Annotated in this window: 48 protein-coding genes and 8 tRNA genes; 19 read left to right on the top strand and 37 right to left on the bottom strand. The window is 41.1% G+C overall.

Features of this window, described 5'->3' with window-relative positions:
- Positions 1 to 322 precede the first annotated feature (322 nt).
- The gene (locus H5163_RS17360; RefSeq protein WP_149983426.1) at positions 323 to 1,744 is read left to right on the top strand and encodes a sodium:alanine symporter family protein; all 1,422 of its coding nucleotides are present in this window, start codon (positions 323 to 325) and stop codon (positions 1,742 to 1,744) included.
- 931 nt (positions 1,745 to 2,675) lie between these two features.
- Here the strand turns inward: H5163_RS17360 and H5163_RS17355 are convergent.
- From H5163_RS17355 to H5163_RS17300, 12 genes are all read right to left on the bottom strand, one after another.
- Positions 2,676 to 2,762 (bottom strand) — tRNA-Leu (locus tag H5163_RS17355).
- Positions 2,763 to 2,799: 37 nt separating this feature from the next.
- A tRNA-Cys gene (locus tag H5163_RS17350) sits at positions 2,800 to 2,873 on the bottom strand.
- An 18-nt stretch (positions 2,874 to 2,891) separates the two neighbouring features.
- Positions 2,892 to 2,967, bottom strand: a tRNA-Gly gene (locus H5163_RS17345).
- Between the two features lie 150 nt (positions 2,968 to 3,117).
- Positions 3,118 to 3,204, bottom strand: a tRNA-Leu gene (locus H5163_RS17340).
- 39 nt (positions 3,205 to 3,243) lie between these two features.
- A tRNA-Gly gene (locus H5163_RS17335) sits at positions 3,244 to 3,319 on the bottom strand.
- Between the two features lie 66 nt (positions 3,320 to 3,385).
- Positions 3,386 to 3,472, bottom strand: a tRNA-Leu gene (locus tag H5163_RS17330).
- 36 nt (positions 3,473 to 3,508) lie between these two features.
- Positions 3,509 to 3,582: transfer RNA gene (locus tag H5163_RS17325), tRNA-Cys, on the bottom strand.
- A 26-nt stretch (positions 3,583 to 3,608) separates the two neighbouring features.
- A tRNA-Gly gene (locus H5163_RS17320) sits at positions 3,609 to 3,684 on the bottom strand.
- A 216-nt stretch (positions 3,685 to 3,900) separates the two neighbouring features.
- Positions 3,901 to 4,446, bottom strand: coding sequence for a CDP-diacylglycerol--glycerol-3-phosphate 3-phosphatidyltransferase (pgsA, locus tag H5163_RS17315; RefSeq protein WP_145242294.1), 546 nt, complete (start codon positions 4,444 to 4,446; stop codon positions 3,901 to 3,903).
- Positions 4,447 to 4,488: 42 nt separating this feature from the next.
- A complete protein-coding gene (gene uvrC / locus H5163_RS17310) occupies positions 4,489 to 6,312 on the bottom strand; it encodes an excinuclease ABC subunit UvrC (protein WP_182735608.1) in 1,824 nt (607 codons plus the stop codon).
- A gap of 9 nt (positions 6,313 to 6,321) precedes the next feature.
- A complete protein-coding gene (uvrY, locus tag H5163_RS17305) occupies positions 6,322 to 6,972 on the bottom strand; it encodes a UvrY/SirA/GacA family response regulator transcription factor (protein WP_016707677.1) in 651 nt (216 codons plus the stop codon).
- A 108-nt stretch (positions 6,973 to 7,080) separates the two neighbouring features.
- Positions 7,081 to 8,232, bottom strand: a complete 1,152-nt coding sequence (locus tag H5163_RS17300; protein ID WP_182732226.1) for a dicarboxylate/amino acid:cation symporter — start codon at positions 8,230 to 8,232, stop codon at positions 7,081 to 7,083.
- 423 nt (positions 8,233 to 8,655) lie between these two features.
- Here H5163_RS17300 and cysK point away from each other — a divergent pair, with 423 nt between their 5' ends.
- Both cysK and H5163_RS17290 read left to right on the top strand, forming a co-directional pair.
- On the top strand, positions 8,656 to 9,624 hold the full coding sequence (gene cysK / locus H5163_RS17295; RefSeq protein ID WP_145242300.1) for a cysteine synthase A: 969 nt from the start codon (positions 8,656 to 8,658) through the stop codon (positions 9,622 to 9,624).
- 187 nt (positions 9,625 to 9,811) lie between these two features.
- A complete protein-coding gene (locus H5163_RS17290; RefSeq protein WP_404936107.1) occupies positions 9,812 to 10,207 on the top strand; it encodes a hypothetical protein in 396 nt (131 codons plus the stop codon).
- Positions 10,208 to 10,275: 68 nt separating this feature from the next.
- On the opposite strand, the gene H5163_RS17285 is transcribed toward H5163_RS17290, so the two are convergent.
- Positions 10,276 to 12,552 (bottom strand): acyl-CoA dehydrogenase, encoded by a 2,277-nt coding sequence (locus tag H5163_RS17285; protein WP_182735607.1) that lies wholly within the window; start codon positions 12,550 to 12,552, stop codon positions 10,276 to 10,278.
- Positions 12,553 to 12,732: 180 nt separating this feature from the next.
- On the opposite strand from H5163_RS17285, the gene H5163_RS17280 reads away from it, so the two are divergent.
- On the top strand, positions 12,733 to 14,577 hold the full coding sequence (locus tag H5163_RS17280; RefSeq protein ID WP_182735606.1) for a M2 family metallopeptidase: 1,845 nt from the start codon (positions 12,733 to 12,735) through the stop codon (positions 14,575 to 14,577).
- An 86-nt stretch (positions 14,578 to 14,663) separates the two neighbouring features.
- Here the strand turns inward: H5163_RS17280 and H5163_RS17275 are convergent, their stop codons facing one another.
- From H5163_RS17275 to H5163_RS17215, 13 genes are all read right to left on the bottom strand, one after another.
- Positions 14,664 to 15,458, bottom strand: coding sequence for a putative porin (locus H5163_RS17275; RefSeq protein ID WP_145242308.1), 795 nt, complete (start codon positions 15,456 to 15,458; stop codon positions 14,664 to 14,666).
- A 216-nt stretch (positions 15,459 to 15,674) separates the two neighbouring features.
- Positions 15,675 to 16,049, bottom strand: coding sequence for a PH domain-containing protein (locus tag H5163_RS17270; protein ID WP_145242310.1), 375 nt, complete (start codon positions 16,047 to 16,049; stop codon positions 15,675 to 15,677).
- On the bottom strand, positions 16,049 to 16,963 hold the full coding sequence (locus H5163_RS17265) for an ABC transporter ATP-binding protein (protein ID WP_145242312.1): 915 nt from the start codon (positions 16,961 to 16,963) through the stop codon (positions 16,049 to 16,051). Before H5163_RS17265 ends, H5163_RS17270 begins: the two co-directional genes overlap by 1 nt.
- The gene (locus H5163_RS17260; protein WP_145242314.1) at positions 16,960 to 17,778 is read right to left on the bottom strand and encodes an ABC transporter permease subunit; all 819 of its coding nucleotides are present in this window, start codon (positions 17,776 to 17,778) and stop codon (positions 16,960 to 16,962) included. Before H5163_RS17260 ends, H5163_RS17265 begins: the two co-directional genes overlap by 4 nt.
- A 123-nt stretch (positions 17,779 to 17,901) precedes the next feature.
- A complete protein-coding gene (locus H5163_RS17255; protein WP_145242376.1) occupies positions 17,902 to 19,083 on the bottom strand; it encodes a cystathionine beta-lyase in 1,182 nt (393 codons plus the stop codon).
- 45 nt (positions 19,084 to 19,128) lie between these two features.
- Positions 19,129 to 20,052, bottom strand: a complete 924-nt coding sequence (gene nudC, locus H5163_RS17250; RefSeq protein ID WP_182735605.1) for an NAD(+) diphosphatase — start codon at positions 20,050 to 20,052, stop codon at positions 19,129 to 19,131.
- A 133-nt stretch (positions 20,053 to 20,185) separates the two neighbouring features.
- Positions 20,186 to 20,980: a glucosamine-6-phosphate deaminase gene (gene nagB, locus H5163_RS17245; protein ID WP_145242317.1), complete on the bottom strand. Its 795-nt coding sequence runs from the start codon at positions 20,978 to 20,980 to the stop codon at positions 20,186 to 20,188.
- Between the two features lie 216 nt (positions 20,981 to 21,196).
- Positions 21,197 to 22,339 carry a transmembrane glucosamine N-acetyltransferase NagX gene (gene nagX / locus H5163_RS17240; protein WP_145242319.1) on the bottom strand — a complete coding sequence of 381 codons (1,143 nt, stop codon included), beginning with the start codon at positions 22,337 to 22,339 and terminating at the stop codon, positions 21,197 to 21,199.
- Positions 22,340 to 22,399: 60 nt separating this feature from the next.
- Positions 22,400 to 23,518 (bottom strand): N-acetylglucosamine-6-phosphate deacetylase, encoded by a 1,119-nt coding sequence (gene nagA, locus H5163_RS17235; RefSeq protein WP_145242321.1) that lies wholly within the window; start codon positions 23,516 to 23,518, stop codon positions 22,400 to 22,402.
- Positions 23,518 to 24,432, bottom strand: coding sequence for an N-acetylglucosamine kinase (gene nagK / locus H5163_RS17230; protein WP_182735604.1), 915 nt, complete (start codon positions 24,430 to 24,432; stop codon positions 23,518 to 23,520). The genes nagA and nagK overlap by 1 nt, the downstream gene beginning before the upstream one ends.
- A gap of 377 nt (positions 24,433 to 24,809) precedes the next feature.
- Positions 24,810 to 25,022 (bottom strand): helix-turn-helix transcriptional regulator, encoded by a 213-nt coding sequence (locus H5163_RS17225; RefSeq protein ID WP_149982957.1) that lies wholly within the window; start codon positions 25,020 to 25,022, stop codon positions 24,810 to 24,812.
- A gap of 1 nt (position 25,023) precedes the next feature.
- Positions 25,024 to 25,452 (bottom strand): hypothetical protein, encoded by a 429-nt coding sequence (locus tag H5163_RS17220; RefSeq protein WP_182732233.1) that lies wholly within the window; start codon positions 25,450 to 25,452, stop codon positions 25,024 to 25,026.
- 119 nt (positions 25,453 to 25,571) lie between these two features.
- Positions 25,572 to 26,078, bottom strand: a complete 507-nt coding sequence (locus H5163_RS17215; protein ID WP_179959226.1) for an NYN domain-containing protein — start codon at positions 26,076 to 26,078, stop codon at positions 25,572 to 25,574.
- A gap of 154 nt (positions 26,079 to 26,232) precedes the next feature.
- Between H5163_RS17215 and H5163_RS17210 the strand changes: the two genes are divergently transcribed.
- Both H5163_RS17210 and H5163_RS17205 read left to right on the top strand, forming a co-directional pair.
- Positions 26,233 to 26,862, top strand: coding sequence for a hypothetical protein (locus H5163_RS17210; protein WP_145242329.1), 630 nt, complete (start codon positions 26,233 to 26,235; stop codon positions 26,860 to 26,862).
- Positions 26,859 to 27,605, top strand: coding sequence for a DUF3307 domain-containing protein (locus tag H5163_RS17205; RefSeq protein WP_149982955.1), 747 nt, complete (start codon positions 26,859 to 26,861; stop codon positions 27,603 to 27,605). Before H5163_RS17210 ends, H5163_RS17205 begins: the two co-directional genes overlap by 4 nt.
- Positions 27,606 to 27,661: 56 nt before the next feature.
- Here the strand turns inward: H5163_RS17205 and H5163_RS17200 are convergent, their stop codons facing one another.
- Together H5163_RS17200 and H5163_RS17195 are read right to left on the bottom strand one after the other, a co-directional pair.
- On the bottom strand, positions 27,662 to 29,065 hold the full coding sequence (locus tag H5163_RS17200; protein ID WP_182732235.1) for a DEAD/DEAH box helicase: 1,404 nt from the start codon (positions 29,063 to 29,065) through the stop codon (positions 27,662 to 27,664).
- A gap of 209 nt (positions 29,066 to 29,274) precedes the next feature.
- A complete protein-coding gene (locus H5163_RS17195; RefSeq protein WP_145242335.1) occupies positions 29,275 to 30,114 on the bottom strand; it encodes an isopenicillin N synthase family oxygenase in 840 nt (279 codons plus the stop codon).
- Between the two features lie 254 nt (positions 30,115 to 30,368).
- Between H5163_RS17195 and H5163_RS17190 the strand changes: the two genes are divergently transcribed.
- Positions 30,369 to 31,571 (top strand): bifunctional alpha/beta hydrolase/OsmC family protein, encoded by a 1,203-nt coding sequence (locus H5163_RS17190; protein ID WP_182735603.1) that lies wholly within the window; start codon positions 30,369 to 30,371, stop codon positions 31,569 to 31,571.
- Positions 31,572 to 31,627: 56 nt separating this feature from the next.
- Here H5163_RS17190 and H5163_RS17185 read toward each other — a convergent pair whose 3' ends face one another.
- Positions 31,628 to 32,365, bottom strand: coding sequence for an alpha/beta hydrolase (locus H5163_RS17185; RefSeq protein ID WP_182735602.1), 738 nt, complete (start codon positions 32,363 to 32,365; stop codon positions 31,628 to 31,630).
- A 176-nt stretch (positions 32,366 to 32,541) separates the two neighbouring features.
- Here H5163_RS17185 and H5163_RS17180 point away from each other — a divergent pair, with 176 nt between their 5' ends.
- The gene (locus H5163_RS17180; protein ID WP_182732238.1) at positions 32,542 to 32,865 is read left to right on the top strand and encodes a hypothetical protein; all 324 of its coding nucleotides are present in this window, start codon (positions 32,542 to 32,544) and stop codon (positions 32,863 to 32,865) included.
- A 30-nt stretch (positions 32,866 to 32,895) separates the two neighbouring features.
- Here the strand turns inward: H5163_RS17180 and H5163_RS17175 are convergent, their stop codons facing one another.
- Both H5163_RS17175 and aspS read right to left on the bottom strand, forming a co-directional pair.
- Positions 32,896 to 33,441, bottom strand: coding sequence for a pentapeptide repeat-containing protein (locus H5163_RS17175; RefSeq protein ID WP_257326367.1), 546 nt, complete (start codon positions 33,439 to 33,441; stop codon positions 32,896 to 32,898).
- A 151-nt stretch (positions 33,442 to 33,592) separates the two neighbouring features.
- Positions 33,593 to 35,371, bottom strand: coding sequence for an aspartate--tRNA ligase (aspS, locus tag H5163_RS17170; RefSeq protein ID WP_182735601.1), 1,779 nt, complete (start codon positions 35,369 to 35,371; stop codon positions 33,593 to 33,595).
- A gap of 203 nt (positions 35,372 to 35,574) precedes the next feature.
- On the opposite strand from aspS, the gene H5163_RS17165 reads away from it, so the two are divergent.
- Together H5163_RS17165 and H5163_RS17160 are read left to right on the top strand one after the other, a co-directional pair.
- Positions 35,575 to 36,423 (top strand): DUF72 domain-containing protein, encoded by an 849-nt coding sequence (locus H5163_RS17165; protein WP_182735600.1) that lies wholly within the window; start codon positions 35,575 to 35,577, stop codon positions 36,421 to 36,423.
- Positions 36,424 to 36,461: 38 nt separating this feature from the next.
- On the top strand, positions 36,462 to 36,959 hold the full coding sequence (locus H5163_RS17160) for a M48 family metallopeptidase (RefSeq protein WP_149982946.1): 498 nt from the start codon (positions 36,462 to 36,464) through the stop codon (positions 36,957 to 36,959).
- A gap of 48 nt (positions 36,960 to 37,007) precedes the next feature.
- Here the strand turns inward: H5163_RS17160 and H5163_RS17155 are convergent, their stop codons facing one another.
- Positions 37,008 to 37,901, bottom strand: a complete 894-nt coding sequence (locus tag H5163_RS17155) for a LysR family transcriptional regulator (protein WP_145242350.1) — start codon at positions 37,899 to 37,901, stop codon at positions 37,008 to 37,010.
- Between the two features lie 122 nt (positions 37,902 to 38,023).
- Between H5163_RS17155 and H5163_RS17150 the strand changes: the two genes are divergently transcribed.
- Positions 38,024 to 39,280 carry an adenylosuccinate synthase gene (locus H5163_RS17150; RefSeq protein ID WP_182735599.1) on the top strand — a complete coding sequence of 419 codons (1,257 nt, stop codon included), beginning with the start codon at positions 38,024 to 38,026 and terminating at the stop codon, positions 39,278 to 39,280.
- A gap of 162 nt (positions 39,281 to 39,442) precedes the next feature.
- Here the strand turns inward: H5163_RS17150 and H5163_RS17145 are convergent, their stop codons facing one another.
- Positions 39,443 to 39,895 (bottom strand): Lrp/AsnC family transcriptional regulator, encoded by a 453-nt coding sequence (locus tag H5163_RS17145; protein ID WP_182735598.1) that lies wholly within the window; start codon positions 39,893 to 39,895, stop codon positions 39,443 to 39,445.
- A gap of 107 nt (positions 39,896 to 40,002) precedes the next feature.
- On the opposite strand from H5163_RS17145, the gene rarD reads away from it, so the two are divergent.
- Positions 40,003 to 40,902 (top strand): EamA family transporter RarD, encoded by a 900-nt coding sequence (gene rarD / locus H5163_RS17140; protein ID WP_182717959.1) that lies wholly within the window; start codon positions 40,003 to 40,005, stop codon positions 40,900 to 40,902.
- A 135-nt stretch (positions 40,903 to 41,037) separates the two neighbouring features.
- On the opposite strand, the gene H5163_RS17135 is transcribed toward rarD, so the two are convergent.
- On the bottom strand, positions 41,038 to 41,727 hold the full coding sequence (locus H5163_RS17135) for a DUF3334 family protein (RefSeq protein WP_145242354.1): 690 nt from the start codon (positions 41,725 to 41,727) through the stop codon (positions 41,038 to 41,040).
- A 115-nt stretch (positions 41,728 to 41,842) separates the two neighbouring features.
- On the opposite strand from H5163_RS17135, the gene cmoA reads away from it, so the two are divergent.
- The 5 genes from cmoA (at position 41,843) to H5163_RS17110 (ending at position 46,208) form a co-directional block, all read left to right on the top strand.
- Positions 41,843 to 42,568, top strand: coding sequence for a carboxy-S-adenosyl-L-methionine synthase CmoA (gene cmoA / locus H5163_RS17130; protein WP_145242356.1), 726 nt, complete (start codon positions 41,843 to 41,845; stop codon positions 42,566 to 42,568).
- Positions 42,569 to 42,588: 20 nt separating this feature from the next.
- Positions 42,589 to 43,557 (top strand): tRNA 5-methoxyuridine(34)/uridine 5-oxyacetic acid(34) synthase CmoB, encoded by a 969-nt coding sequence (gene cmoB / locus H5163_RS17125; protein ID WP_182717957.1) that lies wholly within the window; start codon positions 42,589 to 42,591, stop codon positions 43,555 to 43,557.
- Between the two features lie 200 nt (positions 43,558 to 43,757).
- Positions 43,758 to 44,810, top strand: coding sequence for a phosphoribosylformylglycinamidine cyclo-ligase (gene purM, locus H5163_RS17120; RefSeq protein WP_145242360.1), 1,053 nt, complete (start codon positions 43,758 to 43,760; stop codon positions 44,808 to 44,810).
- Positions 44,810 to 45,457, top strand: coding sequence for a phosphoribosylglycinamide formyltransferase (gene purN, locus H5163_RS17115; RefSeq protein WP_145242362.1), 648 nt, complete (start codon positions 44,810 to 44,812; stop codon positions 45,455 to 45,457). Before purM ends, purN begins: the two co-directional genes overlap by 1 nt.
- The gene (locus H5163_RS17110; RefSeq protein ID WP_404936108.1) at positions 45,411 to 46,208 is read left to right on the top strand and encodes a DUF3108 domain-containing protein; all 798 of its coding nucleotides are present in this window, start codon (positions 45,411 to 45,413) and stop codon (positions 46,206 to 46,208) included. Before purN ends, H5163_RS17110 begins: the two co-directional genes overlap by 47 nt.
- Before the next feature lie 103 nt (positions 46,209 to 46,311).
- Here the strand turns inward: H5163_RS17110 and H5163_RS17105 are convergent, their stop codons facing one another.
- A complete protein-coding gene (locus H5163_RS17105) occupies positions 46,312 to 47,076 on the bottom strand; it encodes a class II glutamine amidotransferase (RefSeq protein ID WP_145242366.1) in 765 nt (254 codons plus the stop codon).
- A 299-nt stretch (positions 47,077 to 47,375) separates the two neighbouring features.
- Here H5163_RS17105 and fadE point away from each other — a divergent pair, with 299 nt between their 5' ends.
- Entirely contained in the window at positions 47,376 to 49,832 is a 2,457-nt protein-coding gene (gene fadE / locus H5163_RS17100; protein WP_182735597.1) for an acyl-CoA dehydrogenase FadE, read from the top strand.
- Between the two features lie 4 nt (positions 49,833 to 49,836).
- On the opposite strand, the gene H5163_RS17095 is transcribed toward fadE, so the two are convergent.
- Together H5163_RS17095 and H5163_RS17090 are read right to left on the bottom strand one after the other, a co-directional pair.
- Positions 49,837 to 50,952, bottom strand: coding sequence for a DUF6136 family protein (locus tag H5163_RS17095; RefSeq protein ID WP_182735596.1), 1,116 nt, complete (start codon positions 50,950 to 50,952; stop codon positions 49,837 to 49,839).
- Positions 50,949 to 51,539 carry an ATP-binding cassette domain-containing protein gene (locus H5163_RS17090; RefSeq protein WP_182732242.1) on the bottom strand — a complete coding sequence of 197 codons (591 nt, stop codon included), beginning with the start codon at positions 51,537 to 51,539 and terminating at the stop codon, positions 50,949 to 50,951. Before H5163_RS17090 ends, H5163_RS17095 begins: the two co-directional genes overlap by 4 nt.
- Positions 51,540 to 51,730: 191 nt before the next feature.
- Between H5163_RS17090 and H5163_RS17085 the strand changes: the two genes are divergently transcribed.
- Positions 51,731 to 53,677 (top strand): S9 family peptidase, encoded by a 1,947-nt coding sequence (locus H5163_RS17085; RefSeq protein WP_182732243.1) that lies wholly within the window; start codon positions 51,731 to 51,733, stop codon positions 53,675 to 53,677.
- Positions 53,678 to 53,812: the final 135 nt, after the last annotated feature.

Raw genomic sequence — 53,812 nt, 5'->3', positions numbered from 1 at the left:
TTTTTGTCAACACTTAATTTTAAACTTTCTTAAAAATCTAAACTTAAGTTTTACTAGACTAACTGATTAACTCTTGCCTCGCTAAGCGTTGCTGTCTGCCGTCTCAGTGGGGTCGCATTATAGGGCGCGGCGAATTTTACGCAAGCGTTTTTATCATTAAATTCGCATTTATTTCATACCCTCAAGATACCCAAAAGAAACTTACACCTTACCCACAGAAACCTGTGGATAACCTCGTTTTTTTCATCGTTTCACTAAACTATCTGCTTTGCTTATGGTAAGTTGCCCGCTGTTTTTTAAACTCGTTCATTAGGCATATAACATGATAGATATAATAAATAGTATTAGTGGGCTGCTTTGGGGTCATATTCTCGTCTACCTATTAATAGCGGCAGGACTCTTTTTTACTATTAAACTCAAGTTTATTCAATTTGTTCAATTCCCCCACATGATTAAAGTCATGTTCAATTCTCGTCAGTGTGATAAAAACGGTATTTCATCTTTTCAAGCTTTTTGTACTTCCTTAGCCGCACGTGTTGGTACCGGAAATATGGCTGGTGTTGCTGTTGCACTGTATTTAGGTGGTGCTGGGGCTATTTTCTGGATGTGGCTAATTGCCTTAATAGGTATGGCAACGAGTTTTGCAGAAAGTACTTTGGCTCAAGCTTATAAGATTCGTGATGAACATGGTAATTTCAGAGGAGGCCCTGCTTATTATATGGAATATGGTTTGGGTAAACGTTGGATGGGGGTGGTTTTCTCACTCTGTTTGATATTGGCATTTGGCCTAGTATTCAATGCAGTGCAATCTAACTCTATAGCCGCTGCATTTAAAGTCGCTTTTGATATTCCAAACTATGTTGTTGGTTTAGTACTAGTCGTTGGCTCTGGCATTATTATATTTGGTGGCCTGAAAACTATTTCTCGCTTTGCAGAGTTGGTTGTACCATTTATGGCATTAGCTTACTTACTTGTAGCTTTATATGTGTGCGCTATTAATGCAGAGCAATTACCGACTGTATTTATGCGTATTATTAATAGTGCCTTTGGAATTGAGCAAGCGGGTGCCGGTGCGATTGGTTATGGCGTTATGCAAGCAATGATCCAAGGAATAAAGCGCGGCTTATTCTCAAATGAAGCAGGTATGGGTAGCGCAGCAAATGCGGCAGCGACTGCGACGCCAAATCCGCCCCACCCTGCCTCACAAGGTTATGTGCAAATGCTTGGTGTATTTATTGATACGGTTGTTATATGTAGTGCAACGGCCGCGCTGATTTTGCTCTCTGATCAATTAGTAGCTGACTCAGGTGTAACTGGTATTGCATTAACTCAGGCTGCTCTTGAAGAACATGTTGGAAGCTGGGGCACAATCTTTGTTGCGATTGCTATATTATTCTTTGCTTTTACCTCAATTGTTGCTAACTATTCATACGCAGAAACTAATCTATTATTCTTAGAGCATAATCATGAGCATGGTATGTTGATCTTTAGACTTATAGTATTAGGTATGGTGATGTTTGGCTCTGTGAGTGAACTGGGGTTGATCTGGACCTTAGCTGATATTTCGATGGGCCTCATGGCAATCGTGAATGTTATTGCACTGTTTATGTTATCAGGCGTGGTGATCTGGCTTGCGAACGACTACACCACACAGCGCAAAGCTGGCAAATTACCAACATTTGATCCAACCAAAAATACTCAGCTTGATCAAACCATCCCGAAAGGGATTTGGCATAAAAAGTAAATAAGCTTATTTACAATCAAAGAGGGAGCCTATGTGCTCCCTTTTTTGATCAAAATAATAATGCCTTAGTAGTTATTCAGATTTGCTATCACAAGCGTCTAATATATTCATCGCTAAAGCGCGGCCCTTATTGAGTGCTTTATAAATCTGGCTACAGCTTCAACAATGCTTCAGCGAAGCGCCACACAGGAGTGTTGCTCTGAATCTATTGGGTATGCATGCGGCTGCAATTGGCATAGTGACGCTTTACTGTTCTCAGCATTGGCCATTTATCAAGCGTCACCACAAAAGTAAAGCCTGCTGCTTTTTATACCAATCTGCCAAATTATGTGATCTAATTAGCGCACAGATACTTATCTACTTTTACTGAATTGAACTTAAAAGAATCCAAACAACTTTTAGTTTTATCACGTAAAGAGCCTAATGCAAGAAAACGCATACGCCTGCTTGCTGTTTCATTATTCTTTGAGGGTGGAAACAGAACGAATATTGCTAAGCGGCCAAATACAGCACGCGGCAGTGTCAAAAATGGATTTCAAACTACCTTAACAATTGAGTTGGATACGACAACACTGTCTATCTAATCGTGTATTTAGTGGTTATGAAGAAATAGTCGAACAGGTTTCGCAAGCGTGGAATAAATTCATCTCCGTCCCTGATACGGTTAAAATTATATGCTCTAGAGATTGGATCAAATTTACTTAATCTTTATGCAGATTGGTATTAGTGTTAGTTAAGCTAATTTCTCTGGCATCAATCAACAAAGTGATTTGCGTATATTTTGGTATTAAGATTGTCCGTACGCGCTATGGATAAAAGTTAAACGCATACAAAAGCTATAAGGTGAAAGTTTAATTTAATAGATAGATAAGCAATTTTGGGTATGTTTTTTTACGCTGTAGGTATAAATGAAGTAATAGTGAAGATAAAGTGGTGCCCGAGGCCGGACTTGAACCGGCACGACTTGTTAGTCGAGGGATTTTAAATCCCTTGTGTCTACCAATTCCACCACTCGGGCATCGAGTTTGCTAATTAAAGCGTGTGGAGTAATTATTTGGAGGCGGAACCCGGAGTCGAACCGGGGTAAACGGATTTGCAATCCGGTGCATGGCCACTCTGCCATTCCGCCTAAATGTAACAAATAATTTGGAGCGGCACACGAGGCTCGAACTCGTGACCTCGACCTTGGCAAGGTCGCGCTCTACCAACTGAGCTAGTGCCGCATAAAACTTTGTCAGTAATTTGTACGTTGGTGCGCGACTATGTCGCGGTAAACGTTCTGGCAACTGAGCTAGTGCCGCATAATTAGATATAATTCTTTCTAAGAAATATTTTTTATCGCCCTTAAATTACCTTGGTTGAGTAATTTAAAGTGGTGCCCGAGGCCGGACTTGAACCGGCACGACTTGTTAGTCGAGGGATTTTAAATCCCTTGTGTCTACCAATTCCACCACTCGGGCATCGAGTTTGCTATTTAAAGCAAGTGGATAAAACTAATATGGAGCGGCACACGAGGCTCGAACTCGTGACCTCGACCTTGGCAAGGTCGCGCTCTACCAACTGAGCTAGTGCCGCATCATATTAATTCTAATTACTACATTTTTAAAAGTTACATTTGGTATATGCAACTAAACCACAAAGTGGTGCCCGAGGCCGGACTTGAACCGGCACGACTTGTTAGTCGAGGGATTTTAAATCCCTTGTGTCTACCAATTCCACCACTCGGGCATCGAGTTTGCTAATTAAAGCGTGTGGAGTGTTGATTGGAGGCGGAACCCGGAGTCGAACCGGGGTAAACGGATTTGCAATCCGGTGCATGGCCACTCTGCCATTCCGCCTCAATACTGGGTAACCTTTGATAAACTGGAGCGGCACACGAGGCTCGAACTCGTGACCTCGACCTTGGCAAGGTCGCGCTCTACCAACTGAGCTAGTGCCGCATAACGCATGTAAGTATTAATATGTTTCATCGCAACCTTGTCGCGGTAAAACATTATAGCAACTTAACCAGTGTCACTTTGTTTATCTAGGGGGCTATGCCCTCTCAACACGGACGCATTCTACAGAGATTATTAAACGCGTCAATACAAAAAATGCTAGTTTTGAACTGTTTGATTATTTTTTATCTAAAACGGTGCGTTATTATACGTTTAGAGTCAATTTTTAGTCAATTCAGACCACGCTGCTATCAAATATTGCAGCATAGAAGTAACCGTTAAGAAGGTCGCAATGTAAAGTAAGCCATAACTTAAGTACATCATCCAACTATCGTATTGCCAAATGAGTCCAATAATAGCTAACATTTGCGCAGCAGTTTTAAATTTACCCATATTTGATACAGCTACATTACCACGCTTGCCTTGCTCTGCCATCCATTCTCGAAGTGCTGAGATAACAATTTCTCTGCTTATTATGATTAAAGCAGGAATAGTCATATACATTGATTGATAATAACTAGCTAAAGCAACCAATGCTGTACACACCATCACTTTGTCAGCAACAGGATCTAAAAATGCACCAAATGGCGTAGACTGCTCAAGCTTGCGCGCTAGATAGCCATCAAGAATATCAGTGATCGATGCAAGCCAGAAAATAAAAGCTGCAGCAAAGAAAGCCCATGAATAAGGCAGATAAAATACCACCAAAAAAATGGGGATAAGAAAAAGTCTAAATGTTGTGAGTGTGTTTGGAATATTCCACATAACTACTTGGGGATGTCTTTTTTTCTATATTCGCACGAAGGGCTAGCCCTTGTCATGCAAATGGTTAAATATCTTCTCAGCCATGTCAGAGCTGATCCCGGGTACTTGCTTTAATTGATCTATATTAGCAGCTTTTACTCCCTGCATGCCCCCTAAAAATTTTAATAAAGTTTGGCGTCGTACCGAGCCGATACCACCTATTTCTTCTAATAGTGATTGAGTGCGTTGTTTTTGCCGCTTATTACGGTGCCCTGCAATAGCAAAGCGATGTGATTCATCGCGAATATGTTGGATCAAATGTAGTGCTGGTGCATCTGAATCCATTGGGATTGTTTTCCGACCACCATCAATTAATAGTGTTTCAAGGCCTGGCCTACGACTGGTGCCTTTTGCCACACCGACTAACAGCGGCATTTTTGCATGTGGCCAATTAGCAAAATACTGCTCGGCACGAGAAAGTTGTCCTTTACCACCGTCGATAAAAATCACATCAGGAATTTTATCTTCGTCAACCAACTTGTTGTAACGCTTGTTTAACGCAAACTCCATTGCAGCATAATCATCACCTCCGGTGATCCCTGTGACATTAAAGCGTCGATATTCTTTATTATTCGGTCCTTGCGAATCAAACACCACACAACTGGCAACTGTGTTTTCTCCCATTGTATGGCTGATATCAAAACATTCCATACGATTAATATCATCAAGCCCTAACGTCGCTTTAAGTTGTGCGTAACGCTTATTAATCGAATCCTGAGTGCTTTGCTTCACGGTAATACTATTAAGCGCATTCTTATTAGCGAGCTGCAAGTATTGCGCACGCTCACCGCGTGTAACTGTTTTTAAAGTTACTTTGCGTTCACTCACTTGGCTTAATGCTTCACTGAGTACATCAATTTCATCAAGTGCAAATGGCAAAATAACTTCTTTAGCAATTCGCCCTGTTGCACCTGGCGCTAAATAATATTGCCCAAGAAATGAAGCCAGTATTTCTTGTGGCTGTGAATCTTTCGGTACTTTTGGAAAGTACGTTTTGCTACCGAGTACTTTATGATCGCGGATCATCAACAAATGAATGCCATTGAGGCCATTTAAATGAGCAAAACCCACAACATCCATTTCGGCATAATTACCTGATATCGATTGTTGCTCTTGCATTTTACGCAGTAGCATTATTTGATCGCGTACTTTAGCCGCTAGTTCAAATTGTAAAGCGTGGCTCGCAGCTTCCATTTTAGAGATCAACGCTGCGATGACTTCATGAGATTTGCCAGTCAAAAATTTACGTACAAAATCAACTTGCTGATTGTATTCATCGTCACTCACTTCATTCACGCAGGGTGCAGAACAACGTTTTAGCTGAAATTGCAAACAAGGTCGGCTGCGAACGCGATAATACGCATCTTCACATTGACGAACAGGAAATATTTTCTGCATTAACCGCAAACTTTCAGAGACAGCCCCAGCGCTTGGAAATGGCCCAAAATACTCGCCTTTTACTTTGCGGCTACCGCGATGAAATGCAAGTCTTGGATGTTTGTGAGCAGTTAATAAAATATACGGATAGGATTTATCATCACGCAGTAAAATATTGTAACGTGGCTGATATTTTTTTATTAAGTTATTTTCAAGCAGTAAAGCTTCGGTTTCAGTATTGGTTAAAGTGATGTCAATATCACTAATGTTACTGACTAAAGCGCGAGTCTTGCCATCCGTGACATTGCTACGAAAATAGCTACTAACACGTTTTTTAAGGTTTTTAGCTTTACCAACATAAATAACTTTATCATCACTATCAAGCATCCGATAAACGCCGGGTTCGCTTGATAGTGTTTTTAAGAAATGGGCGTGATCAAATTCTGCCATGGGGCAACACTAGTGGGCGCTGTCGATGTCGATCATCTTATGACGAATAGCCAAATGAGTTAATTCAACATCACCACCCACATTCAGCTTTTCAAACATTCTATAGCGATAGCTGTTCACTGTTTTAGAACTTAAATTAAGGCGTTCGGCAATGTCTTGTACTTTTTCACCTTTAGTGATCATTAACATGATCTGTAATTCACGTTCAGATAAACTCTGAAATGGACTTTCATCAGTACGACCCGTCACTTGCGCAAGGGCAATTTGTTGAGCTATTTCTGGTGCAATATAGCGTTGCCCTGCATTTACTGCGCGAATTGCATTAACCATTTCATCAGAGCCCGCCCCTTTGGTTAAGTAACCATGAGCGCCAATTTGCATCACTTTACTTGGGAATGGGTCTTCACAATGTACTGTTAGTACAATAATTTTCACATCAGGGCAATAGCGACAAATTTTCTTGGTCGCTTCTAATCCGCCAATACCTGGCATATTCATGTCCATTAGCACAATATCAGGAGAATGCTGACGGCAAAATTGTACCGCTTCTTCACCTGTTTTAGCTTCACCAATTACTTTAAACCCACGAACATCATCTAAAATACGTTTGATACCCGTTCGTACGAGCTCATGGTCATCAACTAAAAGTACATTAATCAATGGGACACCCTCATATAACCTAACAGCACGTCAATATGACAATTTAATTGGTCACACTAACACAGAAAATCTGAAACGATAACTCAATTATCGTTTCAGATAACTAATTTAAGATGGCGTTTTTTCACTGAAGCGGTCAACCCACAAAGCAATTACACCATCACCGGTAACATTACAGGCTGTACCAAAACTATCCTGAGCCAAATAAAGCGCTATCATTAACGCCACAGCACCTTCATTGAAACCGAGCATACTGGTTAACAAACCCAGCGCAGACATGACAGCTCCGCCCGGAGCACCCGGTGCGGCAATCATTACCACACCTAGCATCATAATAAACGGCAACATCCCAAATAATGATGGTACATCCATGTTTGGTGATAAAAACATCACCGCCATCGCGCAAGTTACGATAGTGATCGTTGAGCCAGATAGATGAATAGTCGCACACAAAGGTACAGTAAAGTTAGCAACATCTTCTTTTACATTATTTGCTTTGCTTGAGCGTAAAGACACTGGAATAGTCGCAGCACTAGACATAGTGCCTAAGGCTGTAAAGTAAGCTGGGAGCATATTTTTAATTAATTCAACTGGGTTGCGTTTTAATAAGATACCCGTACCGATATAAAGAATAGTCAACCATACCCAATGCATGATTAATGCAGCAATCAACACCACACCAAACGTTTGTAAGGTATCAACAACAGTGCCTGCAACTGTCATCTCAGCAAACACACCTGCAATATAAAACGGTAATGCTGGGATAATAACTTTTGCTAGCAAACCATCAATCACATCGCGGCCCTGATCCGATACTTTTTTCAAGGTCTCTAGCTCTAATTGGCTCATACCGATACCAAACACAAACGCTGTCGCAAGCGCAGTCATAACCCCCATCAATGGTGGGATCTCTAAATCAATAAAACTTGCCACTTCGGTGGCTATTTCAGCTTCGAAGGTTAAACCGCCATCAAATAACGGAATAATTGCACTAACAACCATCACTGCTAATGTGCCTGCAATAATGGTCGAACCGTAGGCGAAACCAACGGTTTTACCTAACAGATGGCCTGAGCCTTTTGGTAAACCAGCAATACCTGATGCTATAAAAAATAAAATAATTAGTGGAATAGTAAAAGTGATCAGTTGGCCAATTATTTCTTTTACCGTGTAAAGGAGTTCAACTCCCGTTAGTGGAACATATAAACCCACTAAAATACCGGCCAATATACCGGCAATTAATTTTAAGATTAACGTCATTGTCATCACTTCATAAATTTTGATGGGTGAGGTTTTAGCATGTTTTTAATTATATGTATCATAAAACCGCTCAACAACAGCCTGTTTGCACAAAATACAATCACTTTTAGCGTTAAACGCCCGTCTAATTTGTTCATTATAATATCTACTAGGCAATTCATTATGATCTAGCGCATATAAATTTTGGTCAGTATTTGTATCCCTAATAATCCTATGTCAGCATACCTGATAGTATTTTTGTTTTAATAACTATACATACAAGCTGTCGCTGTTTTTATTTCATTCAGTTATAAGCCGAATAGATATATCTTATAGCCAAACTTTACTTTAGTTTTTTTAATTCAGCAGTAAAGTGTCACTATTACAGATCGATTTACAATAAAAATCGGTCACGATTGAATAAATTGCACCTAAGGGAACATTATGTCTACTATTTTTGAAGATAACTCACTCAGTATTGGTAACACACCGTTAGTAAAACTAAACCGTGTAACGACAGGTAATGTTTTTGCTAAAATAGAATCTCGTAATCCTAGCTTTAGCATTAAATGCCGTATTGGTGCATCAATGATCTGGGAAGCTGAAAAATCAGGTGAGCTGACTAAAGATAAAGAGCTGATTGAACCAACTTCAGGTAACACAGGTATCGCTTTGGCGTTTGTTGCGGCCTCGCGTGGATACAAACTTACGCTTACAATGCCAAACACCATGAGTCTTGAACGTCGTAAGTTACTAAAAGCATTAGGTGCTAATTTAGTCTTAACAGATGGTGCTAAAGGTATGAACGGTGCGATCGCTAAGGCAAAGGAAATTCAAGCATCAGCCCCTGAAAAGTTTATTTTATTACAACAATTCGAAAACCCTGCAAACCCTAAAATTCACTTTGAAACAACAGGCCCAGAAATCTTTAATGCATTAGATGGAAAAGTTGATTTCTTTGTGGCTGGTGTGGGTACTGGAGGTACAATTACTGGTGTCAGCCGTTATTTGAAACTTGAAAAAGGCCTTAATGTAAAGTCAATCGCTGTTGAACCAACTAATTCGCCAGTGATCAGCCAAACACTCGCGGGTGAAGAAATTAAACCTGGGCCACATAAAATTCAAGGTATTGGCGCAGGCTTTATTCCTGGTAATTTAGACCTATCAATGATCGATGGTGTAGAGCAAGTGTCTAATGAAGAATGTATAGCAATGGCTCATGAGCTGATGAAAAAAGAAGGTATATTAGTTGGTATTTCATCTGGCGCTGCGGTTGTTGCAGCAAAGCGTATTGCGGAGTTACCTGAAAATGCAGGTAAAAATGTCGTAGTAATTTTACCTAGTGCAACTGAGCGTTATTTATCAAGCCCACTTTTTGCTGAAGAGTTTTCAGAGCAAGAGCTGGTTCAATAAGTTTAAATAGCTTTTGAAAAAGGATGCAAACTGCATCCTTTTTTATTATTTATTGCATTCACATCACTAATTCTTACCGTAAACTTTACATCTGCCGCATTTCGTCACACACTAAATCATCACTAATAAATCTATTTATCTAATGAAATCATTTATAACTCTTTGCACTGCTACATTTTTACTGCTAATGAGCGGCTGTGGAAATGAAGATTCACCAAAAGGTGAAAAAAATACTCCAGGAAATAGCGCAGCACTATTTTTTGATACGCTTTATAACGAAAACGACCTAAACAAAGCCAGTACTATGGCCACACCTAAAATGGCGCGGATCATGAACTCTTACGGCACCTCAAAACAATTTGCCCGCAATTTAGTCAACATGCAATACGATGATGTAGTAATTGAAGTTGATATGACTAATATGAGTTTAAGAGAACAATATGGCGATACAGCCAATATCAACCTTATTTTCACAGGCCACTTCAATGGGAATAAAGTTGATGATATGCGCAGCGTAAAAATGGTGCGTAAAAAAGGCAATTGGTACGTTGATAAAATAAATGCCGATCCATTTGCACGCTAACGCTTTATATTAAATATTTAGACCGCTTAAGAAGCCTTGCTCGCAGCAAGGCTTGTTAGTTTTCGCTATTACAGTTCACCTGGCTGATAATTATCTACCGCAATAGCCTGTTTGCGTAGGTTATTTGCAGCATGTAGCTTTTCGCCTTGCTCATCAGTTATTAACTGTTTTTCAAGCGCACTGTCGATTGCAGTTGCTATATTAGCATTACGGTTAAGTGTGCCGTCACGTTGCCATTTCTTCAATCGTTTGAAGGCGGCGCTGGTATCATGCATCGCTATAAATGCATTCTCCATCACACCAGTACCCGCTTTATCATCCACATAACATAAATGAGTTAAGCGGTTTCTAAATACCCCTGGTTGCGTCATATGCTCACAAATTGTTTGTGCAAGTTCATCACTTGGGCGCTGGTAATGATTACCAAGCGGAAATACAATACGTTTTAGGATGAAGTTAATAACCGGGTTTGAAAAGTTTTTGAAAAAACCGTCAAATGCTTGGCCAATTTCAAACAGTGACAATTCAACCGCATATTTTACGAACGGAAGATCAGCTTGTTGACGCCCCTCGTCTTCAAAACGTTTTAATACACAAGATGCTAAGTATAAGTGGCTTAAGACATCCCCTAAACGCGCTGAAATCATCTCTTTACGTTTAAGCTCACCACCAAGTACTAACATTGCCACATCAGTGCTAAAGGCAAGTCCTCGGCTCATACGCCCTAATTGCTTATAATATGAAGCAGTCTCACCACAAACGGGCGATTTTGCAAAATAGCTTCGCGTTAATCCATGTATAAAAGCCATACTCGCATTAGTAGCGGCAAATAAAATATGCTGCAGTAATAATGAATCAAATTCTTTTAACGCGAGATCGTCATCTTCCATTGCTGCGGCTTCCATTTCTTTGAGTACAAATGGGTGGCAACGAGTTGCACCTTGACCGAAGATCATCAGATTACGGGTTAATATATTCGCCCCTTCAACGGTAATTGATACTGGAATGCCCATATAACCGTGCGCTAAATAGTTATTTGGCCCCACTTGGATCCCCTTACCTGAATGAATGTCCATAGCATCATTCATTACCGTACGGCCCATCTCTGTCATATGATATTTGGCAATCGCAGTCACCACTGATGGGCTTAATTTTAAATCAATGGCTCCGGCAGTCATTAAGCGGCATGATTCAAGACTATAGGTTAGTCCACCAATGCGAGCCAGCGCCTCTTGCACGCCTTCAAACTGCCCGATAGAAACACCAAATTGTTGACGTACCATTGCATAGGCCGATGTCATACGGGCACATAAATGCCCTGTTGCACTGCTCAATGCTGGTAATGAAATACCGCGCCCGGCACTTAAGCACTCAACCAACATCCGCCAACCTCGTCCTGCCCCTTTTTGACCGCCAATGATCCAATCAAGAGGAATAAATACATCTTTACCGTAGGTTGTGCCATTCATAAACGCCATATTCAATGGATAATGGCGCTCACCCGTTTCCACACCAGGGTGATCTGTTGGGATCAGCGCACAGGTTATACCTAGCTCTTTATGTTTACCAAGTAATCCATCGGGATCATACATTTTAAAAGCAAGTCCAAGAACCGTTGCTACGGGTGCAAGCGTAATATAGCGTTTTGACCAATTTAATCGTAAGCCTACAACTTCTTGGCCTTCAAACTCACCCTTACACACTACGCCAGAGTCAGGAATACTGCCAGCATCAGAGCCGGCTTCAGGGCCTGTTAGAGCAAAACACGGCACATCATCCCCCTTCGCAAGTGAAGGTAACCAGCGCTCTTGCTGCTCTTTTGTACCATAATGTAATAGTAATTCCCCAGGGCCTAAGCTGTTGGGCACCATCACGGTCACTGCTGCTGTTAAGCTTTTAGTGGCGATTTTAGCTACAATGGTTGAGTTTGCGATTGCTGAAAACTGGCGTCCGCCAAATTTCTCGGGAATGATCAGCGCAAAGAAACCTTGGGTCTTTAGGTAATCCCATACTTCTTTTGGCAAGTCTTTATCTTTTTGCACAATGTGATAGTCATCAAGCATCGCCAACAGTGTTTCCACTTCATTGTCTAAAAATATTCGCTCTTTTTCGCTCAACTCTGGCTTTGGGTAGCTGTGAAGTAATTGCCAATCAGGATTGCCACTAAATAGTTCTCCATCCCACCACACGTCGCCCGCTTCCATCGCTTCACGCTCAGTTTGCGAAAGCGGCGGTAATACCTTTTTAAACATTTTAAATGTCGGGCGGCTGACGAGATTTAAGCGGATATCTTTAACCGCAAAAATAACTATCACCAACACCAGTAACAAAATAAACACTGACATGGAAACTATCCTTATTAATTAATAAAACAGATTGGCTTAATTATGACCGATCCTTTAATAAATACAATGCCACTATAAACTCGCATGGCCTGAGCTTAAGAGTCGGTTATTGATAAACTTTGCCTAACACATAGACGCTGCTATCATCCTACACGATAAATAACAAATATAAGGACCAACATGACTACTCCACATTTTAAGCTCAGTTTGAGCGCAATAATGGTTGCCAGCACATTAGCATTGAGCGGCTGTAACCAAGAAGCCACTAACACAGTAACTCAAGTTGCAAGCCCTGCGCCGGTAACTGCAAAAGACGCGCAAGCCTTTTTAGATACAACAGAGCAAGAGCTCAGTGCTTTATATCTAGAATCAAGTCGCGCGGAATGGATTTACGCTAACTTTATAACGCATGATACATCAGCCCTATCAGCTGAAGTAAATCGTAAAATGACCGAAGCGGTGGTTCGCCTTGCTAACGAAGCTGCACAGTTTGACTCTCTCAAACTTGATTATGACGCACGTCGTAAACTCGACAAATTAAAACTGGCACTGACTTTACCTGCCCCACAAGATGCAGAAAAAACAGCAAAACTATCACAGCTTGTGGCTGAACTTGGCGGTATATATGGTAAAGGTAAATATTGTAAAGACGATGGCAGCTGTTTAAGCCTAGGTGATATGACTGCAACAATGGCCACCAGCCGTGATTACAACGAACTGCTTGATTTATGGCAAGGTTGGCGCCAGGTATCAAAACCAATGCGTCCACTGTATGAACAACAAGTTGTATTAACCAATGAAGGCGCTAAAGAGCTTGGTTATGCAGACACTGGTGCAATGTGGCGTAGTAAGTATGATATGCCAGCAGATGATTTTGCCAAAGAACTTGATCGTATTTGGGGGCAAGTAAAACCATTATATGATTCGCTGCATTGTCATGTTCGTGCCAAGTTAGGTGAAAAATACGGTGAAGACAAAGTACCCCAAGACCAACCTATCCCAGCGCATTTATTAGGTAATATGTGGGCGCAATCGTGGGGCAACATTTATGATGTAGTCGCACCTGAAAATGCCGATCCTGGTTATGATGTAACCGCATTATTAGCCGAGCATAACTACAATGAACTTAAAATGGTACGCGGCGCTGAAAAATTTTTCACCTCAATGGGATTTGCACCTTTACCTGACACCTTTTACCAACGTTCGTTATTCACTAAACCTGCCGATCGTGATGTACAGTGCCATGCTTCAGCGTGGAATATAGATAGTAAAGACGATTTACGCATTAAAATGTGTATTCAACGTACTGGTGAAGAATTCTCAGTTATTCACCATGAGTTAGGTCACAACTTTTATCAACGCGCTTACAATACCCAACCGCTTTATTATCAAGAAAGTGCTAACGACGGTTTCCACGAAGCCATTGGCGATACTATTGCGCTTTCGGTAACACCTGGTTACTTAAAAGAAATTGGTTTATTAGAGCAAGTGCCTGATGAATCGAAAGACATTGGCTTACTGATGAAAATGGCGCTAGATAAAGTAGCGTTTATTCCATTTGGTTTACTTGTGGACCAATGGCGTTGGCAAGTATTTTCAGGTGCAGTAACCCCTGAAAACTACAATAAGGCATGGTGGGAATTACGTGAAAAATACCAAGGTGTAAAAGCACCTATCACACGAAGCGAAGCTGACTTTGATCCAGGTGCAAAATATCATGTGCCAGGTAATACACCATATACACGTTACTTCTTAGCGCATATTTTACAGTTTGATTTCCACCGTAGTTTATGTGAAATAGCAGGTAACAAAGAAGCCATTCATCGCTGCTCAGTATACAACTCTAAAGAAGCAGGTGAAAAACTCAATGCTATGCTAGAAATGGGTTCAAGCCGCCCTTGGCAAGAAGCATTAGCCACCGTAACAGGTAAACCTGAAATGGATGCAACAGCCCTACTTGATTACTTTGCGCCACTGCAAAAATACCTTGATGAGCAAAATAAAGGCCGACAATGTGGTTGGTAAGTAAACTTAGTTAAATAACAAAAATGCAAAAGCCCGCTAAATTGAGCGGGCTTTTTTAGTATTGCAGTACTAGTATTACAGTTTGATTAGAACTGTAAGCTTACATTTGCAAAGTAAGCGTCATAACCAGAATCATCCCAGTTATTGCCGTAACCCGCTTTTAAGCCAACATTTTTGTTGAAGAAATGTTGAGCACCAAAAGTGTAATCATCGTTTTTATTAAATGTAACAAACGCTGATGTCGCTTTAGTGAAGTAGTAATTAGAACCTAATTCCCATGAACTACCACTGTCGTCAGTATCTGAAATAGTACCTTCAACAGTTAGGTAGTTACCTTGCTTAAGATCCATGAAGTATTTAGCGTTCACAGCGCGGTAATCAAACTCGTCATCAGATGTTACAGTGAAACCGATGTAATCTGTGCTATTAAGTTTATGATCATAAGCAAGATCAAATATTACTGAATTTTCGCCATCTTCAACGTCAATGAATGTCGCTTTTAATAATAAATTTGGATTAAAAAAGTAACCTGCTGATACATTAAATACGTCTTTGCTTGAAACAGAATCAACATCAAGGTTGCTATATTGAGCACCTACCACAAAATTTTCAACAAAGTACTCACCACCGATAGTTGTTACATCGCTAAAGTCATTATCAATGTATGAACCATATACGTTGGTTTGCTTGTTAATATACTCAAATTGATCGTAAGGACCTAATGTTGCTTTTGGTGAGAAGTAATATTTTGAATCAACGCTCACTGTGTCGTTGCCATCGGTATCCATATATCCTAAATGGCTGATTGACTGATAGTTATCCGCAGCAGTCGCGGCACTAGAAAGAAGAATACTCGAAATAATAACTGCTAATTTTTTCATAAAAAGATTTCCCTATTTTACATTGTTTTATTGCTACAAGGTTTAACGTTTAACCGGTTGGTTAAGACGGGGCACATCCTAACGCGAGTAAACTGAATTGAAACTTAACTAAGTGCTTGTATTTTATTATAAAAATGTAAGTGGATGTAAGGAAGTGTAAAAAAAAGGTAGCGAATAGGAATGTTAATCGCTACCGTTTTAAAAGCTCAATTATGATCAAAGCGCGTACTGGCTGATTATCCGGTACACATCATTGATATTATCACCCGATTTAAAGTCTTTGCTGATCGGTGTTGGATCAGAGCCAACCCAAATTTTTAATTCAGCATCTAAATCAAAATGACCTGCACTTTCTTTACTAAACTTAGTAATTTTTGAATAAGCAATACTGATCATCTCTATTTTTGAGCCAGTGACCCCCTGCTTATCCAACAAAATTAAACGTTTGTTAGTAAAAATAAACATGTCACGTACCACTTTATAGGCCTTTTCAACTTGTTCACCTTCAATCAGTGTATTTGCCAATACTTTTTCTAAATCATTGTCATCAATTTCACTGGCATTACCCATTAAACCACTTAATAAACCCATTATATTTGCTCCTGTTTAAATATTTGATTTTCTAATGTATGGCCGTTTACCAATTGGCGATACCGCCAACCTTGCTGATAACAATGTTGCAGTATGGTGATATCAAATGGTGTCGCCGTTTTTTGGTACTCGATAACATATTCTTTAGCTTGGCTCATATACACTTTAGACACTTCTGCTAAAGCTTGTATTTTCTCTTCAACATCCGGGTAATGCTCGCTCAATAACAATGTAATAAATCCAGACTCTAGTTCGCTATTATCACTGTGCGTTGGATGCTCTGTGAGCTTACCTTTATCAAGGTGCAGTACATGTGAACATAAGCGTTCTAGTTCAGTTAAATCATGCGAACTTAAAATAAAGGTAGCCTCACTGCTAAGATTCGCAACCACTTCGCGTACTTCGCGAGCATGAATAGGATCAAGCCCAGCGGTTGCTTCATCCAGCATGACTATTTGTGGTTTCCCGATCAGCGCTTGACCTATGGTGACACGTTTACGCATTCCATGTGATAAATCATCAGAACGCTGTTTAGCAACGTCAGCTAGTCCGACTAACTCAAGTACGCGGATCGCTTCTGCTTGGCTTTGCTTATTTGACAGCCCTTGTAGCTGGCCATAAAACGCCAGTTGGTGAGCGATACTAAAGCGCGGATCAAGTTGAGCATCTTGCGGTAACGCACTGAGCTTGCCAAACAATTCACTACTGCCTGGATTATGTCCAATAATATTGAGCGTGCCTTTTGTTGGTAAAATATAACCGCATAACAAACTAAACAAGGTGGTTTTGCCTGCACCATTTGGCCCAACCAGTGCTACTGGCGCGCCTTGCTGTATCTCAAAACTTACCTGATCAAGGGCCAATTTATTACCATACTGCTTAGTTAAACCTGTTGCGTGTATTAGTGTGCTCATAGAGAACTCCTTGCAAAAATACGCTGAGCAATCGCTAGCATCACGGTAGTTTGTATTAACGGAATGCCAATGCTATTAAATATTCCTGCGTTTTGTCCTGCCATTTGATCAAGTTGTACGCCAGGGAAAACATAATCAAGCATTGCCAAAACGGGTATTTGCCAGCTTAAAATACTGACCACAATATTTCCGCCAGCAAAAAATAATACGGCAAGCACTACAGTTAAACGCGCTGAGCGTGCAAAAGTATTTAACAACGTCATTAGTGCTATAAAGGGCAAAACAGCAATTAATAAATAACAGAACAAAATAAAGCTGCGACTTATGCCACTGACTAATAATGCTGGATCTCTAAATACCATAACCGCAACTGAAGCTACCAAGGTAACAAGTAGTAATGCTGCTAAAATAAATACCTGTCCTAAAAAGCGGCCAAATAACATTTCATTACGGGTAGCTCTAAGAGATAAAAAGCGTAGTGTTCCTCGTTGTTTATCACCAACAAGTTGGTCGCTACATAAAAACAAGCAAAAGCTGGGAAAGCTATACAATGCAATTAACCAATACATAGCTAATTCAGCTTCAGGCCAATCGAGTAATTTACTCAGCCCAATAGCGCCAAACACTTGTTGTGCTAAATCGGCTATTTGGGGCGAACTAATTAAGCTGACAGCTTGACCTATCGGATAACGTAAAATCAATAACCAACAAATCGAAAATGCGGCAACAGCAAGTAAGCCGCGCTTGGTCAAAAATAATCTCACTAGTTCAAACTGGGCAATCTTTAATAATCGCTGAGGGTGGAGTTGCGTCACAGATATTCCTTATTAATCTATATACAGCTTACACTAAGGGCAAACGTGTTGAATTACTAGCAAAAAAAAACCCGTATTAATACGAGCTTTGTAACAAATAATGTAGTCTTATTGATCCGCAGGCTACAAATTCTGTTGGTATATGTCGAGTGCTTGGCTTAAATCAGCAATCAAATCGTCCACATCTTCAAGGCCTATATGTAAGCGGATCACTGGTCCTTGCGTCCAACCAGTTGCTGAGCGTAAACCTTTCATAGTTAAGTTGGCAGTCACTAAACTCTCGAAGCCGCCCCACGAGAAGCCCATTTTAAAATGCTCTAAACTATCTAAAAAAGCATCAATCGCGCTTTGGTTACCTTGTTTCATAACAAAAGAAAACAAGCCATTACTACCATCAAAATCACGCTTAAAAAACTCATGACCCGGACACGTTGCAAATGCCGGGTGACGAATATGGTCAACCAACGGATGTTGCTCTAACCAAGTAGCGACTTCGATCGCGGCTTTTTCATGCTGATTTAAACGTACCGCCATAGTGCGCAGGCCTCTTAACGCTAAATAAGCGTCATCAGCCGACGTACATTGACCAAGTAAATATGAATTTTCTCGAAGTGTCGGCCAGTATTTTTTATTGGCCACTGCCACCCCCATCATCACGTCCGAATGACCCACAATGTATTTAGTTGCCGCTTGAATACTAATATCCACCCCGTGTTCAAGTGGGCGATAATGCAAGCCATTACCATAGGTGTTATCAAGCATGGTCATTACCCCATGCTCATTGGCAACTGCAACCATGGCTGGTACATCTTGAATTTCCATGGTGATAGAACCTGGCGACTCTAAAAACAGCACTTTGGTGTTGTCTTTGATCAGCGCTTTAATATCTGCCCCAATTGTTGGTGGATAATAAGTCGTCTCAACGCCAAAGCCAGCTAAAATTTTATCGCAAAAATCACGCGTTGGTTCATAGGCATTATCTACCATTAAGATATGATCGCCCGCTTTCAAAAAAGCCAATAGTGTGCTGCTAATGGCCGCTGCACCACATGGATAAAGCGCACATCCCTCACCACCTTCAAGCTCAGTGATCGCTTCTTGTAATGCAAAATGTGTAGTAGTACCACGACGACCATAAAAAAGTGTTTTATCGCCACGTTTTTTTGCCGCTTCTTTAAGCTCTGCCACTGAATCAAAAACAACTGTCGATGCACGTTGCACTACGGGGTTAACCACCCCATGAGTATATGCTTTTTTACGTCCGGTACTTACTAACAGCGTATTTTTATTGCTTTTTGTCGTCATCATTAATCCTTAAAATATTTCGTTAGAACATACTCTGCACTATGCTTAATCTTGCAAATTACACCAATAGTCGATTAAATAGCGCGAAATAGAATCAGCTCTTGGTAGCTTTAAATGCTCCCCCTTTTCGTGCCAATTGCCAAATTGAGCGAGCTCTTCACGGCTAAACCACTGCGCATCGTCTAGTTCGTCCTTATCAACCTGGATATTTTCTGTAACAGCTTCAGCGGTAAAGCCCAGCATAATCGATGATGGAAATGGCCACGGCTGCGAGGCAATATACTTAACATTTTCAACCACAATGCCCGCTTCTTCCATCACTTCACGCGCCACCGCTTGCTCTAAGCTTTCGCCCGGATCAACAAAACCAGCTAAAGACGAATACATACCTGATGCCCATATTGCTTGGCGACCAAGTAAACAGCGTTCAACACCATCAGCAAATGTACGAGTAACCACCATGATCACGGCCGGATCAGTTCGCGGAAACGTTTGGTGTTTACACCCATCATTACTACATAAACGTGAATGACCAGCTTCAACAAGCTCGTTTTCGCTGCCACAACGTCCACAAAAACGATGAGTTGCATGCCAGTAACACAAACCTCGTGCCAGTGCAGCCATTGAGCCTTGCGCGATTTCCACTTGCACCCCAAAGCGGCGAATATCAACAAACTCAGCGTCACCTATCAGCTGACTTAAGACGGCTTCGTCTAGCTTGCTTACATCAAGTGCGAAATGACTGGTTTGCTGCTCATCTAAACCTAAAAAAATCGCTTCGTTTAATGCTAAGTGACTCACATCACTAAAGCTTAAAAAAGTCACAGCAATATTATTTATATCAAATAAAGTGTGATTGTTATTCACCAATAACCAACGGCTTTGCTCATTTATTTGTGCTGCCACCCATTGTTGCTCTTTACGTAGGTTTGATGCACGGTTTAAAGGCATCTGGCTGTAATTAAGCATGCTTATCCTTTTTACTATTTAGATGGCTAAAACTACCATAACACTTACTTAAACCCAATTATTACTCACTGACAAATAGGCAAAAAAAAAGCCCTTACGGACTTTTTTAAACACACAATAAATTCTGTCGTAATTACAATGTAGCTAAATGAGCCTGTAATTTTTGATTTTCAGCTTCAATATGCTGATAAAATTCTAAATCGGCTAATTTACTTGCCGCCGCTTTATCAATTACAATCACTGCATCTTGATGAAGCTGTAGTGCCGACGCTGGACATGCAGCCATCAGTGGCCCTTCAATCATAGCGCGTACCGCATCCGCTTTATTTTCACCCGTTGCAAGTAATACGACTTTTTTCGCCTCTAAAATCGTACCAATTCCCATCGTAATTGATAACTGTGGCTGATATTCATCAGCAGCAAAAAAACGGGCATTATCATCTACCGTTGCTTTTGTGAGTGTTTTTACGCGAGTACGTGAACGCAGACCTGATGAAGGCTCATTAAAGCCGATGTGACCATTACGTCCGATGCCTAATAACTGTACATCAACACCGCCTGCTGCAACTATTTTGTCTTCGTATTCTTTGCATGCTGTAATTGGGTTTAGGGCATCCCCTGGCGGTACAAAGGTATTATCTTTGTTTATATCAATATGGCTAAACAATTGCTCATTCATAAAGTGGCGGTAACTTTGTGGATGATCGCCCGTTAAACCTAAGTATTCATCTAAATTAAACGTTGTTGCTTGTGAAAATGAAATCTCACCCGCTTTATTTTTAGCGATTAATTCTTGATATAACGCAACTGGCGTAGAGCCCGTTGCTAAACCGAGCACTGACGTTGGTTTTTTTTGTAATTGTGTTGCGAAAATATTTGCGCCATATGCTGCTACGGCTGCTGCATCATTTAAAATTACTATTTGCATATTAATTTGCTCAGTTATTAAATTAGTTGATGAAAAAATGGGATCTAAGTCCCAACCCCATGTGCAATCGGATTGGGCCTTAGATCAAACCAAACAGGGATACACTATTTGGTCAATACCATTATGACAACGCTGTCATTATTACCATTCAATTTTAGTTTGTAAAGTAAAAGTGAATAAAAATTTACCTTTTTTACTGTGCTGTACATTAGCCAGCTAAACACTGACAAATATTTTGCGCTTATACATCCAATGTAATAAAAGCATTTGCACCAGCAAAAGCGCAACCACGCCAATCAGTGGCTGCCAATCGGTAGCTGCTGCTGCAATAAAGCCACCAAACACGCTATGGCTTATAAACTCCCAATTCACTAAGCTTGATGCCAAATAAATAATGATTGAGTTAGCACCAATAATCACAAACGGATAAGCTAATTTTTGGCCATTGAGAATATCAACCACTGCATAAAACACAGCCAGTAATATTGCGCTCCACCCGACTGTGACTAAAACAAATGAACTGGTCCATAATTCTTTATTAACTGGAAACTGTAAATCCCAAAGCCAACCTAAGCAAACACTCACAACACCTGCAACAAATAATATGCCTGCTGTTTGCCACTCGCCAACCTTACTTGCTCTGGCGATTAGTTGTCCTGCAAATACCCCAAACATGGCATTCACAATAGCTGGTAGACTCGATAACACGCCCTCGGGGTCGACGGCTCTATTTTGATAACTAATACCGGGTAAAAAATGCGAATCAAACCATGCATTCCAACTCCCCTGTGCACTTAAATCACCAGCGTTACCACCTGGTACAGGAATAAAACACATCAAGATCCAATACCCTAGCAGGAGAGCGATTGCTGTAAAGAGCTGTGTGCGAATACTGGTATGCCACACTAGCATTGCACAGAAAAACCATGCAATCGCTATTCGACCAAGTACACTCGCATAGCGTATTTCATCGAAGGCAAGCGGAATACCTGTGCCCCAACCATGGTTATACATCACCCCTAACCCGCACAATAGCAATAACCGCTTTAATGCTTTAGCATAAAAAACTTTTCGCTCTTGCCATGGCAGGTGATCGATGCGTTTTGGTGCTAAGCCCATCGCCACACCTGATAAAAAGATAAATAACGGAAAAATCAAATCGTAAAATGTAAATCCATGCCATGCACTGTGTAGCGTATGCGCTTCAAATACCTGCCAACCAGTCCAACCGGTTAAAACAAATAAAGCGGCAAAAATAGATTGCCCACCTAAAATCCAAAACATATCCATGCCACGTAAAGCATCAAGAGATGCTAAGCGCTTTTTACTCGGCTTTGTGTCTGTATGTGCTGTTGTCATTATTTTTACTCTTAAATAAAAAGCCCCGCGATACAACTGCGGGGTTTTTACAGGGAAACGTTACACTGCATTACCTGCAATATAAGTGGCTTTTACAAACTGATGTTCATCGAGCACCACAAAGTCTGCATCAAAGCCATCAAGTAAACGTCCCTTTTTCTTGAGGTTTAAATATTCTGCTGGATACAGTGCAGCCATGCGTAAACTTTCACTGAGGCTTACATCCAATGTATTAATGGTATTACGCACTGCACTGGCCATGTCTAATACACTGCCTGCTAATTCGCCCGTACTTGAGTTTAATCTATCCCCAGTACGAATTACTTTGCGCCCGTCAAAAAAATCAAATTCCATATCATCGGTACCCACTGGTGGCATTGCGTCAGTGACTAACATAATTTTGCCGCGCTGTTTGGTGCGAATAGCTAATTGTGCAGACAATGGATGTACATGATGCCCATCAACAATTAAGCCACACCAGCTGTTATCATGCCAAAGCGCAGCGCCAACCACGCCTGGTTCACGCGATGTAAACGGCGACATCGCGTTATATAAATGTGTAAACCCATCGGCGCCAGCATTGAGTGCCGCCATTGTCGTTGTATAGTCAGCATTAGTGTGACCTAGTGATACTTTTACACCACACGCCACTAAGCGCTCAATATCAGCAATGCTGACATTTTCTGGCGCTAAGGTAACCATTTTGATACCTAAATCTTGACGCGCATAAATGGCAAATTCTTGTTCGCTAATTGGGCGAATAAACTGCTCACTGTGTGTGCCTTTTTTTGGAAAAGACAAATGCGGACCTTCAAAGTGAATACCTAATACACCCGCGACCCCTTCGCATATTGCTTTTGCTGTTGCATCAGCAGCTGCTTGCATGGTTTCAACTTTATCGGTGATAAGTGTTGGCATCAGTGCCGTTGTACCAAATTGACCATGCGCTTTTGCGATACGATCTAAGCATTGTGTGCTTTGCTCAGCATTAAAAAATGCCCCGCCACCGCCATTAACTTGTACATCGATAAAGCCTGGCGCAACTAAACCATCTAGCTCAATAACACTGCCTGTGGTGGAAGTTTCAAGATGAAAAACGCCATTTTCAACGCTGAATAATGCATTATCTAGAAATTTTTCAGCCGTGAATAAACGTGTCGCGCGATAGAAGGTTTTCATTACAGTGCTACCTTTTGGTCTTGCTCTAATACTGATTGCTGTGCAAAATAAATTGCGCCCATTTCAGGCGGTTGCTTTGGTACTTCAACGAGTTTTGCAATTGCTGGGTCAAGCCATTGATTTAAAGGCTCTGCAAGACCACCGATCATAGATAAACGCGGAGGATTGTTCTCTAATAAACGATGCGCTAACTGACTCACGTATTGCGCTCCGTCTTTTACAATGGCTAAAGCGATTTGATCGCCTTGGTGTGCTGCATCAAATACATAGCGAGCAAGTTTTGCATAGCTACTTGACGGTTGTCCGGCCATTTGCTCTGCAATGCCCATTGCTGTGGTGACATTAAAATGCTCTTTAACCACTGGCGTCATTATCGTGTGAGGACCTAAACCATCTAGCTCCATTAACACCGCTTTAATTGCCTCTAAGCCCATCCATGCGCCACTGCCTTTATCGCCAAGTGCAAAACCATGACCGCCGTAATTCACCGACTGCCCTTTTACATATGAAAAACCACATGAACCAGTACCCGTGATTATCACGGCACCATCACCGCCTTCATGAGCCCCGATACACGCCGTATGTAAGTCAGTAGTTAAAAACATTTGTTTAAATGGGTGCTCCCACTCTATTATTTTTTCATATAAGTTCGGTAAATTAACACCCGCCAATCCTAAACCGGCATACACTTGATGAATAGACTCTAATGGCAAACCTGCATCGCGCATCGCCAATTGTGTAGATACCATTATTGACTCTAATGTGCGCTCCAACCCATGTAATGGATTCGCAGGGCCACCTAAACCTGTTCCTAATACCCCGTTTTGCACAGAGTATATAGTTGCACGGCACTTAGTTCCGCCACCGTCGATACCAATATACAATTGGTCCTCATTCGCACTCTTAGCCATCATTTAACGACCTCTAACCTTCGTTTTATATTTGTATTAATCGCATGTTTTTTTATTATCTTAATGCGATTCACCCGCAACCCATGTTGAATTAATGTTACACAATAAATGACAGCGTTGTCATTAAGTTTTTTATAAAAAATCTCACATATCCCACATTTATCTCTAATTAACTGAATTAAATAAATAATTAATATCAATTAAATTAGTGTCGACTATCTTTTAACGTAATAATAAGGTTTAAAAATGACATTATTACCTAAAAAAACAACAAAAATGGTGATTTATAACACTATTTTCATAACTTAAATGGCCAAAAAACATAAATAAAAATGCAGAATATGCATCCAGTTTACCAAAAATAATAATTTAGTAAAGATTCACTGTCGATATTGGAATATTTTTTCTAGTGGTAGATTAAAAACAATCGCGATCTTAAAAGCGACCTCCAGCGACGGTGAATACCTTGCCGCTTCAATTGCGGCAATTGTTTGACGCGTCACCCCAACGACTTCAGCTAATTGCTGCTGCGTCATTTCATTATGCTGAAACCGTAATGCACGGATCGTGTTAGTAATCGCTAACTTTGCCATTCTAACCTCTATATAATAGCCAAGCTTCGGCCCCAGCGCCGATTATCTCGCTCACCAACGCTGCGATTACTAACTGGTGAACCGGACTAATTGCAAACCCAAAATGTGGGTCAATCAGCATTGCAAACACCGCGTTCACAACGCCTAATTGTAAAATAAGTAGTGCAACACTTTTTGCTTTTAAGGCAATAGCCTGTTCGCGTTCATCTTTCGCTTGATTCGCATATTTAGTATTAAATATCGCTAAGATAATGTGCATCACAATAAGCATTACAACGGTTTGTATCGTAAGTGATATCAACAAGCCACTTGCTAATAACGGATCCATCTGAGCTTCTGGCGTCATTGATAATACTGACTGCAAGTAATTAAACAACACAACCATCGTTATGCACATCTCAAGTAACCGCGATTTTTGTGTATAACTCATATCACCCCCTTATAATAATAAATTTGATGTTAAGTATACTTAACATTAATGACTATAAGAGTGGGCTCACATCATGTCAAATATTTTTAACATGATGTTATGTTTTTAATACATTAGTTTCAAAGTAACAGGGAATCATCAATGCAAAAAAACTGTGCCGCACTTTGTTTTAATGCATCAGCCGTCAGTCTATCAGCGCCATAGACGTCACACGGTACATTATAATGATGCTGTAAATGACCCAGTAATAAGGCAAAATCCCCGTCGCCGGAGAGTAAAATAACTTTGTCGAGGTTTTTACCTTGTTCTAGCATGTCGATGGTGATGCCGACGTCCCAATCGCCTTTTGCGCTGCCATCTTTACGCTGAATAAATGGTTTTAGCTTTACCTCAAAACCAATCGCACGAAGAATATTTTGAAATTGAGATTGCTTTTCGTCCCCGCGATAAATTGCATATGCAATCGCGCAGTCTATATCATAGTCATCACTGATTTTTGCCCAAAAGGCATTGTAATCAAAGTTTTTTCGGTAGCTCTCTCGACAGGTGTAATAAATATTTTGGACATCGACAAAAATCCCCACTCTCGGCTTTTTCGCCGTTGTACTATGTATTTCTTGACTCATGCGTTATCCCTTTTAAATTAATCACGCTACTGTAGCATACCCTGATTAATTTCAAGCCCTTGCATTTAGCTTTCAAGTAACCTAAATTAGTTACATTGAAGCATGTAACCAAAATTGGTTACTTTTCTTTATGTAACTTAAATCAAGGACATTTATGATTGCGGTGATCAGCGGTGATGTGATCAAATCACAACATATTCCAAAGCACGACTACGATGCGATGCTCTACCAGCTCGACCAAAGTTTGCGAGCAATTACTCAACGCCATCTAGGACAAAGTATTATTTATCGAGGCGATGCTTTTCAGGTGCAAATAAATCAACCACCCCAAGTATGCCGTGTCGCAGTGCTGCTTTACTTACATCTTAAAGCCACCGGCTATGAAATTCGCCAAAGCCTTGCCATTGGTGAAATAGATAATGCTAGAGCCGATATTAAAACAGCAACAGGCTCTGCATTTACATTATCGGGGCGCGGTCTTGACGAAATCCATAACCAACGCTTTACTCTTAGCAGTATTGATGAACTCAAAAATGATGGCTTAACCCTTAATCTAGCTTTTATTGACGTGCTCCTGAGCAAAATGACACACAAACAAGCGAATGCCTTATATGTCTATTTAACCGCAGAAAACAATCAACATAGTGAACTTGCTAAACAATTAAAAACCAGTCGTGAGAATGTGACCAAGTTACTTAATCTTGCACATTATCAGTTGATCGAGCGTTTTTTAGACTATGCAGAGCAGGCCATTGCTAATGCCGTGATAGGAGTAAAAAAATGAGTTTTATGTTGTTATTAGTTGCATTATTTATCGGTCATATTTTAGCTGATTTTTATTGGCAGCCAATGAGTTGGGTTAATAACCGTAATACACGTCACTTTCGTGCTAAAAAACTGTACTTGCATGTGCTAGTGCACGGTCTAACTACGGCAGCAATTGTCAGCTGGTGGGAGTTTAGTTTTGGCTGGCAAGAGCTCTCGCGTATCGGTATTGCCACAGCTATTGTTATCGTGACCCACTACTTAATTGATTTAGCAAAATCATATTCAAACAAAGGAGTTGTGCCATTTATCATTGATCAACTTGCTCATCTTGTCGTGATACTACTACTGACTGTGTGGTTGAGCGACAACAGTGAATTTATTACCAGCATTTGGCAATGGCTGATAACCCCCACTACATTATGGGTGCTATGTGGCTATTTACTGGTATTGAGTCCCAGTGCTGTGTTCATTCGTATGATGTTAGAGCGTCTCACTACCGGGTTTAGCTCCACAGGAAGTTTACCAGCAGCGGGGCAAAGTATTGGCATGCTTGAGCGAGTATTAATGCTTACATTTATTTTGCTAGATCAGTTGGCTGGCGTTGGCTTTTTATTAGCAGCAAAATCGGTATTTCGCTTTGGCGACTTACGTGCCAGTAAAGATAAAAAACTCACCGAATATGTTATGCTCGGTACACTTTTAAGTGTCACCGTCACCTTATTTATTGGCTTAGCAGTTAATTATCTTAAAGCATTATAGAAATAAAAAGCATAAAAAAACGCGCCAGCTTAGGCGCGTTTTTTATCAAAATATTATTACGTGTTACTCACGCCATCATTACCAGAGCGACGACGTTGACCACTGCCACCAACAGATTGACGCTTAGCCCATGGGTTTTGTGTTTGCTCACCAGCGGCTTTAGCAGCAGGTTTTTTACCTGAGCCACCACGGCGTGGGCCGGTGCCATTACCGCCGTTATTATTTGGCTTTTTGCTATCAGACTTAGGTTTAGAAAAAGGCTGACCCGCTTTTTTAGGCTTTTTAGGTTTGATAGGTCGTGCATCAAGCTCTCTTTCAGGCACTCCTTTTGTTGGCTCAAAACCAGCTTCTTTTGCACGTGGGATCAATTCACCGATAAAACGTTCAATACCGTATAAGTCATCAGCATCTTCCGGTGTTACAAATGAAATTGCGTCGCCAGATGCACCCGCACGGCCGGTACGACCAATACGATGCACATAATCTTCATACACATTAGGCAAATCATAGTTAACTACATGTGGCAGTTCAACAATGTCTAAACCACGGGCAACAATATCCGTTGCCACAAGTACGCGTACTTCGCCACTTTTAAAGCCTTCAAGCGCTTTAACACGCGCGCCTTGAGATTTATTACCATGAATTGCAGCGCCAACAATATCATCGCGCTCTAACTGCTTTACTAAACGGTTTGCACCATGTTTAGTGCGGCTAAATACCAACACTTGTTGCCAATCATTAGTACGAATTAAATGACTTAACAAGGCGGTTTTACGTGCTTTATCTACCGCATAAACGCATTGGGTAACACTTTTTGCCGTGGTATTTTTTGCAGCGACTGAAATTTCAACCGGATCATTAATAAGCCCTTTCGCAAGCGCTCTAATATCGTCTGAGAACGTCGCTGAGAACATCAAGTTTTGACGTTTAGCCGGTAACTTGCTGATGATACGTTTAATGTCATGAATAAAGCCCATATCAAGCATACGGTCAGCTTCATCAAGCACCAACACTTCGAGGTTATCGAACTTCAAGGCATTTTGGTTATGCAAATCCATTAAACGACCCGGAGTAGCAACTAAAATATCTACGCCTTTGCGTAAACGCATCATTTGCGGATTGATTTTAACACCACCGTACACAACAAAAGAACTGATATTAGAATGCTTAGCATACTCTTCAACGTTCTCGCTTACTTGTAATGCCAGCTCACGGGTTGGGGTTAAAATTAAAGCACGAACTTGGTTAACCTTGGCTTTTTGGCCTGTTGATAAGCGCTCAATTAACGGTAAAGTGAAACCCGCTGTTTTACCTGTACCAGTTTGCGCTGCAGCCATAACATCACGACCTTCAATGATCGCTGGAATGGCTTGAGCCTGAATTGGTGTTGGCGTTTCATAGCCCTTTTCTAAAACCGCATTAACTAAAGACTGTGATAAACCTAACCCATCAAAACTCATATTTTCTCTCAATAATTTTAAGGCCCAATCGGCCAATGGCGCATTATACCGATCGTACGCAATAATGCATGGTATATTCACGTTTGAAATAGCGTCAGCCAAACTTAACTAGCCACATCACACTATAACTCACTAAAAAAACACAACCTTAAAAAACAAAAAAGCGGCACTGTGGCCGCTGTTGAAAAGCTATCATCACTTGAGTGATGCTATTTAACACCTAACTCACGCAGACGCTCTTGTAAGTAACTGTCAGCAGTATAACGCGCTGATAACACCACATCTGGACGCGGGTGCAAAAATAACGGCAACGAAATACGTGACTTAGATGACGCTTTGCCAGTAGGGTTAATAACACGGTGAATAGTCGACGGAAAATAACCACCTGACGCTTCTTGCAACATGTCGCCAATGTTAATAATTAAACTGCCAAAATCGCATGGCACATCTAACCAACCGCCATCTGTTTTTTGTACTTGCAAGCCTGGCTCATTTGAAGCAGGTAATACCGTTAATAAATTAATATCACCATGTGCAGCAGCACGAATAGCGCCAGGTTCTTCATCACCTGTCATCGGCGGGTAATGTAATATACGTAATAATGTTTGCTCTGAATCAGCAATCATATCTTTTAAATCGATTGAAAACTTAGCACGCACATCCGCTGGTGCTTCAGCTTGCACCCAGCTTAACAATGTCGCAGCAAACTCATTGGCTAAACGATAATATTCGCGAATATCTGCTTCTAACTGCGCTGGTACACGGCCTTTTGGATAAACATGAAAGTATTCTTTAATGTCTTTAACTGTAAAGCCTTTTGCAACTTCTGATACCGAAGGCGGAAAGTAGCCATCTTGAGTGTCTTTAGAGAATAAGAATTCATGTTTTTGTTCAGAATTAAAAAAATCCTGCCAATTTTTATAAATTGATTCAACAAGAGACTGTGGAATTGGGTGGTTTTTTAATACACCAAAGCCCGTATTTCTAAGAGACTCAACAAATTGAGCGGCCGCATCGCTCGCTTTATAATCAACGGTAGGTAATTGCATGTTCGTATCCAATGAATTAAGTTGTTAAAAGCCTTTGCTAATCATAGCAGTTGCTCCATTGTAGCGCTTCGCGAGCATAATAAAACGGGCAAAAAAACATAAGGACTTATGTCCTCTTTAGCTGGGTAAGCGTTTATTACTTGATGCAAATCAAAATGTTGCTATTGTGGATAAAACGCCAAAACAACTGTAATTATAAACGCACTTTAATGGTCTATTCTTCACTAACCTCTTTCATTAAGCAAAGGTAACCTATGCGCCAAAAAATTTCGTTCAAAAGTGGTGATTTAACACTCGCCGGTCAGCTTGAAACACCCGCCAGTGATATTAAATTTTATGCCTTGTTTGCCCATTGTTTTACCTGTGGTAAAGATATAGCCGCAGCAAGTCGAATTAGCCGAGCACTCACTCAACAAGGTATTGCGGTATTACGCTTTGATTTTACTGGCCTTGGTAATAGCGACGGTGATTTTGCCAACAGTAATTTCTCATCAAATATCCAAGATTTAATTGCCGCGGCAGATCACTTACGTGAACACTTTAAAGCGCCACAATTATTAATTGGTCATAGTTTAGGGGGCGCAGCGGTACTTGCAGCTGCCGAACACATTGCTGAAGTACAAGCCATTACCACCATAGGCGCACCATCAGATGCGCAACATGTAGCGCATAACTTTGCCGCTCATCTTGATGAAATTAATAGCAAGGGCGAAGCCAAGGTAAATTTAGCAGGGCGAGAATTTACCATTAAAAAACAGTTTGTGGACGACATTGCCAATTACGACCACAGCCATATCAGTAAATTAAAACGTGCTTTATTAGTTATGCACTCCCCTATTGATGCCACAGTAAATATCTCTGAAGCTGAAAAGATTTACGCCGCTGCTAAACATCCAAAAAGCTTTATTAGTCTGGATAACGCCGACCACTTACTCACTAACAAAGACGATGCTGACTACGCAGCAGACGTTATAGCATCATGGGCAAAACGTTATGTGGATTTTGATAAAAACCAGTACAGTGCCAAACTTAGCAGCGGCAATGTATTAGTTGAAGAGAAAGATCATGTCTTTACTCAGCATGTAAGTACCAAGGATCATACTTGGCTGGCTGATGAACCACTAAGTGTTGGCGGTAATAATTTAGGCCCAGACCCTTATCACCACTTACTTGCTGGACTTGGTGCATGCACCGCAATGACTTTACGTATGTATGCAAGTCGTAAAAACTTGCCACTTGAACACGTAAAGGTAGAACTGGACCACAGCCGTGATTATCACGCCGATTGCGATAACTGCGAGCAAACCGACAAACTCGAAGCCATCACTCGTAAAATCACCCTGGTGGGCGATTTAAGTGACGCTCAGCGCCAGCGCCTATTAGAAATTGCCGACAAATGCCCTGTGCATAAAACCCTGCATAACAACCCTCTGATTGTAAGTGAGCTGGTAAAATAACTATCAAGCGCATAAGAGTGGCAACTTAATATGTTTACGCGCTAAGTTTTATTATTTTAGTTTGCTACAAACGCTTTGATTTCTTTACTCATCCGCTCTACTAACCACTTAGGTCCGCCATCATACATATCATTATGGCGTGAGTTCTTTATCGAAATCTGCGTAACCGGATACTGTGCTAATTCATCTTCATTGAGTAATACCTGATTATCCGCAGGGTAATCACTGCCACGAAGCGTTAAAACCCGAATGTTATTATTGCGAGGTAACAACATACGCCGATGATCAAGCGTGATAATTTGACTCACTTGCTTAGGATAAATCGCCGCGTAAAGCGCGGCTATATCACCGCCATTAGAATGGCCAAATAACGTTAACCGCGTAAAATCATACTCTGGGTAGCGAGAGCTCAACTCGGTCACTAAAAATTTTAGAGTGACCACACCACGATGCCAGTTTTCCATACGAGTGGCCATATAAGGTGGCGTGCGGTTGAGCGCAGGATCGCTGTCTAATTCATGGGCTACAGCAATGGTTAAATAGCCCTTAGCTGTAAATATATCAGCCGCAAACTGATAGTCAGTATGCGCAATACCATATCCGGCATTAATAAATACCACAGGGCATTTTGTTTGTTGGCTACAATGCTCGTTATATGCTGGTAATGAAATACTGATCGGGATCGCGCGGTCACGCGCTTTATCAACAATCATTTCGCTGTTTGTTGCGGAACTGGCGACGACACTGACTATGAGAAAGAAGAAGCTCACAAGGTACTTAAAAGGTAGTGGCATTAATTTGCTCGACTTATTTTATTTAAATTATAAAGTACTTTAAGCTTTTGAATATTAATTGCAATAAAACGAGGTACCTAAAACAGCAGAAGAGTTTTAAAGAAAAAAATAATTATTATAAATTTATGCGATAATAGTCGTATTGTCCTAACGTCTATTTAGAAAAGAACCTATCCATGAAATCATACAACAGCATCGAAGAACGTATCGATATTTTACAAAGCAGAATTGAAGCGTATCAAGATGAAATCGAAACGCTAGAAACAGAGCCAAAAAATAATAACGAGCGTATTATTTTTAAATTCATCGAAACAGGCAGCACTGGCAAGACTAAAGATTTTGTGCGTGAATTAGGCATTAAATCACCACGCGATAGTTTGTATTCATCAGGTGATGTATCAAAACTCATCAAAGATGGCGCCAGTGATATTTCCCCTGCATTACTTGAAATTGCCCGCGCACTTGCCAGCGCACGAAATAAAAATGGTCCTGCCTGCTAATTAAGCATTAGATTAGCCGTGTCATAACGGCTAATCTACCAGCTCGATATCTAGTCCGCTGAGTAAGTTTAACGCTGCAAAGCGCTCAAACTTAGCCCGGCTAACATTATTATTTTTAATATCAATATTAAAATGCATCGCCCCGACAAAGTTTACTTTACTCAAGTTTGTTTGCAGAAATAGACTATCTCTAAAGTCAGTGTTACTAAAATCACTGGTAGCTAAATTAGCCTGTCTAAAATCAACATCTTTGGCAAAACAGTCAATCATGATCAAGCCTTTTAACTGTAACTCATAAAATGAGCTATGACTAAGTTGGCAATTTTTAAAACTCACCGATGACGTAAGTGCCAATTGTGGCCAATTTACCTGCGCCCATTGAATACTGTTGAGCTTACAATCAACAAAGCAGACTTCTTCTAACGAACTATAGCCCCAATTTAAATCGCTTAAATTACAGTTAATAAATTCGCACTCAATAAAACGACAATTACTAAATTGACTATGACTAAAATCACATTCAATAAACTGGCACTGTTCAAACTCAATGTCACTAAAGCGCTGCGTATTAGCCATGCAGTTTGAAAAATGCTGGTCGTAGTAGTCTGTTTGTGAAAATTGATAACTCACAGCCATAAAATCCTCTAATAAAATTATCTACACATCTAAATGAAAAAACCCCTAGGTATGAGCCTAAGGGTTTTCAACAAATCACTTATCAGATTGCTTATTCTGCTGATTTTTCAGCTTTTTCAACAACACTAATAGCAAGCTCTGTAAGCGAATCTGCATTTGCTTTACTTGGTGCGTTAGTTAACAAACACGACGCTTGGGTTGTTTTAGGGAAAGCAATCACGTCACGAATGTTATCAGTACCACACAGTAGCATTGCTAAACGGTCTAAACCGAACGCTAAACCAGCATGTGGTGGCGTACCGTATTTTAGCGCTTCAAGTAAGAAACCAAACTTGTCTTGCTGCTCTTGTGCATCAATACCTAGGATTCTAAACGCTGCTTCTTGCATATCTGTATTATGAATACGTACCGAACCACCACCTACTTCGTAGCCATTTAGTACCATATCGTATGCATCTGAAATAGCCGCTGCTGGGTTTGCTTCAAGTTCGCTTGCATTTACATCTTTTGGTGCTGTAAATGGGTGATGAACAGCATGCAATGTACCTTCGTCGTCTTCTTCAAACATTGGGAAGTCAACAACCCAAAGCGGAGCCCAGCTATTTAGATTAGTGATCTCTAAATCAAGGCCAATCTTAATACGTAGCGCGCCCATAGCTTCGTTTACTGTGTTGCGTTTATCAGCACCGAATAAAATGATGTCGCCAGTTTGTGCGTTAGTGCGTGCAAGAAGTTCGTTGATCACCTCTTCATTTAAGAACTTAGCGATTGGCGATTGCACGCCTTCAGCGCCTGCTGCACGGTCGTTTACTTTCATCCACGCAAGCCCTTTCGCGCCGTAAATGCCGATGAATTTAGTGTAGTCATCTAGTTGCTTACGCGAAAGTGATGCACCGCCTGGTACTGTTAATACCGCAACACGGCCTTTTTCATCATTGGCAGGACCAGAAAAAACTTTAAACTCGACGTCTTTTACTAAATCGGCAACGTCAATTAATGTCATTGGGTTACGTAAATCAGGCTTATCAGAACCATACAAGCTCATTGCCTCAGCGTAAGGCATGATTGGGAACTCGCCTAAATCCACGTCTAGCAATTGCTGCCACATTTCGCGGATCATTTTTTCTGTGATACCACGTACCTGAGCAGAGCTCATGAACGAGGTCTCTATATCGATTTGAGTAAACTCAGGCTGACGGTCAGCACGTAAATCTTCATCACGGAAACATTTAACAATTTGATAGTAACGGTCAAAACCCGACATCATCAACAATTGCTTGAACAACTGCGGAGACTGCGGTAATGCGTAAAAACTGCCTTTGTGAACACGGCTCGGTACTAAATAATCGCGCGCTCCTTCTGGGGTAGCTTTTGTAAGTACTGGCGTTTCGATATCTAAGAAATTATTTTCATCTAAGAAACGACGCACAAAGCTGCTAGCTTTAGCGCGTAGTTTAATACGGTCACTCATTTCTAAACGACGAAGGTCTAAGTAACGGTATTTTAAGCGACGCTCTTCAGAGTTTACCTGATTAAAATCAAGTGGTAATGGCTCTGAACGGTTGATGATAGTAAGGCCTGTGCCTAAAATTTCAACTTCACCAGTTGCCATATCTTTGTTGATTTGGCTGTCAGGACGTGCGCGAACTACACCTTTTAATTGTACGCAAAATTCTTGACGTAATGTATTCGCGGTATCCATTAAGCCTTCAACTTCAGGATCGAATACAACTTGTACTAAACCTTCTCTATCGCGTAAATCGACAAAGATAAGTCCACCAAGGTCACGTCGTTTGTTGATCCAACCACATAGTTCAACTTCTTGATCTACGTGAGTTTTATTTAGCTGTCCGCAGTATATAGAGCGCATAGTTTTCCTGTCAGTGTAAAGACGAATAGCCGCTTCCCCTAAGAATTGCTGTTTTTGAGGGAGAATAAGCCACTATTTATAAATCATTTTAGGGGGAGCATTATACCCAAGTTACTTGAAAATGCGAGCTCGGCAGCAGCTACTATGCTTTCAATTTATAGATTTGATATACTAACCAAAACACACAATCAGTTAACCGTTTTATGTTGTATTTAGGGTGTCCGCAGTGGTCAAGTACCGCGTGGAAAGGCAATTTATTATCAAGTCACTGCAAAAATGCCGATATGTTGCACGAATACGCACAGGTGTTTAATTCAGTCGAAGGCAATACCAGCTTTTATGCCGATCCTAGTGTTGAATCATTAAATCGCTGGCGTGATGCTGTCGGCAATGACTTTAAATTTACTTTTAAATTCCATCGACGCTTTAGCCATGAATTACAGCTTACTCATATCGATGACGAACTCACTGCATGGTTTAATTTATTCGAGCCAATATTGTCTCATGTTGGGCAGATCATGTTGCAGCTACCAAGTAGTTTTAGCCCCAAACAACTGCCGTTATTAGCACAGTTTATTGCCAAGCTCCCGACAGGTTTAAACTACGGCGTTGAAGTTCGCCACCCCGAATTTTTTAAGAAAGGCGCAGCCGAAATTGCCTTTAATCAGCTATTAATGGCAAACAATGTCAATCGTATCTCAATGGACACCCGCGCATTATTTGCAGTTAAGCCGAACACTGAAGCACTCATCGATGCCCAACAAAAAAAGCCCCATTTACCCGTGCATGCCATTGCAACAGGCAATCAACCTATGGCCCGCTTTGTGATTGCCGATTTAGATCATGACTATAAAAGCTATTACCAACCGTGGCTTAAAAAAGTAAAACAATGGCTTGATGAGGGTAAGCACCCGTATGTATTTTTTCATACTGCAGATAACCGCCAAGCACCATTATTAGCACGCGAGTTTTGCCAAGATTTAGGTTACCAGCACCCCGTGCTAAACCCTTTCACTGGTGAAAAAGAAGCCAGTCAAGCCAGCCTTTTTTGACTCGCTTTGAAAATTAATTAACTACAAAGAAGTATTGAATGAGTGATTTTAAACGCTATTTTAGCGGCTATCCAGAGCAAATTGTAACGCAAGTAATGCAGCTTATTGAAAATGATAAACACGGCGCGTATTTAACTAAAAAATACCCCAGCTCCCATAATATTACCAGTGACAAGTCGTTATACGCATACGCCACTGAGCTTAAAAAGCGCTATTTAAAAAATGCGCCACCGTTTGGCCGCGCCGCGTTTAAAAAACAAGGCGATATGGTCACTAATGCACTAGGTACTCATACGTATCGTATGCAAGGTAAAACCCGCAAGCACGATTTAGCCATCAACAGTGATTTACTGCGTGCACCAGAGGAATTACTCAAAGCTTTAGTAGTACACGAGCTCGCCCACTTTAAGGAAAAAGACCATAACAAAAGCTTTTACGCCCTGTGCTGCCACATGGAGCCAAGCTACCATCAACTCGAATTAGATTTACGGATTTTTTGTGTGCTAGTAGCTGAAGGTAAAAACCCATACACATAAAAATAACTGAATCACAAAGTACATAGCCGTACAGTTAACATATAAATACTATGCAAGATGAGTACGGGAGATTTCTTCATTGACCCAATGTAGTAATTGCTTTATCGCTTTTGAAAGTACCTGATTTTGCCTCACTATATAACCTAAACTGGTAGTTGGAAATTGCGGTAATGCGGTCACTGTGGTGGTTAGATTTGCTTTACTGCGCAGGGAAAACTCTGGCACGATGGCAACGCCAAACCCCGCTTCAGCCCAATCAATTTGCGCATCGACACTGCCCACTTCCATCACCCGGTAATTTGGTAAGTTTAAAGATGGCAAGGCACTATCGAGCAAGTCTCGGGTTCGCGTATCATGGCCGAGTAAGATTAATGTTGGCGGCTCAGTCAGTGTAACATTGTTATCGTTTTTGGCTTGCTGCCATAACTTTAAATGATTACCTAATGCACACCATTTTATCTGCTGTAATTGCGTAAAATGCAGCGGCTCACTTTCTTTTTGGGCAATCACAAACCCTAAATCAGCTTCAGCACTTTTAACCAATGCTGACGCTTGAGAAGACGTTGTATTGAGCAAAGTAAAGTCAATGCCAGGAAACTGGCGCTTAAAAAGCTGAAAAGGCTCAATCAACAATAAACGAGAAATTATATCACTGGCGGCAATTGTCAGTGTGCCTTGGCTGAGATCATTAATCGCATTTAAGTCAGATTGGCAAACCTGTAATTCCCATAAGGTTTTTTGTCCAGACTCTAATAGCCGTAAACCTGCTTGGGTCAAACTAAAGGGATTACGTTCTATCAGTTTAACCCGTGTCGTTTTTTCTAACTGCTTAATATGCAAGCTAACATTTGGCTGTGTCATATGCAGCGCATTGGCTGTTTTACCAAAGTGCTTTAACTCAGCCAATGTGACAAAAGTTTTTAACCAGTGAATATCTAGCATCTTTATGACCTTAATGGTGTGAAATCGATATGAAATTCTTATCAAGATAATAATTATAATTAATTTCTCTTATTTTAATAGAGCGCATACCATATTCGTTCAATCAATTTGGAGATTAAATTATGCCGTCAATTGTTGTTGTAGGTGCAAACTGGGGTGATGAAGGCAAAGGCCGTATCGTCGATTTTCTAGCTGAGAACGCATCTGCGAGCATTCGCTTTCAAGGTGGTAACAACGCCGGACATACCGTTGTGAATGACTTTGGTACGTTTAAACTACACCAATTACCAAGCGGTATTTTTAATCCTGATTGTATTGCAGTACTAGGCCCAGGCATGGTGATAAGCCCTGCGGCATTAAGCGAAGAAATAGCCGAAGTTAACGCCGCCGGTGTTGATGTAAAATTATGTATTTCTGATCGTGCAACGTTATGCTTACCATTACACGCCCTTGAAGATACCCTCGAAGAAGTGCGCTTAGGCGATGCCGCTTACGGCTCTACTCGTCAAGGAATTGCACCTGCATACGGCGACCGAGTAATGAAAAAAGGCATTTTAGTTGGCTGGTTAAATCAGCCAGACGTTTTATTAGAGCGTATTCAATTTATGCTGGATTGGAAAATGCCACAGCTAAAAGCCCTTTACCCAAGCTGTGATTTTTCACAAACAGCTGAACAAATGACTGAGTGGTTATTAGCTGTCAGCGCTCCTTGGCGCGAATTTATTTGTAATGTAACAGAGCCTTTAAAAGCACTGCAAAAGCAAGATGCTAACTTGTTGTTTGAAGCGCAGCTAGGCGCAGGCCGCGATTTAGTTTACGGCGAATACCCGTATACTACATCATCAAACGTTACTGCTGCCTATGCAGGAATTGGCAGCGGACTGCCAGCTTTGCGCCCTGAGCGTGTTATCGCTGTGGCTAAATCATTTAGCTCATCTGTTGGTACAGGTACACTCGTTACCGCCATGGCAGAGCAAGACAATTTTCGTGAAAGCGCGAACGAATATGGCGCAGTGACTGGCCGCCCACGTGATATGGGTTATTTTGATGCAGTTGCCACCCGTAACGGTGTTGAATTACAAGCAGCCACTGAAATCGCTTTAACCAAAATTGATTGCCTATCTGGCATGAAAGATTTAAAAATCTGCGTTGGTTATGCAGGCGATCACAGCGAAAACCCTATTTGGCCACAAACAGCGGCTTTAACGCCAATCTATGAAAGCATGCCAGCGTGGGATGAAGATATTACCGGTTGTCGTACCTTCAACAGTCTGCCTGCTGCAGCGCAGCATTATGTAGAACGCATCGAAGCACTGATGGGAGTACCTGTAAGTATGGTGTCTGTGGGCCCTGAGCGTGAGCAAATGATTATCCGCTAAACACTCAATTGCTATAACCCAAGTGGTTTTATAAACCACTTGGGTTATACGCTAGGCAATTGCAGATTTTCATCCACTATCTGAACAAAAATATTTTGAGTCAGTTATTCAAAAATATAAATCATTCCATCATAAAATAATTGATTGTCACCACAAGTGTATTTAAAGCACATTTAAACTCGATTTAACGCGTTCTAATACAACGGTGGTTCTAAATGATTTGATATTATCGTTCTCATGAAAAAACTTATCACAAATCTCTTGAAAGCGCTGCATATTAGGCACAACTAATATCAGTACAAAATCGGCTGCACCCGTAACATAATAGCATTGCTGCACTTCAGGACCTGAAAAACGTTGCTTTAGTACCTCAAGCTCAGAAATATGTGTCTTGTTAACCTCCACTTCTACTAAAATAGTGATAACTTGATTTAGCTTATCAGGGTCTAAAATCGCCACATTTGATACAATATAACCATTTTCCCTGAGTTTATGGATACGGCGCTGCACCGAGGCGGTTGATAGATGTACAGCTTCAGCCAGTTTTCGAAGTGGAGTTTGGCAATCTTTCTGGACTAATTCTAAAAGTGCATAGTCATAGCGATCTAGTTTCATAATATCTCAAGGTGATAAATTTTCTCGCAAACAGTACTTTTTTAGAGCCCATTTATCAATGGTATTGAAATAAAATATACACACCTAATCTCTTCTATATACCGACTATGCAAAACTCTACTAAAACTTCATTGGGAGTTACTTTAAATATAATTTCATCAGCACTTTTTGCACTAATGTTTGCTTACACCTCACTGTTAAATGAACTTCAAGGTCAAGAAACATATGGTTGGCGGGTTTTATTTACGGTGCCATTTTTAACTGTTTTTATTCTACTAAAAGGTTACTGGCCACTTGTACTCGGCATATATACGAGGGTGCGATATGAAAAGTATTTTTGGCTAACACGGCTCCTTTCATCTTTTTTAGTTGGTGTACAATTATGGCTATTCATGTGGGCACCCGTAAATGGATATGGTCTAGCGGTTTCATTAGGCTACTTTATCATGCCAATTACTATGGTAATTATCGGACGGCTTGCTTTTCAAGAGCGTTTAACCCCGCATCAAAAAGTAGCATGTTTATTTGCTCTCATAGCTATTTTAAATCTATTAATTGTTTCTCAATCATTTTTGTGGCCGGTTTGGGTTGTATGCATAGGTTACCCTATTTATTTTTGGCTACGAAAAAAAACCAACACTAATAACATTGGTTGCACATGGGTTGATATGCTCTTGAGCCTTCCTATAGCCTGTTATTTTATCTTTGCCAATGGACAAGTTGTCACGGAGTTAACCGTAAATTTAACATTACTTTATTTAGTAGTAGGACTTGGGGGGATAAGTGCTCTAGCGCTTTCGTTTCAATCCCTATCTGCCCCCTATTTAAATTTAAGCCTTTTTGGTTTACTCGTTTATGTTGAGCCTGTGCTGCTATTAATAGTGGCGATTCTTTTAGGCGAGACTATCAACCAAAAGGATTGGCTTACGTACATAGCTATTTTGCTTGCGGTCGTCACATTAATTCTTGAAGGTATAAGAAAGTTACATTTAACTCATTATCGCTAACATTGCTTACTTCTTATATTGCAACGAGGTTTATCAGTAATCCCTTAAGGCAACCCCCCACAAACCAAAAAGCGCAAGGTAAACTCGCGCTTTTGTTGTGTTATTTAAAGCTTAAAGTTTTAAAGCTTCGTAGCTTTATAAACCAAGTTCTGCCATAAAGTCGTCATCTAAATCACTTGCTTTAGCAGCATCATCAGCAGCTTTTTGTTTTTCTGCTTTATGCTTTGCTTCGTTTTCAATGATGTCATCTGGGTCAATAGCTTCAGCAATATCAAAATCGTGTAATTTGATAAACTCAGTTTTATCCATTGCTAATTCTAAATAAAAGATATTTTGTTTACTGGTGGTAAATGTCACGCGCCGTGCTTGCGGTCTATCCATCGTAGTATCGACCGAAATCTGTACTTGCTTATTGATGGCCATCATCTTCGGTTGATTTTGGGTAATTGAAGTATGTAACTGCTCGCGTACCTTTGAAGTAAAATCACCAACGATTTGGTTCATCAATTCACCGAGTACATTTGATACGTCGTCCGATAAGTGGCTATGAGCTAGTTCTTCTTCAGGCATCCCCATATTACGCATGTAATCATGATAAATCTCCATCGCCGCTTGCGAGGTGAAATTAGTAATTACCAGTCCTGTAAATCCGCCATCAAATAATACAAAACAACCGATATCAGGACGCATACAGGTGCGGGTTATTTTTTGTACCATTGCTGAGTAGCTAATGCTATTACCACTTGCCGACGACAATACACTCGTTACAGAATGGCAAAGGGTTGCCAATATATCATCTGTGCTGATCACTTTACTTTTGCTCATAAACTTCTCTTTTTCTACTTGTTATTCATTATTCTAGCCAAGCTACTGAAATTATCACTGACTATCCAGCATAAAATGCTAAAATAGCCCTATTATTTTTCAAGAGACTGTTTGTGTGAACATAAAAGACAGCATTTATGCCACTGAGCAAGCGGTTAAAGACTTTAGCTTTGACCAACATGTAGTAGAAGTTTTCCCAGATATGATCCAGCGCTCAGTTCCGGGTTATGCAACCATTGTTAGTACGATGGGTAAATTGGCCGGTGAATATGCGCAAAGCAATTCAAACCTTTATGATTTGGGCTGTTCCCTTGGGGCAGTAACATTAAGCATGCGCCGTAATATCCGCACTGATAATTGCCATATTATTGCCGTTGATAATTCACAAGCCATGGTTGAGCGCTGTAAATTACATTTGCACGGCTTTCGCTCAGAAGTGCCTGTTACAGTGACGCTTGGTGATATTAATGAGCTAAATATTGAAAACGCGTCAGTGGTCGCCATGAACTTTACTTTACAGTTTATTCCACCCGCACAGCGCCAAGCCGTGCTTGAAAAAATATACGCGAATTTAAAACCCGGTGGTGTATTGCTGTTAAGCGAAAAAATCAAAGGCGAGAACGAGCAATGCGATAACTTGCTGATTGACTTGCACCACGATTTTAAACGCCACAATGGTTATTCTGAATTAGAAATTAGCCAAAAACGTACCGCCATTGAGAATGTAATGCGCCCAGATACTTTAAATGCTCACCTTTCTCGACTTACCGATATTGGCTTTAGCCAAACCCAAGTGTGGTATCAATGTTTTAATTTTTGCTCACTGGTAGCAATCAAGTAACAAATATAAAGAGTAATTCAATGTCTCAATGGTTTAACCAATTTTACGCCGCAATCGCACAAAGCCCGCTAAGTCACTGGCTGGAAACGCTACCTAGCCAATTAAAACACTGGCAATTAGAGGCAAGTCACGGTGATTTACCAAAATGGCAGAAAGTGTTAAAAAACTTGCCTGAAGTGGCGACCAAACACGTCAATATTATCGACAAAGTTGAAATTGGTGCCCCAGGCGAAATGACCGACGGCGAACAAAAACAAGTTACACACTTATTAAAACGAATGATGCCATGGCGTAAAGGCCCTTTCAGCCTACACGGTATTGAAATTGATACTGAATGGCGCAGCGATTGGAAGTGGGACCGTTTATTACCGCACATTGAGCCGCTAAAAGGCCGCACGGTTTTAGACATCGGCTGTGGCTCTGGCTATCACTTATGGCGGATGCGCGGTGAAGGCGCTGAGTTTGTGGTTGGCATTGATCCGTCTGATTTATTTTTATGTCAGTTTCAAGCCATCAAACACTTTAACCCAGATGAAAACGTGCATTTATTACCGCTAGGTGTTGAAGCCCTGCCTGAGTTAAAAGCCTTTGATACGGTGTTTTCGATGGGTGTGCTTTATCATCGTCGTTCCCCTATCGACTTTTTAGCACAATTAAAAGCGCAGCTTCGCCCAGGTGGTGAATTAGTGCTTGAAACCTTAGTCATTGAAGGCGATGAAAACACAGTACTCGTGCCCACTGACCGCTATGCGAAGATGCGTAACGTGTGGTTTATTCCGAGCACGGCAGCGCTAAAACTCTGGATGGAACGTGTTGGTTTTAAAGATGTGCAAGTGAAAGACTGCGCTATTACAACGCTTGAAGAACAACGTAAATCAGATTGGATGGAAAACGAGTCCCTGATCGACTTTTTAGATCCAAACGATACTAGTAAAACCATTGAAGGTTACCCAGCGCCGTTGCGTGCAATTTTGACTGCAAAGGCTTAATACTAAAGGAACTAGGTTTTAGGTGCTAGGAACTACCTAGCACCTGCTACCTAAATCTATTGTGTCATTATACGGACAAGTGTCCTTGTCAATAATAGTAAACTCATATTTGAACTAGCCGCGCCCTTGCAATTGTTGTAAAATACGCGCGTTTCTAAGCATACACATGCAAAACCATGCAACTTTTTTGAGGAAATCCTGTGAGCGAACAAAAACAGTCTCTAAGTTATAAAGACGCGGGCGTAGATATCGATGCCGGTAACGCACTTGTTGAGCGTATTAAAGGCGTAGTTAAAAAAACCCGTCGTCCTGAAGTTATGGGCGGAATTGGTGGCTTTGGCGCACTTTGCGAAATCCCAGCTGGTTATAAGCAACCAGTACTTGTTGCAGGCACTGATGGTGTTGGTACTAAGTTACGCTTAGCTATCGACCTTAAAAAACACGATACTGTAGGTATCGATTTAGTTGCTATGTGTGTAAATGACCTTATCGTTCAAGGTGCTGAGCCATTATTTTTCCTAGATTATTATGCAACAGGCAAACTTGATGTTGATACTGCCGCAGACGTAGTAACAGGCATTGGTAAAGGCTGTGAGATCTCTGGCTGTGCATTAATTGGTGGCGAAACTGCTGAAATGCCAGGTATGTACGAAGGCGAAGATTACGACATGGCTGGTTTTTGTACTGGCGTAGTTGAAAAAGCAAATATCATCGATGGCACAAAAGTAGCTGCTGGTGATCAACTGATCGCGCTTGCATCAAGCGGCCCGCATTCAAATGGCTTCTCATTAATTCGTAAAGTACTTGAAGTATCAAATGCTGATACAAGTGCTGAATTTGAAGGTAAAACATTAGGCGAAACTCTGCTTGAACCTACACGTATTTACGTTAAACCATTACTTGAGCTGTTCAAGCAGGTAGATGTTCATGCTCTTTCGCATATTACTGGCGGCGGCTTTTGGGAAAATATCCCACGCGTATTACCAGAGTCTGCAAAAGCAGTTGTTAAAGGTGATAGCTGGCAGTGGCCTGGTATTTTCAATTGGTTACAAGAAAACGGTAACATCACCACCCACGAAATGTACCGCACATTTAACTGTGGTGTAGGTATGGTATTGGTTGTGCCTGCTGACAAACTTGAGCAAAGCTTAAGCATCTTAAAAGAGCTTGGCGAAAATGCTTGGCACCTTGGTGAGATCCATGATGCCAAAGCTGGCGAAGAGCAAGTAGAAATCCTAGGCGGCCGTGATTAATGGCCCCTGCTCGTCTAGTAGTCTTAATTTCAGGTAGTGGCTCTAATTTACAAGCCATCATTGACGCCTGTAATAACGGCGAGATAAATGCAAACATAGCGGCTGTTATTAGTAATAAAGCAGACGCTTATGGCCTTGAGCGAGCAAAGCAAGCGGGCATTGCAACAGCAGTGCTCAGCCATAAAGATTTTGACTCGCGCGAAGCCTACGATGCGCAATTAATGAACGTTATTGATTCTTTTGCACCAAATCTAGTTGTATTAGCTGGGTTTATGCGTATTCTTACTCCTAACTTAGTGCAAAAATTTAAAGGAAAAATGTTGAACATTCATCCTTCTTTGTTGCCTAAGTACCAGGGGCTGAATACCCACCAAAGAGCAATTGATGCAAAAGATGACATTCATGGCGTAAGTGTGCACTTTGTTACTGAAGAGTTAGACGGTGGTCCTGTCATTCTTCAAGCCAAAGTACCCGTGCTGGCAGATGATACTGCTGACACATTAGCAAAACGCGTGCATGCACAAGAGCATATAATTTACCCTTTGGTGGTCAAGTGGTTCAGTGAACAACGACTTACTATGGAAGCAGATTATGCAGTTCTTGACAAAAAACAACTTCCTGCACACGGCGCGCACTACCCAGAATAAAAAACTAAGTGCCTTGCTATTGTGTGCGGGCACTTTATTACTTCCTACTAGTTTAATTGCTGGTGAACTTACTCAATTTGAAGCTAACTATGATATTTTGCGCAAAGGCGAAAACCATGGTCAAGGCGTCCGCACATTAAAAAAACTAGCAGATAACAGTTACCAAGTTAGCTACCACAGTGACATTGAGTGGATGATATTCTCAGATTCACGCAAAGAAACATCAAATTTTACTTTCAGCGACAAAAAAATCACGCCTGAAAGTTATAGCATGATCCGCACAGGCACAGGCCCGGATAAAGAATATACACTGCAATTTGACCACACTAAAAAACTCGTAAACAGCAGTGAAAGTAAATACCCTATTGAGTGTGAGTGGTCTGAGCAATTTCAAGACTCAATTTCATACCAAGTACAAGTGCGCGAAGAATTAAAAATGGGTAAAACCAGCTTTTCGTATCCGTTAGTTGATAAAAAAGGCAACTGCCGTGAGTATAACTTTGAGGTCGTTGGTAAAGAGACTATTTCCCTACCAATCGGTAATATCGAAGCGATCAAAGTAAAACGCTTATATGATAATGATAAACGCCAAGCGCTTGCATGGTTCGCCCCAGAAATGGATTACATGCTAGTCAGGATGTGGAAAGGCGAAAAAGGCGTAGAACAATTTGAAGTGCAACTTAACTCGTTCACGGTAACCAGCCCAGTTGCATTACCTGAAGAAGTTAAAAACGAAATAACACCAGAATAAATTGCTTTCAAGATGCAAGACGAAAGGCTCAAGTGTGACGATCATAACTTGGGCTTTTCAGCTTATAACCACATTAATTAAGTTCAAACGTTAAAACTGACGGCTAAATTAACTCACCCATTTTAAATAACGCAAATTCACCAGCTTCCATTTTTTGCCAACGCTCATCGTTGGTCAGTGGCCGAGTAGCGATCACCGTTACGACATCATTTGGCGTAGTTTCTTGTTGAAAATCTACCACCATATCTGCATCAATTAACGTAGCCTTACCGAACGGCGCACGGCGGGTGATCCAATGCAAATTATTAGTACAATACGCTAACACATACACACCATCAGTCAGCAACATATTAAACACACCTTTTTCACGTAAAGTGTGTGCAAGCTTTGCCGCATAACGAAACACTGACGCCATATTAGCTGGACGTTTAGGGTATTTTTCACGAATTTGATCGAGTAACCAACAAAACGCCAGTTCACTGTCGGTATTACCCACTGGCCGATAATATTCAGGTTTTAAATCATGATAATTCGAAAGCTGACCATTATGCGCGTAGGTCAGCTCCCTGCCCCACAACTCACGGGTAAAAGGATGCGTATTTTCAAGACAGACACGGCCACGATTACCTTGGCGAATATGGCTAATCACCGAGACACTTTTAATGGGATAGGCCTTTACTAACTTGGCAATTTCAGACTGACAGCTAGGCTCAGGATCTTTAAAAGTACGACACCCCTTCCCTTCATAAAAAGTAATGCCCCAGCCATCTTTATGCGGACCTGTGTTACCACCGCGCTCTAACAGCCCTGAAAAACTAAAACAAATATCTGTAGGCACATTCGCCGACATGCCAAGCAACTCACACATAAAATAAATTAACCTTTCAAAAATTTTTATACTTTTAAAACACTGCTTTTTAAAAAGCGTAAACCCGTAACTTAGGCCTTAGCGGCATTGTTAAACATAAGCAAGGGCAAGGCAAGCAAGAAAACAGCTTAATTTTTTCTCAAATAAATCATACTGACGAATCACACATTTATCCGTATGCTGATGTGCACAGATTGCAAAATAACAGTCACTGATATTTTCACTAAGCTACTTGATAATTATTCACTCTAGCGCTACTCTAACTAAAGGTGGTCTGACCTCTATTAAGGATTGAATACATGACACTCATATTTACACTTGGTTTAATCGTGCTGCTCAGCATCGCGAGTTACCACAGAGCGAGCTGGAATACTGCCCTTGGCGTTTCCATCGCAACACTTGTCATTGGTACCTTTGCAGGTGCATTTGGCGCAATTAGCTGGTTGATCTTCTTGATCATTGCAGTGCCATTGTCTGTTACTGGCATTCGTCAGCAATATATTATTAAACCTATTTTTGCCATGTTTAAAAAAGTTACTCCAACTATGTCTGAAACTGAAAAATCAGCCATTGATGCGGGTACAACATGGTGGGAAGCCGATCTTTTTTGCGGCCGTCCTGATTGGAACAAATTACACCAATACCCAATGCCTAAATTGACAATCGAAGAGCAAGCCTTTATCGATGGTCCAGTTGAGGTGGTATGTAGTATGTTGGACGACTGGGAAGCAACTCATGAGTTAACCGATTTACCACAAGATGTTTGGCAATACCTAAAAGATAATAAATTCTTTGCCATGATCATTAAAAAAGAATATGGCGGCCTGCAATTTTCTGCCTTTGCACAATCGTGTGTACTGCAAAAGTTAACCAGTAAATCTACCCTGCTTTCATCAATTGTAGGCGTTCCTAATTCATTAGGTCCGGGCGAATTGTTACAGCACTATGGTACTAAAGAACAAAAAGATCATTACTTACCTCGCCTTGCTAGTGGTCAAGAGATCCCATGCTTTGCCTTAACTTCACCAGAAGCAGGCTCTGATGCCAGCGCCATTCCAGATTATGGTGTGGTATGTAAAGGTATGTGGGAAGGCGAAGAAGTCATTGGTCTTAGCCTAACATGGAACAAACGTTATATTACGCTAGCGCCTGTTGCGACAGTATTAGGTCTGGCGTTTAAACTACAAGACCCAGATGGTCTACTAAGCGATGTTAAAGAGCCAGGTATTACTTGTGCACTTATTCCTACAGACATGCCAGGTGTTGAAATTGGTCGTCGTCATTTCCCGCTAAATGTACCATTTCAGAATGGTCCTACTCGTGGTAAAGACATTTTCGTACCGCTTGATTACATTATTGGTGGACCAGAAATGGCCGGCCAAGGCTGGCGCATGCTGGTTGAATGTTTATCGGTTGGTCGTGCTATTACATTGCCGTCAAACTCAACGGGTGGTATTAAAACAATTGCACTTGCAAGTGGTGCATACAGCCGTATTCGTCGTCAATTCCGTTTACCTATTGGCCAAATGGAAGGTGTTGAAGAGTCACTAGCAAAACTAGCAGGTTATGCGTACAGCTCAGATGCGGCTGTTAGCATGTCAACTGGTGCGGTTGATTTAGGCGAAAAGCCATCGGTTGTTTCGGCAATCATTAAATACCATTTAACCGAGCAAATGCGTGATTCAACCAACCATGCAATGGATGTTCACGGCGGTAAAGGTATTATGCTTGGGCCAAATAACTATTTAGGTCGTGGCTATCAAGGTGCACCAATTGCCATCACTGTTGAAGGTGCAAATATCTTGACCCGTAATATGATTATTTACGGTCAAGGTGCCATTCGCTGCCATCCATTTGTACTGACTGAATTGGGTGCCTGCGCAATCGAAGATCGTGAAGAAGCGCTAGCGGTATTTGATAAAGCGTTAATGGGCCACATCGGCTTTACTATGTCTAACCTTGTACGTACTAAGTGGATGAGCTTTACCGGAGCCCGTTTTGCAACTACACCATTTAAAGACGAAACAGCCGAGTTTTACCGTACTGCGTCACGCTTTAGCGCGTCACTTGCATTGATGTCTGATATTAGCATGGCTGTATTTGGTGGCTCACTAAAACGTAAAGAGCGTATTTCCGCTCGTTTAGGTGATTTGCTTAGTTACCTTTATTTAGTGTCTGCAACGCTGAAACGTTATAACGATGAAGGCCGTAAAAAAGAAGATTTACCGCTTGTACAATGGAGCTGTCAAGATCACCTTTACCACTGTCAACGTGCACTTGCTGATTTAATTAACAATATGCCATCAGCTCCGCTTCGTGCAGCACTTAAGTTGATGTTGTTCCCGTTCGGTCGTCCAGTTCGTAAACCGACTGATAAACTTGAGCATAAATTAGCACAAATTTTACAAGTACCTAGCGAAACACGTAACCGTTTAGCAAGCTACGTATACTTAACAAATGAACCACTTAACTTAGTTGGTCGTCAAGAGCAAACGCTTAAAGACGTGCTAGCTGTTGAACCTTTATTTGATAAGGTATGTCGTGAAAAAGGCGTTAAACTGCCTTTCTTCCAGCTTGATAAAGTTGCTCAGATGGGACTTGAAGCGGGTATTTTAACGCAAGCAGAGGCTGATCAGCTGGCAAGCGTTGAAAAAGCACGTTTAGATGTTATTAACGTTGACGACTTTGACCCTGCAGATTTATTAGCAGGCAAAGCCGCACGTAATAACACGACAAAAAAGGCGAATGCTGCTTAACATATTAAGTTAACACAGCCAACAGCCCGCCTGTTGTAATCATCCAAACCAGCGCAAAATGCGCTGGTTTTTTTTGTGCTATATATAATTGTAATATACACCAGCCAACACTCAGGCTCAGTAATAACCATTCTATTTGTTCAACAAACAGCAGATAGCTGCTCAGTGTTATCAAAAAGAACAAGCAACTTGGCATAAATTGGCTGATAAAAAACACCCGTTGTTGATAATTTGCTTGAAAAAACAACTGATACTTATCATGTAACTTACCACAATCAAATTGCAGTGAGCTGGTAAACAACACCGTAAAAGCTGCGGCTATCACGTTAAATATAGCCTCTAAATCAGCACGCTCATTGAGCAAAGTAGTGATTGCCATAAATACACACAACAATAAAGCCACTCGCCATACTAGTACCCTGCTATGTTGCATAAAAAAGCTCAGCCAAAAAGTAGATAATGCATTGATCGGTAACTGGTCGCTCAGCGAAAATGCTGGCAACAACATGCTCAGCGCAAATAATATAATAAAGCCACAGTGATAGGCTAACGGCGCTATATTAATCGGTAGCAAGACTAAAATAGCAGTAAATACTAAGCCATATATTAATGCTCTTGGCTTGTACAAACACAGTACACCGAGGCTAAACTGCAGTAACATAAACAGCACAAAATGGGGTGCTCGTAGCCACTGTGAATAGTTTAAATCCAGCGCAATTACAGCACTTGCTAGCAACCAGCCATTGCTTAAAAGCAATAGTTTTATATCCATTAACTTAAGCCAGTTTGACCTTACAATAGTGCGTTGAAAGAGCCGCTGCTGACTATTTTGAATGGCTGATTTCATTGCACTGAGCATCACGCTTTGCAGTAATAGATACAGCCACGCCATTTGAGCGCCATATTGCGGCGCATCTATGCTGTCGATGATTTTGCCCAGACCTAAAAATAACAGCAAAATCATTCCAAGCATGGCTGAGCCAAGTACCACTAAAAATAATAAGCCGAAGTTTTTAAGTTGCTGTAGTAGTTGTGCCAGCTCAATTTTATAGGCCTGATAACGATACTGCATAAATGAGCGATATTGTGCAATCTCAAGCTTAATACCTAGCTTGCTCATAAGGGGACACACTCAAAGCCATGCTCGATAAACGGCGCCGGCTCATGGCAAGTGATAATGATTTGCCCATGCGCTTTATCTGCTAAATAATTATCTAGTAAACCAAGTAAATATATAATGCTGGCTTGATCAAGTGCCGCACTGGGCTCATCTAGTAACAAATACGGCGCACCGCGCATTAACGCTAAAATTAATTGGCACTTTTTTTGATTACCCGATGACAACGCATCAAAACGAGTCGCTAAAAAATCTGAAAAATTAAAGCCGCTGATAAGCGCTGTCGGCCAATCGCAGCCTAAACTGCTAACCGTTAAATTGATAATTTGTTTCGCGGTTAAAAACTCAGGCAGCGCGATGCGATCACTGGCAATTGCTACCTGTTTATAAGGCTCAGACAACACCTTGCCTGCAAATAATATCTGTCCACTTTGTGGTTGCTCAAGTCCAGCAAGCATCATTAGCAGCGTGGTTTTACCTTGACCGTTCGGCGCTTCAATACATACTCTCGGTGCTGTAAAGCTGATGCGATAATCTTTATATAGGATGTTTTGGGCAAATTGCTTGTGTAAACCACTAACTTCAATCATCACTTTCCTTTTATATGAGAGAGCCTTTTATATGAGTGAGTATTATAACGTAGGCTGTATTTTTAACGATACAGGCTTTGTAACACTTTGTTGCAGTTAAAATCAGCTAAAAACTTGCGTTAAAATAGGGTTAGGGCAACACTAAAACCGGTAAAAATATGCTTAGATAACAATAAACCAAGGAATGTACTATGAACAAAAAATTGCAATTTGCCGCACTCGCCTGTGCAATCAGTATTGCCTTGAGCGGTTGTAGCCAATCAACCTCAACAACAGCCGTCACCACAGTACAGTCGCAGCAAACTCAGCAAGTTAGCACTTATAATGCTAAAACCTTCTTTGATACGACCGCAATTATGGGCAGTAGCTTTTCACCCAATGGCGATAAAGTACTGGTAAGCTCTGATGAAAGTGGTATTTACAGCTTGTATGAAGTAGATGCAAAAACAGGCAACAAAACCCGCTTAACCAATTTTCAGGATAGCACCTACCCTGTCCGTTACTTCCCAAATGATGAAAGGGTCCTCTTTAGCAAAGATTCTGGCGGCAATGAGCGCTTTCACGTCTACGTCCGTGAACTTGACGGGTCAATAACAGATTTAACCCCCGGCGATGAAACCCGCGCAAGCTTTGCAGGATTTACAGAAGATAGCAGCGAGTTTTTTATTACTAGTAACCAGCGCGATGCTAAATTTATGGACTTATACCGCGTTGATAGTAAAACCTATAAAATCACCCCTGTTTATCAAAATACGCTTGGTTTAGATGTCGGAGCAATCAGCCCCGATGGCCGCTATATCGCACTATCTAAAAATAACACCAATAAAGACAGCGACACATTTATTCTCGATACCTATAAAAAGACCCTCAAACCACAGCTAATTTCAAAACACAATACACCAGCTCAATACACGCCTGAAACCTTCTCTGTTGATAGTAAATACTTATACTACTCAACGGATGCTAAAGGCGAGTTTTCACAAGTGTGGCGTTATGAGTTGGCTTCAGAGGAGCATAGCCCTGTATTAAAAGATAATTGGGATGTCAGCTTCATTTATTTTTCTAAATCAGGGCGTTATCAAGTCAGCGGTGTCAATGCCGATGCCAGCACTAAAGTCACGGTGATTGATACCCAGTCAGACAAAGAGATTGCGATGCCTCAGTTACCCGCAGGTAACTTACGTGGTGTTAACTTTTCTGCAGATGAAAAAAGCATGGCGTTTTACTTAAATTCAGATACCTCGCCAAGTAACCTGTTTGTCTGGCAAGTGGGTAGTGATAAGGCACAGCAATTAAGTAATACTTTAAGCAAAGAGATAGATCAAAATGATTTAGTTGAAAGTACCATAGTGCGCTTTAAAAGCTTTGACGGTTTAGAGATACCCGGCGTACTTTATAAACCCAAGCAAGCCAGTAGCAATAATAAAGTGCCAGCGCTAATTTGGGTGCACGGTGGCCCAGGTGGCCAAAGCCGCACTGGTTACAGTGCAATGCAACAACATTTAGTCAATCATGGCTATGCTATTTTTGCGGTTAATAACCGTGGCAGTTCAGGCTATGGTAAAACCTTTTTTCATTTAGATGATAAAAAACACGGCACCGACGACTTACAAGACATTGTTTACGGTAAAAAACACTTACAAAGTTTAGATTGGGTCGATGCAGAAAAAATCGGTATCATAGGTGGCAGCTACGGTGGCTTCATGACCGCAGCAGCGCTTGCTTTTGAGCCTGAAGAATTCAAAGTGGGCATTAATATTTTTGGTGTCACCAACTGGGTAAGAACGCTCAACTCAATTCCACCGTGGTGGGAAAGCTTTAAAAAAGCGTTGTACGATGAAATGGGCGACCCTGCAACGGACGGCGAGCGTCATCGTGCAATCTCACCGCTATTCCATGCTAAGAATATCACCAAACCATTAATGGTTATTCAAGGCGCCAACGATCCGCGCGTATTACAGATAGAAAGTGATGAGTTAGTTGCCGCAGTGAAAGCCAATGGCGTACCGGTCGAATATGTATTATTTGACGATGAAGGTCATGGTTTTAGCAAAAAAGAAAACCGTATCAGTGCCTCCAACGCGTATCTAAACTTTTTAGATACCTACTTAAAAGAACGCTTTGGCCCACAAGGCTAATATATTAAAGCTGACTAGAAGTTTAATTATAAGCCTGTAATTCTGATCAAGATTGCAGGTTTTATTATGTTCTTTGTCAAGTTCAGATAAGATAACTGATAGCTGATAGCTGATAGCTGATAGCTGATAGCTGAT

It is taken from the genome of Pseudoalteromonas sp. SG44-8 (assembly GCF_014164125.1).
Classification (GTDB): domain Bacteria; phylum Pseudomonadota; class Gammaproteobacteria; order Enterobacterales; family Alteromonadaceae; genus Pseudoalteromonas; species Pseudoalteromonas rhizosphaerae.
The sequence above is the reverse complement of the archived record's forward strand: the minus strand, read 5'-3'. Positions and strand labels throughout refer to the sequence as shown.

Bases quoted from the DNA above. Each gene is read 5' to 3' on its own strand.
- H5163_RS17265 (WP_145242312.1), bottom strand. From the start codon at position 16,963: ATGAGCACACTAATACACGCAACAGGTTTAACTAAGCAGTATGGTAAT.
- H5163_RS17285 (WP_182735607.1), bottom strand. From the start codon at position 12,552: ATGTCAGTGTTTATTTTGTTACTGGTGTTGGTGATAGTTATTTTTGCG.
- aspS (WP_182735601.1), bottom strand. From the start codon at position 35,371: ATGCGCTCTATATACTGCGGACAGCTAAATAAAACTCACGTAGATCAA.
- H5163_RS17360 (WP_149983426.1), top strand. From the start codon at position 323: ATGATAGATATAATAAATAGTATTAGTGGGCTGCTTTGGGGTCATATT.
- pgsA (WP_145242294.1), bottom strand. From the start codon at position 4,446: ATGTGGAATATTCCAAACACACTCACAACATTTAGACTTTTTCTTATC.
- uvrC (WP_182735608.1), bottom strand. From the start codon at position 6,312: ATGGCAGAATTTGATCACGCCCATTTCTTAAAAACACTATCAAGCGAA.
- H5163_RS17205 (WP_149982955.1), top strand. From the start codon at position 26,859: ATGAGTTTTATGTTGTTATTAGTTGCATTATTTATCGGTCATATTTTA.
- H5163_RS17145 (WP_182735598.1), bottom strand. From the start codon at position 39,895: ATGAAACTAGATCGCTATGACTATGCACTTTTAGAATTAGTCCAGAAA.
- H5163_RS17280 (WP_182735606.1), top strand. From the start codon at position 12,733: ATGACTACTCCACATTTTAAGCTCAGTTTGAGCGCAATAATGGTTGCC.
- H5163_RS17270 (WP_145242310.1), bottom strand. From the start codon at position 16,049: ATGGGTTTATTAAGTGGTTTAATGGGTAATGCCAGTGAAATTGATGAC.
- cmoB (WP_182717957.1), top strand. From the start codon at position 42,589: ATGTCTCAATGGTTTAACCAATTTTACGCCGCAATCGCACAAAGCCCG.
- H5163_RS17255 (WP_145242376.1), bottom strand. From the start codon at position 19,083: ATGACGACAAAAAGCAATAAAAATACGCTGTTAGTAAGTACCGGACGT.
- rarD (WP_182717959.1), top strand. From the start codon at position 40,003: ATGCAAAACTCTACTAAAACTTCATTGGGAGTTACTTTAAATATAATT.
- H5163_RS17275 (WP_145242308.1), bottom strand. From the start codon at position 15,458: ATGAAAAAATTAGCAGTTATTATTTCGAGTATTCTTCTTTCTAGTGCC.
- H5163_RS17150 (WP_182735599.1), top strand. From the start codon at position 38,024: ATGCCGTCAATTGTTGTTGTAGGTGCAAACTGGGGTGATGAAGGCAAA.
- nagK (WP_182735604.1), bottom strand. From the start codon at position 24,432: ATGATGGCTAAGAGTGCGAATGAGGACCAATTGTATATTGGTATCGAC.
- H5163_RS17225 (WP_149982957.1), bottom strand. From the start codon at position 25,022: ATGGCAAAGTTAGCGATTACTAACACGATCCGTGCATTACGGTTTCAG.
- purN (WP_145242362.1), top strand. From the start codon at position 44,810: ATGGCCCCTGCTCGTCTAGTAGTCTTAATTTCAGGTAGTGGCTCTAAT.
- H5163_RS17200 (WP_182732235.1), bottom strand. From the start codon at position 29,065: ATGAGTTTTGATGGGTTAGGTTTATCACAGTCTTTAGTTAATGCGGTT.
- H5163_RS17185 (WP_182735602.1), bottom strand. From the start codon at position 32,365: ATGCCACTACCTTTTAAGTACCTTGTGAGCTTCTTCTTTCTCATAGTC.
- fadE (WP_182735597.1), top strand. From the start codon at position 47,376: ATGACACTCATATTTACACTTGGTTTAATCGTGCTGCTCAGCATCGCG.
- H5163_RS17195 (WP_145242335.1), bottom strand. From the start codon at position 30,114: ATGCAATTACCTACCGTTGATTATAAAGCGAGCGATGCGGCCGCTCAA.
- H5163_RS17155 (WP_145242350.1), bottom strand. From the start codon at position 37,901: ATGCTAGATATTCACTGGTTAAAAACTTTTGTCACATTGGCTGAGTTA.
- nagX (WP_145242319.1), bottom strand. From the start codon at position 22,339: ATGACAACAGCACATACAGACACAAAGCCGAGTAAAAAGCGCTTAGCA.
- cysK (WP_145242300.1), top strand. From the start codon at position 8,656: ATGTCTACTATTTTTGAAGATAACTCACTCAGTATTGGTAACACACCG.
- H5163_RS17300 (WP_182732226.1), bottom strand. From the start codon at position 8,232: ATGACGTTAATCTTAAAATTAATTGCCGGTATATTGGCCGGTATTTTA.
- H5163_RS17190 (WP_182735603.1), top strand. From the start codon at position 30,369: ATGCGCCAAAAAATTTCGTTCAAAAGTGGTGATTTAACACTCGCCGGT.
- H5163_RS17290 (WP_404936107.1), top strand. From the start codon at position 9,812: ATGAGCGGCTGTGGAAATGAAGATTCACCAAAAGGTGAAAAAAATACT.
- H5163_RS17175 (WP_257326367.1), bottom strand. From the start codon at position 33,441: ATGGCTAATACGCAGCGCTTTAGTGACATTGAGTTTGAACAGTGCCAG.
- nagB (WP_145242317.1), bottom strand. From the start codon at position 20,980: ATGCAAATAGTAATTTTAAATGATGCAGCAGCCGTAGCAGCATATGGC.
- H5163_RS17180 (WP_182732238.1), top strand. From the start codon at position 32,542: ATGAAATCATACAACAGCATCGAAGAACGTATCGATATTTTACAAAGC.
- H5163_RS17215 (WP_179959226.1), bottom strand. From the start codon at position 26,078: ATGAGTCAAGAAATACATAGTACAACGGCGAAAAAGCCGAGAGTGGGG.
- H5163_RS17085 (WP_182732243.1), top strand. From the start codon at position 51,731: ATGAACAAAAAATTGCAATTTGCCGCACTCGCCTGTGCAATCAGTATT.
- H5163_RS17210 (WP_145242329.1), top strand. From the start codon at position 26,233: ATGATTGCGGTGATCAGCGGTGATGTGATCAAATCACAACATATTCCA.
- H5163_RS17105 (WP_145242366.1), bottom strand. From the start codon at position 47,076: ATGTGTGAGTTGCTTGGCATGTCGGCGAATGTGCCTACAGATATTTGT.
- H5163_RS17220 (WP_182732233.1), bottom strand. From the start codon at position 25,452: ATGAGTTATACACAAAAATCGCGGTTACTTGAGATGTGCATAACGATG.
- H5163_RS17165 (WP_182735600.1), top strand. From the start codon at position 35,575: ATGTTGTATTTAGGGTGTCCGCAGTGGTCAAGTACCGCGTGGAAAGGC.
- H5163_RS17135 (WP_145242354.1), bottom strand. From the start codon at position 41,727: ATGAGCAAAAGTAAAGTGATCAGCACAGATGATATATTGGCAACCCTT.
- nudC (WP_182735605.1), bottom strand. From the start codon at position 20,052: ATGCTTAATTACAGCCAGATGCCTTTAAACCGTGCATCAAACCTACGT.
- H5163_RS17090 (WP_182732242.1), bottom strand. From the start codon at position 51,539: ATGATTGAAGTTAGTGGTTTACACAAGCAATTTGCCCAAAACATCCTA.
- H5163_RS17160 (WP_149982946.1), top strand. From the start codon at position 36,462: ATGAGTGATTTTAAACGCTATTTTAGCGGCTATCCAGAGCAAATTGTA.
- H5163_RS17095 (WP_182735596.1), bottom strand. From the start codon at position 50,952: ATGAGCAAGCTAGGTATTAAGCTTGAGATTGCACAATATCGCTCATTT.
- nagA (WP_145242321.1), bottom strand. From the start codon at position 23,518: ATGAAAACCTTCTATCGCGCGACACGTTTATTCACGGCTGAAAAATTT.